Origin of the sequence: Cryobacterium sp. MP_M3 (genome assembly GCF_015752155.1) — a bacterium.
Taxonomy (GTDB): Bacteria; Actinomycetota; Actinomycetes; order Actinomycetales; family Microbacteriaceae; genus Cryobacterium.
Genome location: NZ_JADOVI010000020.1, coordinates 1 through 41590, shown reverse-complemented (window position 1 = coordinate 41590; position 41590 = coordinate 1). Strand labels below are relative to the sequence as shown.

Here is a 41590-nt window from a genome sequence, read left to right as displayed (position 1 = left end):
AACCAAGCAGGGCCGAACCAAGCAGGGCCGAACCAAGCAGGGCCGAACCAAGCAGGGCCGAACCAAGCAGGGCCGAACCAAGCAGGGCCGAACCAGGCCGGGCCGAACCGATGGAGACAACGCTGTGAGCCGAATCCTGATCGCCGAAGACGAACTGCGCATCGCGTCCTTCGTGGAGAAGGGGCTGGCCGCGGCCGGCTTCACCACCGTGACGGTGGGAAAAGGCACCGACGCCCTCGAGTTTGCGCTGACCGGCGGTTTCGACCTGCTCGTGCTCGATATCGGGCTGCCGGGCCTCGACGGCCACGAGGTGCTCCGCCGGTTGCGGGAACAGAAGTCGGTGCTGCCCGTGATCGTGCTCACGGCCAGGGACTCGGCCGAGGACACCCTGGCGAGCCTGCAGGGCGGGGCGAATGACTACATGGCGAAACCGTTCCGGTTCGACGAGCTGCTCGCGCGCATCCGGCTTCGCATGACGGATGCCGCGCCCGCGACGCAGCCCGACCTCGCGGTCGAGGGCCTTCGGCTCGATCTGCGCACGCGGCGGGCGCAGGTCGGGGACCGCCAGGTCGATCTCTCGGCCCGGGAGTTCGCGCTGGCCGAGGAGTTCCTGCGCAACCCCGACCAGGTGCTGAGCCGGGAGCAGCTCCTCAGCCGGGTCTGGGGTTACGATTTCGACCCCGGCTCGAACATCGTCGACGTCTACGTCGGGTACCTGCGGGCGAAGTTCGGCGCGGAGCGGATCGAAACGGTCAGAGGAATGGGCTACCGGCTGCGCTGAGCCGGTAGCCCATTCCCTGGTGCGGAGGAGTTGCGGCTAGTCGTCGCTGCCGTGACCTGAGGAGCCGTGGTCGTCGTTGCCCGAGTCCGTGCTGCCGGACTTGTCTCTGCCGTGCCCCGAGTCGCCGTGGTCGTCGTTCACGTCGTGGGTCGCCGGAACGGCCGGGGTGGCCGGGGTCGCCGCGTGGTCGTCGCCGTCCTCGTGGTGGGCCGGGGTTGCCGGGACGGCCGGGGTGGCGGCGTGTTCGGCGCTCTCGTGCTCGGCGTCTTCGCCGGCTTCGTGCGTGGCCGCGTCATCGTCGCTGACGTGGACCTCGGGAGTGGCGGTGCTGTCGTCGCTCGGGGCATCGGTGCCGTTGTCGTCAGCGACATCGTGGGTGGCCGGATCGTCGACCGAGTTGTCGTCTACCGTCACGCTCGACATGGGCGTCGTGGCGGGGTCGACGCCGTGACCGGGGTCGGCCTGGGCGGCGACGATGCCGATCGACATCAGGCCGGCGAGACCGAGGGAGGCAAGGACGATGGAGCGCTTTTTCGTCATCTTCAACATGAACGGGCCTTTCGTTGGCGCCGGGTGAGCCGGCGGCTGGAAGCTGGAGGAATCTTGATACGTCCTCACTCTCAGGTGCCGGGATAAGGCGTAAACGAGAGATCGGTGAGAGGTCTCTTAGGTTTGCGAGGACGTCAGCCCTTGCCGCCGGACGTGCCGCTCCCGGAGCTGCCATTGCCGGAGCTGCCACTGCCGGAGCTGCCACTGCCGGAACTGCCGCTGGAACCGCTCTTGCCGTCGCTGCCGCTCGTGCCGCCCTCGTGACCCGCGTCGTCCTTCGAGGCGTCGCTGCCGCCGTGGTCGTCGACAACGACCGGTGCCGGCGCCGGAATGAGCTCGGGCTCCGGTTCTGCCCCGGGCGAGGATGAGCCTGAGCCGGACGACGAACCCGATCCGGACGAGGAACCCGGGTCTTCGCCCGGCGTGCCCGGCAGCTCGGCCGGACCGGACGTCCCTGCGGGCGCCGGTGCGCCCACTGGTGCGCCGGCGGCCGGCCCCGTGCGGAGCTCCACGGTCACCGCCGGCACCTCGAGGACCCGGCCGGGCTGGTCCGCGAGGGCGAGGGCGCTCACCATCGAGGCCGCGGCAGCCGCCGCGACCAGGATTCCCAGCCCGCCGCCGACGAAGAACAGCGCGCGGCGGCGGAGGCGCCGGGCGGGACGGATGCCGGGTGTCGGTGTGTTCTCGCTCATTGTGTCCTCCACGGGTCGGCACGCACCTCGGCAGGCCGGGGTCAGTGGCTGAGCGCAAGTCTGGGCTGATCCTATGAGAAGCCGGCAAGGCACGCATGAGAAAGTTCTTATCCGGCGCCGCTCTGGGACCGGCGGGGAATGCGGCCTGGCCCGGCCGGCCCAGGCATTGCCTTCCACTGAGTGAAAACACCTGCCACCGAAGGCCGGTCGACGCCGCATGATGAGGCCATCACCTGTCATCGTCGCTAGGAGAAACCCGTGTCGCCAGAAAACACCCGTGTCGCCATTATCGGTGCCGGCCCCGCAGGGCTTCTCCTCAGCTGGGCGCTGCGCGATGCCGGAATCGACTCGATCGTGGTCGAGAACCGCTCGCAGGAGTACGTGCTGGCCCGCATCCGTGCCGGTGTGCTGGAGCAGAGCGCGGTGGAGACCCTCACCCGGCTCGGCCTCGGCGATCGCCTCGCCGCCGAGGGGCTCGAGCACGACGGCATTTACCTGCAATTCGCGGGAGAGCGCCACAACATCGACTTCAACAAGCTGATCGGCCGCACCGTCACGGTCTACGGACAGCAGGAGGTCGTCAAAGACCTGATCAAGGCTCACACCGACGCCGGCTCGACGATCTACTACGAGGCGGCGGATGTCTCGGTGCACGACGTGGAGTCGACCTCGCCCCGGGTGACCTTCCGCCACGACGGCGAGACCCACGAGGTCACGGCCGACTTCATCGTCGGCGCCGACGGCTTCCATGGCGTCTGCCGCGCCTCCATCCCCCCGAAAGCGCTCACCCTGTACGACCGCAGCTACCCGTTCGCCTGGCTGGGCATCCTCGCCGACGTGCCGCCCTCGACCGACGAACTGATCTACGCGCTGCACGAGGACGGTTTCGCCATGCACTCCATGCGCTCACCCCAGGTCTCCCGGCTCTACCTGCAGGTCGACACGGCGGACTCGATCGACCAGTGGCCGGACGAGCGCATCTGGGAGGCGCTGCAGACCCGGCTCGGCGTTCCCGGCTGGACCCTGCACGAGGGTGCCGTCACCGACAAGTCGATCACCCCGATGCGCAGCTTCGTCGCGTCCCGGCTCTCCTACGGCACCATGTTCCTGGCCGGGGACGCCGGCCACATCGTGCCGCCCACCGGCGCTAAGGGACTGAACTCGGCCATCGCCGACGTCGTGTTGCTCGGCGCCGCCCTGGTCAGCCACTACGCCGGCAACGACGCACCGCTGGCCGGCTACGGGGAGGCGGCCCTCCGCCGCCAGTGGAAGGTGCAACAGTTCTCGCAGTCGATGACCGAGATGCTGCACCGCAACCCGGGTGACCTGCAGTCGGACGCGTTCGACTACCGCAGCCAGCTCGGTCGCCTCGACTACCTCACCGGGTCGCAGCTCGCCCAGCGCGAACTCGCCGAGCAGTACACCGGTCTGCCGTTCTAACCGCCCGCCCAGCCGACTCCCGAGAGGATTCACCGTCATGACAGATGAGACAGCGCCGGCCCCGGCCGTGCACCCCCTGGCCGGCCAGGCGCCGACGCAGGCCTCCCAGGCCGAGATCTCCGACGAGATCCGGGCGATCGAGGCGGAGGCGCGCGCCCGGGTGGCAGACGGCGGCAAGCCGGAACTCCACCCGCGCCGCAACTACCCGCCCTACCGCAGTTCCATCCTGCGCCATCCCACCCACGCCCTCGTGCGGGTCGACCCGGAGGAGGTCGAACGCGTCTCGCCGGCCTTCGGGCACACCGACGTCAACCCGCTCGAGAGCGACCTCACCATCCAGCACAACGCGGAACCGCTCGGCGAACGGATCACCGTCTCCGGCCGCGTGCTCGACGGTGAGGGCCGCCCGGTGCGCCACCAGCTGGTCGAGATCTGGCAGGCCAATGCCGGCGGGCGCTATGTGCACAAGCGCGACCAGCACCCGGCCCCGCTCGACCCGAACTTCACCGGCGTCGGCCGAGTGATCACGGGGGACAACGGCGAATACTCGTTCACGACGATCAAGCCCGGCCCCTACCCGTGGCGCAACCACCTGAACGCCTGGCGGCCGGCGCACGTCCACTTCTCCCTCTTCGGTACCGCGTTCACGCAGCGGCTGGTCACCCAGATGTACTTCCCGGGCGACCCGCTCTTCGCGCTCGACCCGATCTACCAGTCGATCACCGACCCGGCCGCCCGCGCGCGCCTGGTCGGCAGCTACGAGCACGAGCTGAGCGTGCCGGAATGGTCGCTCGGCTACCGCTGGGATATCGTTTTGACCGGCCCCAAGTCCACCTGGATGGAGAGCGAAGAAGCCCATGACTGATACGTCCACTGAGCAGCCGGCACCGGAATACGTCCAGACGCCGGCCCAGACGGTCGGGCCGTTCTACGGCTTCGCGCTGCCCTACGAGCGGGGCCCCGAACTCGTGCCCGGCCACCACCCGCACGCGATCCGGCTGCACGGCACCGTGACGGACGGCGCCGGCGAGCCGGTCCCCGACGCGATCCTCGAGATCTGGCAGGCCGACGAGAACGGTGTGCTCAGCCGCGAGCAGGGTGCGCTCGACCGCGACGGCTTCACCTTCACCGGATTCGGCCGGGCGGCCGTCAACCTCGCCGGGCATTACACCTTCACCACGGTGAAACCGGGCCCGGTCGGTGACGCCGCCCCGTACATCGTCGTGACGGTGTTCGCTCGCGGACTGATCCACCACCTCTTCACCCGGGCCTACTTCCCGGAGGATGCCGCGGCGCACGCCGGCGACACCGTGCTCGGCGCCGTGCCGGCCGAGCGCAGGCACACCCTGGTCGCCGTCGCCGACGGCACGCCGGGCGGCGCCGCCTCCTACCGGTTCGACGTGCACCTGCAGGGCGACGCGGAGACCGTCTTCCTGGACTTCGATGCCTGATCCGTCCGGGACGGACCGGTTCTTCGATGTGGGACTGCTGGACCCGCTCGGCCAGGGCAGCCGCGCGGCCGAGCTGACCGGCGATTCCGCCTGGCTGCAGGCGATGGTCGACACCGAACTCGCGCTCACCCGGGCACTGGTGGACGCCGGGCTGGCCCCCGGGTGGATGGGCGCCGTCTGCGACGACCTCGCCGACGCCGGCCGGCTCGACCTCGCCGCGATCGCCGCCGAGGGACAGGGCGGCGGCAACCCCGTCATCCCGCTCGTGAAGCACCTCGCCGCCGCCGCCGAGTCCCTGCGGACCGGCGCCTCCGACCACCTCCACGTCGGTGCGACCAGCCAGGACATCCTCGACACCGCCGCGATGCTCGTCGCCCACCGGGTGACCGGAGAGATCAGCGCCCGGCTCGGCGAGTACGCGGCCACCCTCGCCGCACTGGCCGACACCCACCGCGGCACGGCCATGGCCGGCCGCACCCTCGGCCAGCACGCCTCGCCGACCAGCTTCGGCTTCGTCGTCGCCGGCTGGCTCGACATGGCTCTGACCGCGATCGAAACCATCGACAGGCTGCGTGACCGGCTGCCCGTGCAGCTCGGCGGCGCCGTCGGCAACCTCGCCGTGCTGCACCAGATCGCGGCCCTCCGCGGCGCCGGGGACCCGGCGCACACCGTGGACCTGGTCCTGCAGCGTTTCGCGGCGGGGCTCGGCCTGTCGGCGCCGTCCATCGCCTGGCACACCAACCGGCTCCCGATCGTCGACCTCGCCGCCGGGCTCGCCGCCGCGACCGGGACCGTGGGCGCCTTCGCCCTCGACGTGACCGTGCTCGCCCGCACCGAGATCGCCGAGGTCGGCGAGCGCCTCGGCCAGGGCCAGGGCGGATCCTCCGCCATGCCGCACAAGCGCAACCCGGTCACCGCCGTATTGATCACTGCCGCCGCCCGGCAGACCCCCGGCCTCGTCGCGACGCTGTTCGGCAGCCTGCTCGCCGAGGACCAGCGCCCCAGCGGCGCCTGGCACGCCGAATGGCCGGCGCTGCGCGGGCTCGAACGGCTCACCGTCGCCGCGGTGGCCGGCGGCGCCGCACTCGCGGGCCGCCTCGACGTCGACCCCGAACGGATGCTCGCCAACCTCGAGATCACCGACGGGCTCGTCTGCAGCGAACGGGTCACCACGCTCCTGGCCGAGGCGCTCGGCAAGACGGCGGCCTTCGCCCTCGTGCAGCGGGCCTCGGCGGAGACCTTCCGCACGAACCGTCCGCTGCGGGTGGTGCTGTCCGGCCTGCTCTCCGCCGACGGCCATGACGAACAACTCCGGGCGGGAGTCTGGGCGGCCTTCGACCTCGACCCGGCCCAGGGTGGCCCCGGCATCGACCGGGTGCTGGACCGATTCCGGGGCGCCACCCACGACCCGAATCCCGACGCGTTCCCCTCCACCGAAGCAGTGAGGACCTCCGCACCATGACCCAGCCCAGCATCCGTTGCACACTCGAACCGGTCAGCGGCGCCCCCGGTGCCGCCCTGGTCGTGCTCGGCCCGTCGCTGGGCACCACGACCGCCCTCTGGGACGAGGTGGCCGCGCGGCTCGCCGAGGGCTTCCGGGTGCTCCGCTTCGACCTGCCCGGCCATGGCTTCAGCCCCGCTGCCCGCGACCCGTTCAGCATCGCCGAACTGGCGGATGCCGTGGTCGCCCTGGTCGACTCGGTCGGCGGGGGAGCATTCCACTACGCCGGCGTCTCCCTCGGCGGCACGATCGGGCTCGAACTCGCGCTCCGCCACCCCGACCGGCTGCTCAGCCTCGCCGTGATCTGCTCCGGCGCCCGGATCGGAACCCCGGACGGCTGGCGGGAACGCGCCGCGCAGATCCGCGCGAGCGGCACCCCCTCCGTCATCGCGGGCAGCGCCGACCGCTGGTTCGCCCCCGGCTTCCTCGACCGCGACCCCGCCGCCGGCTCCGCGGCCCTCGAGAGGCTGCTCGACGTCGACGACGAGTCGTACGCGCTCGCCTGCGAAGCGCTCGCCGGGTTCGACCTCACCGACCGGGTGGCCGGCATCCGGGTGCCCACCCTGTGCGTGGCCGGCGAACTCGACCAGGTCACCCCGCTCGCACTGCTCGCCGACCTGGGCGCGCGCATCCCCGGCGCCCGCCTCGCCACGGTCGACGGCGCCGCGCACCTTCCCTCGCTCGAGCGGCCGGTCGAGGTGGCAGCCCTCCTCGCGGCGCACCTCGCCGATCGCGAACCGGCCGAGGCTCCCGCCCGCACCACCGCCGACGTCTACCGGGCCGGGATGACCGTGCGCAAGGCGGTGCTGGGCGAGGCTTACGTCGACGCCGCGACGGCGAAGATCACCCCCGAAACCGCCGACTTCCAGGACTTCATCACCCGTTACGCCTGGGGCGAGGTCTGGACCAGGCCGGGGCTCGACCGGCGCACCCGCAGCTTCCTCACCATCGCCTGCCTGGTCACCGGCGGCCACGAGCAGGAACTCGCCCTGCACGTGCGAGCCGCCCTGACCAACGGGCTCAGCCGGGCCGAGATCGGCGAGGCCATCCTGCACACGGCGATCTACGCCGGGGTGCCGGCCGCGAACTCCGCGCTGGCCGTGGCCAGGGAGGTCTTCGAGGTGCTGGACGCCGAGGCGGATGCCGCCCCGGGTGCAGCCACGGATGCCGCCTCCCAGGTACCGACCGACCGACCCTGAACGACCGAACCGACAGTCGAAGGACGATTCCATGGACAAGAGCTTTTCCTCCGCCGCGGCCGCCGTCGCGGACATCCCCGACGGGGCGTCGCTCGCCGTCGGCGGTTTCGGGCTGGTCGGCGTGCCGATCGTGCTGATCCGGGCGCTCCTCGCGCAGGGCACCGCCGACCTGCGGGTCGTGTCGAACAACTGCGGCGTCGACGGCTGGGGTCTCGGCGAGTTGCTGCGGGAGGGACGGATCAGCCGGGTGATCGCCTCCTACATCGGCGAGAACAAGGACTTCGCCCGCCGCTACCTCGGCGGTGAGCTGGAGGTCGAACTGACCCCGCAGGGCACCCTGGCCGAGCGTCTCCGGGCCGGCGGCAGCGGCATCCCGGCCTTCTTCACCGCCAGCGGCGTCGGCACCATGGTCGCCGAGGGCGGGCTGCCCTGGCGCTACGGACCCGACGGCGAGGTGACCGTGAAGTCCCCGCCCAAGGAGACCCGGGTCTTCTCCTCGCTCGGCGGTCCGAAGGAATATGTGCTTGAGGAGGCCATCGTCACCGACTATGCGCTCGTGCGCGCCGCCCGCGGCGACCGGCACGGCAATCTCGTCTTCGAGAAGTCGGCCCGCAACTTCAACCCGGTCGCCGGGATGGCCGGCCGGATCACCATCGCCGAGGTCGATGAACTGGTCGAACCGGGGGAGCTGGACCCCGACGCGATCCACCTCGCCGGCATCTACGTCGACCGCATCGTCGAGCTGAGCCCGGCCGAGGCCAGGGACCTGCCGATCGAGAAGACGACCACCCGGCCGCGGCCGGCCGCCGCGGCATCCGCTGCCGTGGCGCCCGCCGGCACCGACGGAAAGGACAGTTGAGATGCCGTTGACCCGGAACGAGATGGCCGCCCGCGCCGCGCAGGAGCTCGCCCCCGACAGCTATGTGAACCTCGGGATCGGGCTGCCGACGCTGATCCCCAACTTCCTGCCCGACGGGGTGCACGTCATCCTGCACTCCGAGAACGGGGTGCTCGGCGTCGGCCCGTACCCGTGGGAGGGCGAGGAGGACCCCAAGCTGATCAACGCGGGCAAGGAGACCATCACGGTCAATCCCGGCGCAAGCTACTTCGACTCCGCGCAGAGCTTCGGCATGATCCGCGGCGGTCTGATCGACGTGGCCGTGCTCGGCGCGATGCAGGTCTCCGCGGCCGGCGACATCGCCAACTGGGCCGTACCGGGCAAGATGATCAAGGGGATGGGCGGCGCGATGGACCTCGTGCACGGCGCCGACACCGTGATCGTGGTGATGGAGCACACCGCGAAGAACGGCGACTTCAAGATCGTCACCGAGTGCACCCTGCCGCTGACCGGGAGGAAGGTCGTCACCCGCATCATCACCGACCTCGCCGTGATCGACGTGACCCCGGAGGGGCTCGTGCTGCGCGAAATCGCCCCCGGCCTCACCGTCGCCGACGTGCAGGCCGCCACCGAGGTGCCGCTCCTCGTGCCGGCCGAACCGGCGACCATCCGCACGATCCTCTCCGAAGGGGCAGCCTCATGAGGGACGTCGTGATCTGCGAACCGCTGCGCACGCCGATCGGCCGGTTCGGCGGGGTGTTCGCGGCCGTCGCCCCGGCCGACCTCGCCGCGACCGTCATCGCGGCGCTGCTCGCCCGCACCGGCATCGACGGTTCAGTCGTCGACGACGTCATCCTCGGCCAGGGCTACCCGACCGCCGAGGCCGCCTCGGTCGCGCGGGTCGCCGCCCTCAACGCCGGACTGCCCGTCACCGTCGGCGGGGTGCAGGTCGACCGCCGCTGCGGCTCCGGCCTGCAGGCCGTCCTCGACGCGGCCATGCAGGTGCAGACCGGGATCAGCGACCTCGTCATCGCCGGCGGCGTCGAATCGATGAGCCAGGCCCCGTTCTACACCGTCGACTCCCGCTTCGGCGTCGGCGGCGGCCCGGGGATCCTGCTGCGCGACGCGCTCAGCCGCGGCCGAGAGACGGCAGGCGGCCGCAACTTCCCGGTGCCCGGCGGCATGATCGAGACCGCCGAGAACCTGCGCCGCGAGTACTCGATCGGGCGCACCGAACAGGACGAGCTCGCCCTCAGATCGCAGCAGCGGGCATCCGCCGCCGTGGCCGACGGCCGGTTCGCCGACGAGATCGTGCCGGTCACGGTGCCCGGCCGCAAGGGCCCGACCGTCGTCTCCGCCGACGAGACGCCCCGCGCCGACGCCAGCCTCGCCGCCCTCGCCGCACTGCGCCCGATCCTGCTTCCGACAGATGCCGGCGCCACCGTGACCGCGGGCAATGCCAGCGGCCAGAACGACGCGGCTGCCGCCTGCATCGTGACCACCCCCGAGCGGGCGGCCGAGCTCGGCCTCGTTCCGCTCGTGCGCCTGGTGACCTGGGCCAGGGCCGGCGTCGAACCGTCCCGGATGGGCATCGGCCCCGTGCCGGCGACCCGCAAGGCGCTCCAGCGAGCCGGCCTGACCCTCGCCGAGATGGACCTGATCGAACTCAACGAGGCCTTCGCCGCGCAGGTGCTCGCGGTCAGCCGGGAATGGGCGTTCACCGACGCCGACTGGGACCGCACCAACGTGAACGGCTCGGGCATCTCGCTCGGCCACCCCGTCGGCGCGACCGGTGCCCGCATCCTGGCCACCGCCGCCCGGCACCTGCACCGCACCGGCGGGCGCTACCTCCTCGAAACCATGTGCATCGGCGGCGGCCAGGGCCTCGCCGCGATCTTCGAACGCGTGTAGCGGAGGCGCAGGCGGAGCAGGCGGGCGGGCTACCGGACGCGGGCGGCCGGCAGGACGGCCCCGCCCCGCAGCGAGGCGGCGTGGGCGCGCACCAGGACGTTCACCGAGCGCACCGCGATGCTGCCGATCAGCACCGTGACGACGACAAGGACGAGGTAGCCCCAGGCCTGCCGTGCAGGGGCATCCGCGAGGTCCAGCCAGTGCAGGGCATACGTTCCGCTGGACGCGGCCGTGAACGTGAACGCCCAGAAGCCCAGTGTGAACGAGAGCCGCCAGTAGGTGACGATCATGGCCAATTGCACGGCGATGAGCAGCACGAAGGTGCCCAGGAGCAGGTGCTGCGCGGTGTCGAGCCGGCCGCCGTTGGCCGCGAACCAGGCGTTGCCGGCCACGGCGGGCGGGGCGGAGAAGATCGCGAACGTCGGGAGGAGCACGGTGGGCAGCGGCGGGCGGAACGCCATCCGGGCCAGGATGACCGGGCCGAGAAGGAGCCAGAACAGCAGGCCCACGCCGATGCCGGCGACGGCGGCCACCGGCCAGCCCAGGCTGCCGGCCGACTGGCCCGCAATCAGGAAGGCGGCGACGGTGGGCAGGAGATAGCCCGAGTGAACCGCGTCGACATCGCGGGCGCCCGCGGTCAGCCCGGCCACGAATCGCGCGCCGAGGACGAGCACCAGGCCGATGCAGGCGACGACGAGCAGCCGTCCGGCGAGCGGAAAGGAGGCGGCGAAATGGGTGCCGATGAGCATCCCCGTCGTCGGTGCCAGCGAGGCGAACGGGCCCTGCACCGGGTCGTCGAGGTCGCGGAGTACCCGGCCGCCGTGGTTGCGGCTGCGCACGAGGTAGTTGCCGATGGCCGCGATCCAGACGACGGCCGCAAGGAGCCAGAGGGCATCCCCGATGCAGGCGGGGGTGCCCAGGGTGGCGCCGGCCATCGTCCAGGTGCCGGCGAGGCCGGAGAGGCCGAACGGGATGCCCAGGCTGGTCAGGGGAGCGCGGCCGGTGGTGGTCACCCGTCGGAACGACCAGGATCGTGCGGTCACAGCTGCGGCTCCTCGACTTGTCCGGCCGCGCATCCGACTGGTTCGCGGCCACTGACGATGCTACGGGAACGCCGGCCGTCCCGGCCGCGGCAGGCGGCCGTCAAGCGCCCGGCCGGGCGTACTCTGGTCCTGTGGATTCAGGACAATCGATCGAACCGGCCCCCGCGGCAGTGCGGATCAACGAGGTCACGGGTGAGCCGCTCGACCTCCCGGCGCACGTGGCCGCCGTGTCGACCGGCTCGTGCGGAGCCGTGGTCACCTTCATCGGCCAGGTGCGCGACCATGACCCCGACGCCGCCGGCCAGGTCACCGGGCTCGACTACAGCGCGCATCCGGATGCCGGGCGCATCCTGGCCGGGATCGCCGACCGGTTCCGCGCCGAATTCCCCCACGTCAACCTCGCGGTCAGCCACCGGATCGGCCACCTCGACGTCGGCGACCTCGCCCTGGTCGCCGCCGCCGCGAGCGCCCACCGCGGCGTGGCATTCGAGGCCTGCGAACGCCTGGTCGAAGCCGTCAAGGCCGAGGTTCCGATCTGGAAGAAGCAATACGAGGTCGACGGTTCGCACGCCTGGGTCGGGCTGGCCTGAGCGGGCCGGCGGCGCATCCAGTTATTAAAAGTACGTGTATCCTCTAAAATAGAGTCGTGGCAATGCCACGCCGACAAGGAGGACCATCATGACCGCCGAGCCCATCACCCTGAGCGACCTGCGCCCCGGACACCCGGAAGCCGCCGCTACGCCGGGGCACAACTGCCAGTGCGGCCACGATGACGCCGAGACGATCGTGCTCGACGGCCGCACGATTCCGCACGCGGTACGCCACGCGGCCATCTTCGGTGCGCTCGAGGCGATCCAGCTCGGTTTCGCGCTCGACCTGATTGCCCCGCACGACCCGCTGCCGCTGATCGCTCAGTTGGAGAAGGCCCGTCCGGGCGCTTTCGCGGTGTCCTATGTCGAACGCGGGCCTGAGGCCTGGCAGGTGCGTTTCACCCGCGTCGCCTAGCCACCCGCCTTCTCTCAACCGGACACCACAGTGACACGCTCCACCCTCGCACCGACGGATGCCGCACGCCCCGCACGCCGGGCAGGCGCGGCCGCCCCGCGGCGCACCGCCGGCCGGCTGGCCCTGCTGCTCGCCGGCGGGATCGCCCTGCTGGCCGGGCTCGACGGCGCCCTGCTGCTGCTCGGGCTGCCCGCGCCGATCATGAGCGCGCGCCTGGCCGATGTGCACGGCCCGCTGGTGGTCTTCGGCTTTGTCGGAACGGTCGTGGTGCTCGAGCGGGCCGTCGCCGTGCGGAAGAAATGGGCCTTCCTGGCCCCGGCCCTGCTCGGCGCGGGAGGGCTGGCCCTGCTCTCGCCGCTGCCGCTTCCGGTCGGCCAGCTCTGCTTCGTCGCCGGCTCGGTCGCGCTGCTGCCGATCTACCGGGTGATCTGGCGCCGGGCGCCCTCCACCTCCACCGCGGTGCAGTCCCTCGGAGCGATGCTCGGCCTGATGGCCGCCGTGCTCTGGTCGGCCGGGGTTCCCGTTCCGCACCTGGTCCCGGCGATGACGCTCTACCTCGTGCTCACCATCGCGGGGGAGCGACTCGAACTGGCCCGGATCTCACCCTCGGTCGATGAACGCGCAGAGACCTGGCTGCTGGGGGTGTCCCTCGCGCTGGTAGCCGGCGCCGTGGTCGCGCTGTTCTGGCCGCCGATCGGTTACCCGCTGCTCGGGACCGGATCGCTGGGTCTCGTCGCCTGGCTGCTCCGGCACGACGTGGCGACCCGGCTCATCCGTTCGCGCGGCCTGCCCCGGTACATGGCCGCCTGTCTGCTGGCCGGCTATGGCTGGCTGGTCGTCGCCGGCGGCTGCTGGCTCATTCTCGGCCCGAGCTTCTCGGGGCCGGCCTACGACGCCGTGCTGCACGCGGTGTTCCTCGGTTTCGTGATGTCGATGATCATGGCGCACGCCCCGACGATCCTGCCCGCGGTGCTGCGCCGGCCGCTGCCCTATCGCGCGGTGATGTACGCCCCGGCGGCGCTGCTGCACGCATCACTCCTGGCCCGCATCATCGGCGATGCCCGCGGCGTGCCCGGGCTGGTGGAGTGGGGCGGCGTGTTCAACATCGTGGCCGTGCTCTCCTTCGTGCTCGTCGCCGTGGTGTCGGTGCTGCGGGGAGCCTCCCGATGAGCCGCAGGCTCTGGCACATCCTCACCGGCGCCCTCGTCCCGGCCTGGCTCTTCCTCACCCTTGTCGCCGTGCTCATCCACCGATTCCTCCCCGTGGCTCCCTGGCTGATGGTGCACCTGCTGCTGCTCGGTGCCGTCAGCAGCGCCATCCTGATCTGGAGCCAGCACTTCGCCGACACCCTGCTCCGGCGCCAGGCCATCGGCGGGCGCACCTCACTCGGCGCCCGGCTCGCGGCGCACACCATCGGGGCGATCCTCGTGATCACCGGCATCGTCGGCGGATGGTGGCCGGTGGTGCTGGCCGGCGGCATCCTGGTCGGCGGCAACGCACTCGCCCACGCGGCGATCCTGCTGGCCCAGTCGCGGGGGGCGCTGCCGGCCCGCTTCGCGCCGCTCGTGCGCTACTACATGGCCGCCGGCGTCGCGCTGGCGCTCGGGGTGACGGCGGGCGTGCTGATGGCGCGCACCGACGAGGGCGAACCATTCGAGCGGCTCTTCATCGCGCACATCGGCCTCAACCTGCTCGGCTGGGTCGGGCTGACCGTGGTCGGCACGGTCGCCCTGCTCTGGCCGACCGTGCTGCACGCGCGGGTGCAGAGCACCCGGGCCGCGGCTCGCGGAACCCTGACCGTGTTCATCGCCGGGCTCATCCTGCTCGGGGCCGGCTGCCTGGCCGACCTGCGCCTGGTCACCGCGCTCGGCGTCGCCGTCTACCTGGTCGGCCTCGGGCTGGTCCTGGTCGAGGTCGTGCGCCTCGGACGCGCCTCCCCGGCGGTGACCTTCGCCGGCTGGAGCCTCGGCGCGGCCCTGGCCTGGTTCGTCCTCTGTGTGCTCGGCTTCGGGCTGCTCGTCGCCCTCGCCTCCAGCTGGGTCGGCGCGGCGGACCGGCTCGAGCAGCTCGTGCCCGTCTTCGCGGTCGGCTTGGCCGCCCAGATCCTGCTCGGCGCTTTGAGCTACCTGCTGCCCGTCGTGCTCGGCGGCGGCCCCCGGGTGGCGAAGGCCACCGCGCGCGAGCTCGATCGCGGCGGGCTGTTCCGGGTGATCGTGACGAACCTGGGTCTGGTCCTCTATCTGCTCCCGGTCACCAGCCCGGTCAAGGTCGCTCTCTCCCTCCTCGTCGTCGGTACCCTCGCCTCCTTCCTCGTTCACATGACCCGTGCCATGAAGGTGAACCGGCGGCTGCGGGCGGATGCCGTCCCGCCGGTCCCCGGCAGGCCTGGCCCGGCCGAGACCACACCACCCCCGCGACGCACCGGGGCCGTCCTCGCAGCGACCGCCGCACTGCTCCTCTCCGTCACCGGCGGGGTGGCCCTCGACCCCGCGGCCGTCGGCCTCGCCGGCGCCGCGGCATCCGTGCCGTCGACCGGGCACACGACCACCGTCAATGTGGTGATGAAGAACACCCGGTTCACCCCGGACACCGTCAGGGTGCCCGTCGGCGACACCCTCGTGCTCCGCCTGAGCAACGCCGACCACATGGTGCACAACCTCGTCCTCGAGAACGGTGTCGTTTCGGGCTCGGTCGCCCCCGGGACCGCCACGACGATCGATGTCGGCGTCGTCGGCGCCGACATCGACGGGTGGTGTTCGATCGCCGGGCACAAGCTCCTCGGCATGGTGCTGGACGTCGTGGCGGTCGGCGCCCCCGCACCGCGCACCGCGGACGGGGCGGCGAAGGGACAGGGGGCGATGGATCATTCCTCGCCGGGCGCACCGTCGGCGGCCGAGGACCTCGACCTGATGAAGGCGCCTGCTGCCTCGTTCGCCGCCCGGGACGCAACCCTGCAGCCGGCGCCCGCCGGCACGGTGCACACCCTCACCATGACGGTGAAGAACGTGGAGACCGAGGTGTCACCCGGGGTACGCCAGACCCTGTGGACCTACAACGGCACGGCACCAGGGCCCACCCTGCACGGCCGGGTCGGCGACGTGTTCGACATCACCTTCGTCAACGACGGCACGATGGACCACTCGATCGACTTCCACGCCGGTGCGCTCGCCGCCGACAAACCGATGCGCAGCATCCGGCCGGGGGAGAGCCTGTCCTACCGTTTCACCGCCACCCGCTCGGGCATCTGGCTCTACCACTGCTCGACCATGCCCATGTCCGTGCACATCGCCAATGGGATGTTCGGCGCGGTGATCATCGACCCGCCCGGCCTCGCCGCGGTCGACAAGGAATACGTGCTGGTGCAGTCGGAGCTCTACCTCGGCGCGCAGGGCGGGGAGGCCGACTCCGACCGGGTGGTGACCCAGAAACCCGACCTCGTGGTTTTCAACGGCTACGCCAACCAGTACACGTCCCGGCCGCTCACGGCCAGGGCCGGCGAGAAAGTGCGCGTCTGGGTGCTCGACGCCGGTCCCAATGTCGGCAGCTCGTTCCACGTCGTCGGCGGACAGTTCGACACCGTCTTCGCCGAGGGGGACTATCTCCTCCGCGACGGCGGCAGCACCGGCACGGGCGGCTCCCAGGTGCTCGACCTCGGCGTCGCGCAGGGCGGATTCGTCGAGCTCAGCTTCCCCGAGGCCGGGCACTACCCCTTCGTCAGCCACATCATGTCCGACGCCGAGAAGGGCGCTCGCGGTGTCTTCACCGTGCTGCCGTGATCTTGCCCGAAATTCGCTGGGAAAACCTCGGTTGCGGCGTGTCGCACCGGTTCCTGAAATAATCGCGCCGGGGGAACGATCGATCGATTCCCCTGCGGAATGTCCCTCTCGCCTGCATCTTTCGGTGCGGAACGGGCGACGCGAGCGGCTCTCAATCGCATTTAAGATGAGGATCATAATTTCTAAATTGTGGTAGCTTTCAACCACCCCGCGTGACCCATCCGGGGGAGGAAACCCGGCCACGCCGATTCGGCAGCCACGGTGACCTTGAACCACGCAACATGGAAAGGGGCCCACCGTGGTCCGATTGAAATCCAGTGCACAGAACCTGCGTTCGGAGTTGATGGTTTCCAAGGGGTGGTTGCAGGGCGTCGCCCTGGTGATGATCTTCGGTTTCGCCGTGATGGGGTTCCTGGCGGCGATGACCTATACCGATTCGATGCCCCAGCCGAAGCAGGTCGTCGACGAGCAGGGCGCGGTCCTCTTCAGCGGCGCCGAGATCACTGCCGGCCAGCAGACGTTCGTGGCACGCGGCCTCCAGGAATACGGCTCCATCGTCGGGCACGGCGGCTATCTCGGGCCCGACTACACCGCCGACTACCTGCGACGCTCCGCAACCTTCGTGCTGGACGCCCTCACCGAATCCGGCATCCAGGACCCGCACGGAGCGCTCGTCGAGATGATGCGCACAAACCGCTACGACCCTGCGACGGGAAACCTGGTCTTCACCGACCTGCAGGTCAAGGCGTTCGACTCCGTGCAGCAGCACTACGCGGACTTCTTCGGCACCCCGACCACGAAGAACGGCCTGCTGCCGAGCGTGATCACCGACCCCGCGGACATCCACAACCTGACCGCGTTCATCGCGTGGACCTCCTGGGGTGCCTCCGCTGACCGGCCGGGGCACGACTACTCCTACACCAACAACTGGCCCGCCGAGCCCCTCGTCGACAACGGCCCGACGGCCGACATCATCGTCTGGAGCGGGCTGTCCCTGATCTCCCTGATGGTCGCCCTCGGCGCGCTCTTCGCCCTCTATGGGCGCTGGAGCAAGAGAATGGGCTGGCAGCACGGCGAGGAAACCCCGCCGCTCTCATTCCGCCAGCCCGGGACGGTCAAGGTGACGCCGGCCCAGTCTGCGACCGCCTGGTTCTTCCTCGTGGTCGCGCTGATGTTCCTCGCGCAGGCGTTCCTCGGCGCCGCCGTCGAGCACTACCGGGTCGACCTGGAAGGCTTCTTCGGGCTGGACCTGGCCCAGCTGCTGCCGATCAACCTCGCCCGCACCTGGCACGTCCAGCTCTCGCTGCTCTGGACCGCCGCCTCCTTCCTCGCCGCCGGCATCTTCCTGGCCCCGTACATCTCGGGCCACGAACCGAAGCGGCAGCACTGGCTCGCCTATGCGCTGCTCGGCGCCCTGGCTCTCGTCGTGGCCGGGTCACTGACCGGTGAGGCCCTGAGCATCTTCGGATTCCAGGCCGGCAAGGACTCGCCGTTCTGGGGCATGCAGTGGGAGTACATCGACCTGCCGAAGTTCTGGCAGGGTCTGCTCACCGTGGGACTCTTCCTCTGGATCGCGATCATCTACCGGGGCATCCGCGCCCGACTGAAGAGCGAACACCGCTTCAACCTGCCGTGGCTGTTCTTCTACTCCGGTCTCGCCATCCCGGCGTTCTACGCCGTCGGCATGCTCGCCGGCACCGAGGTCACCTTGAGCGTCGCCGAGTTCTGGCGCTTCTGGGTCGTGCACCTCTGGGTGGAGGACTTCCTCGAACTGTTCACCACCGTGATGGTGGCCTACATCTTCGTCATGCTCGGTGTGGTGCACCGCAAGATCGCGATGCAGATCATCCTGCTCGACGTGATCTTGTATTCGGCCGGTGGAATCCTCGGCACCATGCACCACCTGTACTTCTCGGGCACGCCGGTCGAGCACATGGCGCTCGGCGCGTTCTTCTCCGCGCTGGAGGTCATCCCGCTGACCTTCCTGACCGTGGAGGCCTGGAGCTTCCTCCAGCTGGGGGCGCGGCAGCAGTCGCGCAGCTCTGCTCCGTTCCCGCACCGGTGGTCGGTCATGTTCCTGGTGGCCGTCGGCTTCTGGAACTTCCTCGGCGCCGGCGTGTTCGGCTTCCTGATCAACCTGCCGATCGTTTCCTACTACGAGATCGGCACGGCGCTCACGGCCAACCACGCCCACGCCTCCATGATGGGCGTCTACGGGATGATGGGGGTCGGCCTGTCGCTGTTCGCCCTGCGCTATCTGATTCCCGCCGACCGGTGGCCGGACAGGCTGGCGAAGATCTCGTTCTGGTCGCTCAACATTGGGCTGGCCTGGATGACCTTCGCGACCCTCCTGCCGCTCGGCGTGCTGCAACTGTGGCACTCCGTCAGCGACGGCTATTTCGAGGCCCGCAGCATGAACTTCATCACCGGGCCCGGCAACACCGTACTCGAGTGGCTGCGGATGCCCGGAGACCTGGTCTTCATCTTCGGCGGCGTGGTCCCGTTCGTCTGGATCGCGTGGCTCGGTGTGCGCTACCGGATCAAGGGAACGACCCAGGACGTGCCCATGGAGGCACTGTTCGTCGAGGCGCAGCCGGTACCGGCATTCGGCGCCGAGGACCCGGCACCGGATGCCGGCTACGGGACGGGCTACCGGCCGCGCGCCGCAGACGAGGGTGACGGGACCGGCAGGATCGGGGGCGCATGATGCGACCGATCGATCCTGAGGTCTGGTTCGCGCTGGCCTATGGCGGCTTTCTGCTGCTCGTCGCGCACGTGCTGGACGTCCTCGCCCGGCGCACGGCGACCAGCACGAGCAACGCGCGCTCCGGCGGGTTCAGCTACCACGAAGACCACGACGCCTGGACGTGTTCGGAGGACCAGTGGCTGTGGCCGATCTCTTTCGACCCCGACAACCGGGTGACCCGCTACCGCGCGTCGCCCACGGTCTGCAACCCGTGCCCGGTGAAGCACAACTGCACCACGGGCCACTCCGGCCGGGAGGTCGTGCGCAACATCGACTCCTGGCCCAGTTCGGAAGCGGAGCGTTTCCACCGCGGCATCGCCTGCGCCGTGGTGGTGCTCGGGTTCGTGTGGCCACTGGCCGTCATGCTCCAGGGGCGAAGCCTCCTGGAACTCGCGGTGCTCGGATCGGCATCGGCGGCAATCGCAGCGGGAAGCTGGCCGCTCTGGTCCCACCTGCGCCGCGCCCCGGCAAGATTCCCCGACCATCTCAAGTCCGAGGGCCTCGACGAGAGCGTCGCGGCCCGGGCGGTCACGGCGGCGGCCGAACTCGCCCGGCAGGGCGGCTACGGCAGCATCCGGAAGACCGGACCCCGGCCAGTGCGGATCGAACCCTATGCGAGCTCCCGGCCGGCGCCGGAAGTCGATTCCGACCCAGGCACGACGAAAGGAAACACCGTGCGCGCCTCATTCTCGGCCCGATGGGCCGAACTCGAGAAGGAAGCAGACCCGGGCGGCACGTCACCCGGCGACGGCTGGACCAGACGGGTCAACCCATGACGGCCTGGCTGATCGGGCTCGTCATCCTCGTGGTGCTCGTGGCCGTCTGGCTGCTCGCATCCTTCAAGATCCTGCAGGAGTACGAACGCGGCGTCACCTTCCGTTTCGGTCGTCTTCGGCCGGTGCTGGAACCCGGTGTGCAGATGATCTTCCCCGGCATCGACAAGATGGTGCGGGTCGACCTCCGGATCGTCACGCTGACGATCCCGCCGCAGGACGTCATCACCAAGGACAACGTGCCGGCAAGGGTCAACGCGGTGGTGCTCTTCCAGGTCACCGATCCGGTCCGGTCGGTGATGACGGTCGAGAACCATGCCGTCGCCACCTCGCAGATGTCGCAGACCACTCTGCGCTCCGTGGTAGGCCGCGCCGACCTGGACACGCTCCTGGCGCACCGGGCCGACCTGAACGAGGACCTCGCCCGCAGCATCAACGCCCAGACCGAACCCTGGGGGGTGCAGGTCAAGGTCGTCGAGATCAAGGACGTCGAGATCCCCCAGGCCATGCAGCGGGCCATGGCGCGGGAGGCCGAGGCCGAACGCGAGCGCCGAGCCAAGATCATCAACGCTCACGGGGAGCTGCAGGCATCGGAGGAACTCGGCCAGGCGGCGGAGATCCTCAGCCGCAACCCGGCCTCGCTCCAGCTCCGCTACCTGCAGACCCTGCTCGAACTCGGTGCCGACCACAACTCGACCGTGGTCTTCCCGTTGCCGATGGACATCATCGGCCCGTTCCTGAACAAGGTCCCGCAGTGGCTCGACCAGAACGCCACCAACCAGAAAGCGGATGTGAAGACCCATGACTGACACCTCGGCACGGAACGTCCCGCGCAGGGAGACCGCGGCCGCTGCGCCTGCAGACCGCTCCCGCTGCATCCGCTGGATGCTCATCGGCGCCTTCGTGGGCATCTTCGGCCCCATCGCCGGCTTCCTGGGCGGCACCATCGTCGACGCCGACCAACTCATCGGCGGCCTCGAACCGTTGTTCGTCTGGCTCTTCCTCGGAATGATGGTCGGGGGAGTGGGCGTCTGCATCGGCATCATCGGCGCCCTGCGCTGGGTGAAGGGCAACCACCACCTGGAGTGATCTGCCGCGTCAGTGAGCGTCCACGACGTCCACCAGGATGCGTGAACGACGAAGCGCCCGGCCGGGTACCCGGCCGGGCGCTTCGTCGTGTGGCCGATGTCGTGTCGTCAGGCCGACGGTCCGGCTCAGGCAGCCGGGGCGGCCAGGGCTGGGGTGCGCCCCGTGGCGGGCTGATAGCCGCAGCTGGGGTCCTCGGCGAGGGGGTCCCCGGTGACCGCATAGGCGTGCGACCGGGAGCCGCCGCACACGGTGCGGAATTCGCAGTGACCGCACCGGCCGCCGAATAGATCGGGAGTGCGCAGCTCCTGGAGTAGCTGCGCCTCCCGATAGATCTCCGGGAAGGGCCGCTCGTGCACGGAGCCGACGGAGACGGGCAGGAACCCGCTCGGATAGACGAGCCCGACATGGTCGACGAAGGCGAACCCACGACCGGAGTTGACGTCGATCGGGGGCCGGGGCATCCGTCGCCGGGGCTCATCGCCGGTGAGCAGACGCGCCGTGGCCTCCCGCAGGGCGGCGCGCAGCGGACCGACCGGGAACGCCGAGTCGAGGTCGACCACGCCGGCACGCTGCAGGGCGATGCGCCGGTAGTGCGGCGCCTCAGTCGTCTTGATCGCGACCAGGTCGGAGACGTCGTGCAGCCAATGCAGCACTTCCTCCTCCTCGTCCGCGGTCAGGGCGTTCAGGAGTTTGCCGCGGCCCGTGGGCACGAGGAAGAAAACGCTCCAGAGGGTGGTGCCCAGCTCGAGCACAGTCTTCAGGATGCCCGGCAACTCATGCACGGTGTCGCGGGTCACGGTCGTGTTGATCTGCAGTCGGTAGCCCACGTCCCGCACCATCCTGGCCGCGACCATGGTGTCGTCGAAGACTCCGTTGACGCCCCGGAACGCATCGTGGGTGGCGGCGGATGCGCCGTCGAGCGAGAGCGAGACCGCCTTGGCACCGGCGTCGTGGAGTTCGACCAGCACCTCCCGGGTGAGGCGCGGAGTGACCGAGGGGGAGAGGGCCATGCTCAGGCCGAGGGACGCGCCGTGGGCGACCAGCTCGGGCAGGTCGGGCCGTTCGAATGGGTCGCCGCCGGTCAGCACGACCAGCGGCCGCGGAGTGCCGAACGAGGCCAGGTCGTCGAGCAGTCTGCAGCCCTGCTCGGTGCTCAATTCGAACGGGTTCCGGCTGCGGATGGCGTCGGCCCGGCAGTGCGTGCAGACGAGCTGGCAGGCGCGGGTGACCTCCCAGATGACGATGAAGGGGCGTTCGCCGGCGTCGTGGTGCATGAGCCGGATCGGGCGTTTTGCTGGTGACACGGTCACGGATGTCCTCTGCTCTGGGCCGGCCGGAAGAGGTCGGCGTTGGTGTGCGGAGGAGAAATGGGTGGTGTCTGGCGCGTCGGGGTCTCCTGACAGGTCGGCGCCAGGGGCGGAATCCCGCCCTCATTTGTTTTTACCATACTTATAGGGAAAACTAATTCCATGCCGACAGAAGCGATCGATCCGCGCACCCACGCCGTGCTGTCCGGGATCAGCCGGGTGGCCGTCCTCGAGGTCGTGCGGGCCGGTACCGAGCCGCTGGACGCTACGGCCATCGCCGGTCAGGTGGGGCTGCACCCCAACACGGTGCGATCCCACCTCGACCGGCTGGTGGCGGTCGGGCTCGTGCAGGAGGCCGCCGAGGCGCGCGTGAGACCCGGACGGCCCCGGCTGCTCTACAGCGCGACGGCGCCGGTAGACGATGCCCCCGAGGACTCTTACCGTCTGTTGGCCGGCATCCTCGCGGGTGGCCTGGCGGGGAGCGCTCCGTCGGGGGTCGAAGCCGCGGTGGCCGCGGGGCGTCGCTGGGGTAGCAGGCTTGCCCCGGCGGCACCGTTGCCCCTCGATGCGGGCGCGTCGACCCGGCGCATCGTCGAGATTCTCGGCGAGGTCGGCTTCTCGCCGAAGGTCGGTGAGCAGCGACCGGCGCCGGAGGCCGACGTCAACGCAGGTTCGCACGTCGTGATCGAACTCCACCGCTGCCCGTTCCTCGATGTGGCCAGGGACCACCCCGACATCGTGTGTTCGGTGCACCGCGGTCTCATGGAGGGAGCCCTCGAACGCCTGCACGCGCCCGGCGTCGGCGTGATCCTGGAACCGTTCGCGCGGCCCGGCGTGTGCCTCGCCCACCTCACCACCCCGGCGGCGAAGTCGTGACCGCGGCCCGGCGCACGGTCCCGCTGCGCAGCACCTGCTCGCAGCCGCATCCGTGCCCCTCCGCCATGCGGCTCGCCATCCTGGGCCAGATCCCGATCTTCCAGGACCTGTCGGCCGCCGAGCTGGCCGTCCTGGCCGAGCGGATGCTGTCCCTCTCCTGGGCTCCCGGCGACGCGCTGTTCACCGCGGGCGAACCGTCCACTCATGTGTTCGTGCTCGCGGCCGGCCAGGCGAAGGCGTTCCGTTCGACCTTGGCCGGGCAGGCCACGAGCCTCGACTTCCTCGGGCCGGGCGACGTGCTCGGCGGACTGACCGCGCTGGATGCCGGCCACTATGCCGAGACGGCAGTGGCGCTGGTCACCACCTGTGCGCTGCGCCTCGAAGTCCGCGCTTTCCGGGAGCTGCTGCTCGCGCACCCGCCGGTGGCCCTGCGCGTGCTCGATGACGTGACCGACCGGCTTCACCGGGCCAGGTCGATGGAGGCCGAGCAGGCCTCGGTCACGGTCATCACCCGGGTGGCGAGCACCCTGCTGCGCCTCGCCGACAAATTCGGCGTGCCGGGCGAGCCGGCCGGAACAACCCTGATCCAGCTGCCCCTGACCAGGGCCGACCTGGCCGCCATGACCGGCACGAGCGCCGAGTCGGTGTCCCGGTCCATGAGCGGACTACGCCGTGACGGGCTGATCGATTCGGGTCGCCGCTGGACCGCCGTGCTCGACCGGCCCGGCCTGGTTGCGGCAAAGTGACCGCCGTCATGGTCGTCGTCGACCCGCGTTCGTAGCGTTGTGGTCATGACAACAACCAGCCCCCTCACCTCCGCCTCCACCCACACGATCCTGCGCGCCAAAGGTTTCTCCTGCCCGTCCTGCGTCGCCAAGATCGAGAAGCAGATCGGCCGCCTCGCCGGGGTCACCGGCGTCACCGTCTTCTTCTCCTCCGCCCGGATCGAGATCGACCACGATCCGGCCGTCGTGAGCACGGATGCCCTGCTCGCCGCCGTCTCGAAGGCCGGCTACACCGCGCATCTGGCCGCGTTCTGATCGCCGACCGGGGAATGACATGCCCATCGTGAACACTCTGCGCCGCCTTGCCCGAGGGCGCTGGGCGGTGCCGATCGTCTCAGGCGCGCTCATCGGGGCGGCCTGGCTGCTCGGCTCCCTTCCGGTGCCTTCGCTCCTCGCCGACACGGCGATGACCGCGGCGTCCGTCGCCGCCGGCTTCCCGATCGTCCGAGCCGCCGGACGTGCGCTGCTCGCCCGGGTGATCGGAATCGATCTGCTCGTCACGGTGGCCGCTGTCGGCGCGATCGTGCTCGGCGAATACTGGGAGGCCGCCGCCGTGACCTTCCTCTTCTCGATCGGGCATGCCCTGGAAACGGCCACCCTCACTCGCACCCGCTCCGCCCTGACCGCCCTCGTGGCGCTGGCCCCTGACGTCGCCCTCGTCTCCCGGAACGGCGCGCAGCTCGAGGTCCCCGCCTCGACAGTCCTGGCAGGGGAGATCGTCCTGGTCAAGAACGGGGCGCGGGTTCCCGTCGACGGCACCGTGCAGCAGGGTGCCGGCACCCTCGACGAGGCCTCGATCACGGGCGAGTCGATCCCGGTCGAGAAGACGGCCGGCGACCGTGTCTTCGCCGGCACGACCTCGACCGGCGGATTCCTGCACGTGCTGGCGACCGAGGTCGGCGCGGAAACCACCCTGGCCCGGATCGTGCACCGGGTCGAAGAAGCGCAGGACGCGACCGCCCCGACGCAGGTCTTCATGGACCGGTTCTCGGCCTGGTACACCCCCGGCATCCTGGCGTCGGCCGTCGTGGTCTGGCTGCTGACCGGGGACGTTCTCCTGGCGCTCACCCTGCTCGTGATCGGCTGCCCGGGGGCACTGGTCATCTCGATCCCCGTCGCTGTCGTCGCCGGAATCGGCCGCGCGGCCCAATCCGGGATCCTGATCAAGGGCGGAGAGTTCCTCGAGACCGCCGCGAAGGTCACCGTCGTCGCGGTCGACAAGACCGGTACCCTCACCAGGGGCCGCCCCCGACTGACGGACGTCGTGGTGCTGGATCCGTCCCTGACCCGTGCACAGCTGCTCGGTTGGGCCGCGCGGGCCGAGGCCGGCTCCGAACATCCGCTGGCCGGCGCCATCATGCTCGCCGCGGCGCAGGAGGGCGTGGCGGGAGCTCCGGCGGCGCCGCTGCCGGAGGCGATCACCTCGGTGCCTGGGCAGGGCATCACCGCCACGGTTGCCGGCCGCACCGTGCTGATCGGCAACCCGGCCCTGCTCCGCGCCCAGTCGATCGGCGGGGCGGATGCGGCGACGGAGGTCGCCGCCGACCTCGCCGCCCGCGGGCGCACACCCCTGATCGTCGTGCTCGACCGCGTCGTCGCCGGAGTGCTTGCCGTGGCCGACGAGGTGCGTCCCGACGCCGCGGGCCTGGTGACGGCGCTGCGCGCGGCCGGGGTTCCCCGGGTCCTCATGCTCACCGGCGACGGTCCGCTCGTGGCTCAGGCCGTCGGCGCATCGGTCGGGATCGACCTGATCAGGTCGTCACTGTTGCCCGAAGACAAGGTCGACATCGTCAGGGCGCTCCGTCGATCCGGCCACGTCGTGGCCATGGTCGGCGACGGCGTCAATGACGCCCCGGCGCTGGCCGTCGCCGACGTCGGCATCGCCATGGGCGCGGCCGGATCGTTCGTTGCGATCGAGACCGCCGACATCGCCCTGATGGGTGACAACCTTGCCAGCCTCCCGGAGGCGATCGCACTGGCAAGGCGCACGGTGCGCACCATGCACCAGAACGTGGCTATCGCCCTGGTCGCCGTGGCACTGCTGCTGGCCGGGGTGCTGTTCGGCGGCGTGACCATGGCCGTGGGCATGCTCGTGCACGAGGCATCCGTGCTGATCGTCATCGTGAACGCGATGCGGCTGCTGCGCCCGGTGATGGCGGTCGCCGCGCCTGAGTCCGCCCCGACAGGTAGCGGTTCACCATCGGAAAAGGAGATGATTGCCCCATGACGTCGACTCACCCCGCGTCGAGCTACCGCACGCTCGCCTCGTTCAGCAGGATCCAACTGCTGTTCTTCCTGCAGCAGCGCGGAACCATGACGGTCGGTGACCTGGCCGAGGCCAGCGGGCTGCACCACAACACAACCCGGGAGCACCTGCACCGTTTGATCGGCGACGGTTTCGTCACCTGCACCCCCGAGAGCAAGGACTGCAAGGGGCGTCCCAGGATGCTCTACAGCGTCTCAGCCGGCCGGGCCGCCGGCGACGACCCCGTGCGGGCGCAGAAGGCCGAAGCCGCCGAACTCCGCGGCGACCAGGTACGCCGGATGCTGCGGGTCGAGGCCATCATCCACTCGCCCCTGCAACGGCAGCTGGACGCCCTCGACGACCACCTCGACGGATCCGGCTTCGACGCGCAGCTCGATGTCGACGGTGAGCACGTACACCTGCACGAATGCCCGTACATCGACATGGTCAGGCTGCATCCCGAGGTCTGCCGGGTGCATTTCGGACTGTTGAAGGGACTGCTCGAGGTGACCCGGGGTCCGCTGAGCGCGGATGCCCTGCATCCCCTCGTCGCGCCGAACACCTGCACCCTCGACCTGCACCGGTCCGAAGAGGAGCCGGTCGACGATTCCGACCCGGATCTGGCAATCATTTATCACGGTGTTTCCGGCTTGTAGACCTTTTTCGGGCCAGTGAGAGTGGACCGCGAGGGTGGTTGTCGGCCGTGGCGACCCCGGGCAGTGCAAGGGGTACGCAGTGAAATCGCTCAAGGATTCCGCTTTCTCGAAGCCGGCCAGGCCGACCAAACCGGGCATCGACGGCCCGATCGACGACACGATCCTGAAGCTCGGGCGCTTCCTCCGCCGCGGCGAGACCTCGCCCGACCTGCGCTCCGTCTTCCTCGAGGGCGGCCGCGACGCCGACTCGTTCTACCGTGACCGCTGGACCCACGACAAGGAGGTGCGGTCCACCCACGGTGTGAATTGCACCGGCTCCTGCTCCTGGAAGGTCTACGTCAAGGACGGCATCATCACCTGGGAGACGCAGCAGACGGACTACCCCTCCGTCGGCCCCGACTCACCCGAATATGAGCCCCGCGGTTGTCCCCGCGGCGCCGCGTTCAGCTGGTACACCTACTCGCCCACCCGGGTGAAGTACCCGTACGTGCGTGGGGTGCTGCTCGACCTCTACCGCGCCGCCAAGGCGAAGACCGGCGACCCCGTGCTGGCCTGGGCCGAGGTCACCGGCGACCCGGAGAGCGCCCGCGCCTACAAGAGCGCCCGCGGCAAGGGCGGCCTGGTCCGCGCCAGCTGGGACGAGGCGGCCGAGATCGTCGCCGCCGCCCACGTGCACACCATCAAGAAGTACGGCCCCGACCGCATCGCCGGCTTCTCGCCCATTCCCGCCATGTCGATCGTGTCACAGGGGGTGGGCAACCGATTCATCTCCATGCTCGGCGGCACCATGCTCTCGTTCTACGACTGGTACGCCGACCTGCCGGTCGCCTCCCCGCAGGTCTTCGGCGACCAGACCGACGTGCCGGAATCCGCCGACTGGTGGAACTCGTCCTACCTGATCATGTGGGGCTCCAACGTGCCGGTCACCCGCACCCCCGACGCGCACTTCATGGTCGAGGCGCGCTACCGGGGCCAGAAGGTCATCACGGTCTCACCCGACTACGCGGACAACTCCAAGTTCGCCGACGAGTGGCTGGCCGTGCACCCCGGAACCGATGGTGCACTCGCGCTGGCGATGGGTCACGTCGTACTCACCGAGTTCCTGGTCGACCGCCGCACCCCCCGCTTCGTCGACTACATGAAGCGCTACAGCGACTCCGCGTATCTGATCAGCCTGACCAAGCGCGGCGACGCGTACGTCCCCGGCAAGTTCGTGACCGCGGATGCCCTTCCCGGCCTGGCCGCCAACGTCTCCAGTGCCGCGTTCAAGCCCGTGCTTCTCGACCAGGACGGCCAGGTCGTCGTGCCCAACGGCTCGATCGGTCACCGGTTCTCCGAGGCCGACGTCGGCAAATGGAACCTCGATCTCGAGGGGGTCGACCCCCTCCTGTCGATCGCGGATGCCCCCGACTACGACCAGGCATCCGTCGCCATCGACATGCCCCGGTTCGATGTCGCGCCGGAGACCGACGAGATCGGCGAGCAGCACGCCGGCGGGGCCGGCATCATCCGTCGCGGCGTGCCCGTGCGCCTCGTCGCCGGCCAACTGGTCACCACCGTCTTCGACCTGCTGCTCGCGCAGTACGGCGTCGGGCGTCCCGGCCTGCCGGGCCAGTGGCCGACCGGCTACGACGACGCGTCCTCGCCGGGCACCCCGGCCTGGCAGGAAGCCATCACCTCCGTGCCGATGCAGGCCGCCGAACGGATCGGCCGGGAGTTCGCCCAGAACGCCGAGGATTCCGGCGGCCGGTCGATGATCCTGATGGGCGCCGGCACCAACCACTGGTTCCACTCCGACACCATCTACCGTGCTTTCCTCGCCCTCACCACCATGACCGGGTGCCAGGGCGTCAACGGCGGCGGCTGGGCCCACTACGTCGGCCAGGAAAAGGTGCGCCCGCTCACCGGCTACGGACAGTACGCCTTCGGGCTCGACTGGGTGCGCCCGCCCCGCCAGATGATCGGCACCGGCTTCTTCTACCTCGCCACCGACCAGTGGCGCTACGACGGACTCTCCGCCGACACCCTGTCCAGCCCCCTCGGAGTCGGTTCATTCAAGAACCGCACCACGGCGGACTGCCTGGTCGAATCGACCAAGCGCGGCTGGATGCCCGGCTACCCCACCTTCAATCGCAACTCGCTCGACCTCGTCGACGACGCGGTCGCCGCGGGCGTCGACCCTGCCCAGTACGTCGTCGAGTCCCTCGGCGACGGCACCCTCGAATACGCCGTGGAGGACCCGGACGCCCCCGAGAACTTCCCTCGGGTGCTGGTGGTCTGGCGGGCCAACGTGATCGGTTCCTCCGGCAAGGGCAACGAATACTTCCTCAAGCACCTGCTCGGCACCGATAGCGCCGTGCGCGCACCGGAATCCCCGCCCGAGAAGCGGCCGAAGACCATGAAATGGCACGAGACCGCCCCGGAAGGCAAGCTCGACCTGATGGTCACCAGCGACTTCCGAATGACCTCGACCACCATTTTCAGCGACGTGGTGCTGCCGCCGGCCACCTGGTACGAGAAGAACGACCTCTCGACCACGGACATGCATCCGTTCATCCACTCGTTCAACCCGGCGATCACCCCGCCGTGGCAGTCCAAGACCGACTTCGACATCTTCCACATCCTGGCCGAGAAGATCTCCGAGCTGTCGGTCGAGCACCTCGGCGTGCGGAAGGACCTCGTCGCCGTTCCGCTGCTGCACGACACCCCGGACGCGATGAGCGCCCCGCACGGCATCGTCGAATACGACCAGGTCCTGGTGCCCGGCGTCACCATGCCCAAGCTCGTCGTCGTCGAACGCGACTACCCGGCGTTCGCGGCCAGGCTCGGCGCCCTGGGCCCGCTCACCGAGAAGCTCGGCATGGTCACCAAGGGCGTCAAATTCAATCCCGACGTCGAGGTCGCCTATCTCGGCAAGAAGAACGGGCTCGTGGAGAGCGGCCCCGCCGCTGGCCGGCCACAACTGAAGACCGCCATCCAGGCCTGCGAGATGGTGCTCGCCCTCTCCGGCACGACCAACGGTCGCCTCGGAACCCAGGGCTTCCGGCAGATGGAGGAACGCACCGGGATGAAGCTGGCGCACCTGGCCAGCGACAACGAGGGCCGCCGGTTCTCCTACCCCGACGTGCAGGGTGCCCCGGTCCCGGTGCTCACCTCGCCGGAGTGGTCGGGCAGCGAGCACGGTGGCCGACGTTACAGCGCGTTCACGATCAACGTGGAGCATCTCAAGCCGTGGCACACCCTCACCGGGCGGCAACACTTCTACCTCGACCACGACTGGATGATCGAGCTGGGGGAGACCCTGCCGATCTACCGGCCGCCGCTGGACATGCACCGCCTGTTCGACGATTCGATCGTCGGCTCGACCGCGGCGACGGGGGCGACCGGATCGAAGGGCCGCGCCGAGGTCGCCGTGCGCTACCTCACCCCGCACTCGAAGTGGTCGATCCACTCCGAGTACCAGGACAACCTGATGATGCTCTCGCTCTCCCGCGGCGGCCCCACCATCTGGATGTCCCCGCTCGACGCCGACAAGATCGGCGTGCGCGACAACGAGTGGATCGAGTCCTACAACCGCAACGGTGTCGTCGTCGCCCGGGCCATCGTCTCGCACCGGATGCCGGAGGGCACCGTGTACATGTATCACGCGAAGGATCGCACGATCAACGTGCCCATCGCGGAGACCAGCGGCATGCGCGGCGGCACGAACAACTCGCTCACCCGCATCCTGCTCAAGCCCAGCCACCTGATCGGCGGCTACGCCCAGCTGTCCTTCGCCTTCAACTACCTCGGCCCGACCGGGAATCAACGCGACGAGGTCACCGTGATCCGTCGACGCAGCCAGGAGGTTGAGTACTAAATGCGCGTAATGGCTCAAATGTCGATGATCATGAATCTCGACAAGTGCATCGGCTGCCACACCTGTTCGGTGACCTGCAAGCAGGTCTGGACCAACCGCACCGGCGTGGAATACGTCTGGTTCAACAACGTGGAGACCAAACCGGGCGTCGGCTACCCTCGCCGCTACGAAGACCAGGAGAAGTGGAAGGGTGGCTGGATCCGCAACAAGCGCGGCCGGCTGAAACTGCGCTCCGGCGGCCGGCTCAAGCGGCTGGCCACCATCTTCAACAACCCGGACCTGCCCGTGATCGACGACTACTACGAGCCGTGGACCTACGACTACGACATGCTCACCAAGGCTCCGCTGAGCACCCAGAGCCCGGTGGCCCGGCCCAAGTCCCTGCTCACCGGCAAGAACATGGACATCAAGTGGTCCGGCAACTGGGACGACAACCTGGGTGGCTCGCAGGAGACCGCGGCCGACGACCCCATCCTCGCCACCATGAGCGAGCACGTGAAGATGGAGTTCGAGAACACCTTCATGTTCTACCTGCCGCGAATCTGCGAGCACTGCCTCAACCCCGCCTGCGTCGCGGCCTGCCCGTCCGGCGCCATGTACAAGCGCGAGGAGGACGGCATCGTGCTCGTCGACGAGGACGGCTGCCGTGGCTGGCGCATGTGCGTCTCGGCCTGCCCGTACAAGAAGGTCTACTTCAACCACAAGACCGGCAAGGCCGAGAAGTGCACGCTCTGCTACCCGTTGATCGAGCAGGGCAAACCCACCATCTGCTCCGAGACCTGCGTCGGCCGGCTGCGCTACCTCGGCCTCATGCTCTACGACGCCGACGCGGTCCTCGCGGCGGCCAGCATCGAGAACGACCAGGATCTGCTGGAGGCTCAGCGCGGAGTGTTCCTCGATCCGTTCGACCCGGAGGTCATCGCCGCGGCGAAGGCCGAGGGGATGGAGGACGACTGGATCCTCGCGGCCCAGAACAGCCCGATCTACAAGCTCATCTCCGAGTACAAGGTGGCCCTTCCGCTGCATCCGGAATACCGCACCATGCCCATGGTCTGGTACATCCCGCCGCTGTCCCCGGTGGTCGACGTGATCTCGACCACGAACAACGACGGGGAGGATGCGCGCACCCTCTTCGCCGCCATCGACAAGCTCCGGATTCCGGTCGAGTACCTGGCCGGCTTGTTCTCCGCCGGCGACGTCGTGCCCGTCGAGTCCTCGCTGCGCAAGCTCGCCGCGATGCGCTCGTACATGCGCGACATCAACCTCGGCCGTGACCGCGACGAGTCGATCCCGGAGGCGGTCGGCATGACCGGCACCGAGATCGAGGCGATGTACCGTCTGCTGGCCATCGCCAAGTATGAGGACCGTTACGTCATCCCCAAGGCGCACGTCGAAACGGCGCGGGAACTGGAAGAACTCGCCTGCTCGCTCGACACCGACGGCGGCCCCGGCATGGGCGGTCCCACCGCCGCCACGGCGGCTGGACCGTACGGGAAGACCCCCGGCATGCCCCTGAACGGGACCGTGGACAACTACAACGAGATGGTGGGAAAGGGCGGCGAACGCACGAAGCCGACCACGCCCGGCCGGGTCAACCTGCTCAACTGGACAGGGGGAGGCGTGCCCGACGGCATGTTCCCGCCCAAGGCTTCCGGGAGCCCCGCATGAGACTCCCGAAACTCCCCAGGCGCACGGTGGCGGCGATCCCGCTGTCCGCCGAAGACGGCCGGATGGCGCACATGGCGGCATCCATTCTGCTCGACTACCCCACGCAGGAGCGCAGGGCGCGTTTCGCTGCCGTCGCCGCATCGGTGGCTCTGCTGCCCGGCCCGCTCCGGCAGGCCTTCGAGGCGTTCCTCACCGCGGCGGATGCGATGACCCAGCAGGAGCTGGAGATCCACTTCACCGCCACCTTCGACCTCAAGCGCAAGTGCTGCCCGTACCTCAGTTATTACGCCGCCGGAGACACCCGGCGACGGGGCATGGCGCTGGTGCGTTTCGTCGAGGCCTACCGCGCTGCCGGCTGGGAGGTCGCGGCGGACGAGCTGCCCGACTACCTGCCGATGGTGCTCGAGTTCTCCGCGCTCAGCGACTCGCCGATCGCGCAGGAACTGCTCGCCGCGCACCGGGACGGCATCGAGGTGCTCCGCTGTGCCCTCGAGGCCGTGCCGAGCCTGTACGCGCACGTCGTGGAGGCGGTGTCCCTGTCACTCCCGGCGATCGACGAGGAGACCCGCCAGCGCTATCTCAACCTCGTCAACGAGGGGCCGCCGACCGAGACGGTCGGCATGACGTTCCTCGGCAATCTCAAACCGTTCTCGCCATCCGGCGTCGCCAGTGAGGAACTCAGGGTATGAATCCGATCGACTTCCTGCTCTGGGTGGCGTTCCCGTATGCGGCCATGGCGGTCTTCGTCGTCGGCCACATCCTCCGGTACCGGCACGACCAGTTCGGCTGGACCTCGCGGTCGAGCCAGACCTATGAGAACCGGTTGCTCCGCTGGGGGTCGCCGATGTTCCACTACGGCATCCTGATGGTGCTCGGCGGGCACGTCGTCGGCCTGCTCGTGCCGAAGGAATGGCTAGAGTTCGTCGGCGTCACCGAACACATTTACCACATCGGCGCCACCTGGCTCGGCAGTGTGGCGGCGGTGCTGACCCTGGCCGGTCTGGGCATCCTGATCTACCGTCGCCGGCTGAACTCCCGGGTGCTGCTGGCCACCACGGTGATGGACAAGATCATGTACCTGCTGCTCGGGGCCGCGCTGCTGTTCGGCACGACCGCGACCGTGCTCTTCCAGGTGCTGGGCGCCGGCTACGACTACCGCGGCACGATCTCGCCGTGGGTGCGCGGGCTGCTCTCCGCACAGCCGGATCCCTCGTTGATGAGCGACGTGCCATTCTTCTTCCAATTGCATGTGCTGAGCGCGACCCTGCTGTTCATGCTCTGGCCGTTCACCCGGCTGGTGCACGTGTTCTCCGCTCCGCTGGCGTACTTCGTGCGGCCTTACATCGTCTACCGCTCCCGGGATCAGCACCGCGGATCGGGCTCCCGCAAACCGCGTCGCGGCTGGGAGAAGAGCGAGCTGCCGGGCACCGGGCGGGAGCACGAGGGCACCCGCCGGTAACTGGCCGTTCACGGTTAGCACAGGCTGCCCTTTGTGGACCTCGGGGGCGAGGCTGCCTAGCATGAGTTTCGTGGGCGGCGCCGGACGGTGTCGGCACGGAAACTCCCGAGGAGACTCATGTTCGACACATTTTTCGGCCTGCCGATGCATCCGCTGATCGTGCACGCGACCGAGGTCATCGTGCCCACCGCCGCTGTCGTGATCGTCCTCACCGCGCTGTGGCCGCGATTCCGCCGGTGGGCCCGGTTCCTGCCGCTCGGCCTGGCGCTGGCGGCCGTCGTGCTCGTTCCGCTGTCCACCGAGTCGGGGGAGAGCCTCGAGGAGCGGGTCGCGGAGTCGAAGCTGGTGGAGACCCACGCCGATCTCGCCGAGGGTCTGCTGCCCTGGGTGATCGGGCTCGTCGTCGTCGCCGCCGTGCTGCTCTGGTGGAACTACCAGGAACGCAAGGCAAGCAAGGCAAGCACGGCAAGCACGGACAGCCGGTCGCCCCGCTGGATCGCCGTCGCCCTGATCGCGGCCGCGCTGCTCGCTTCCACGGGAACCACGATCCAGGCCATCCGGATCGGCCACAGCGGCGCCGCCGCCGTCTGGTCGGACAGCGTCGGCACCGGTTCGGGCAACAAGGGCTGACCCCGCCTTTCCGGCCCACGCCACTTCTCGGGGGCCGCGAGGCGTTGTTGGCGGGGGTGGTATGTCAGCCGGGGAAGGGCGCTCCCGGGCGGGCGTAGTAGTACCAGGCGAGGCCGGTGCAGAAGACGCAGAACACGGCGCAGCCGATGAAGAACGCGGTCGGGCTGATGGCCGTGAGCGAGATCCCCACGATGAACGGCCCGAAGGCGGCGATCGCGGAGGTCCAGGCGATGGCGCCGCCGGCCTGGCGTTTCGGGAAGATCATCGGCATCTGCTTGAAGGTGCCGGCGTTGGCCATCCCGGAGAAGAAGAAGATCACGATCATCCCGGTCAGGAAGCCCCAGAACTCCTCCACCCGGGTGGGGTTGAGGAAGAACGCGGTGAAGACCGTGCCGACCACCATTCCGGCTCCGCCGATGAAGGTGAAGATCGCGCCGCCCCACCGGTCGCAGCCCGGGCCGCTCGCCGCGCGGACGAGCGCGCCGACGACCGGGCCGATGAAGGCGAAGGCCAGCGGGTTCGGGGCGTCCGGGAAGTCGCCGTAGACGTTGAGGATGATCAGCCCCATCTGGGCGGCGAGCCCGCTGAACGCGCCGAAGCTCATCAGGTAGATGGCGGTCATGATCCAGGTGTGCTTGATCCGGAAGATGTCCATCTGTTCGCGGAAGTTCGCCTTCACCGGCACCCGGCGCAGGTAGACGATCGCCAGGGCGGTGCCGAGCAGCGCCCAGGGGATCAGCACGAGGCCGCCGTTGTGCAGCCAGACCAGCTGGCCGTTGCCGCTGCTCTGCGGGGTGAGCGCGGCGGTGCCGAGCAGCCCGAAACCGACCACCCAGGGGAGCAGCAGCTGGATCAGGCCGATGCCGAAGTTGCCGAGGCCGGCCTGCAGGCCGAGGGCCGTGCCGGCCAGCCGCTTCGGGAAGAAGTAACTCGTCGAGGCCATGAACCCCGAGAACGCGCCGCCGCCGATGCCGGCCGCGAAGGCGAGGGCGAGCAGCACCCAGTACGGCGTTGACGTGTCCCTGGCAGCCAGGGTCCAGCCGAGCATGGGGAGCACCAACAACGCCGATGACATGGCCACCAGCGCGCGGGTGCCCATGATCGGCGGGAGGAACATGAAGACCAGGCGGAGCAGGCCGCCGGCCAGGCCGGGCAGGGCGACGAGCCAGTACAGCTGGCCGGGGGCCAGCGAATAGCCGATGTCGTTGAGGCGAGGAGCGATCGCACTGACCAGGTACCAGGCAGCGAAACTCAGCGTCAGGACGTAGGTCGTGATCCAGAGGGTGCGCCAGGCGAGCCGGGAATCCCAGGTTTCTTCGTGCTCCGGATCCCAGTTGGACAGGTCCGGGTTGAGCTTCGAGGCGACGAGTGCGGAAGAGGCGGCTGACATATGCTTCCTTGGCCTGGGTGTGCGGTCGGGCGCCGACGGCCCGCGTACCTACCACCCTGACGGTGCGCGCGCGTCGCGACAACGTGGGAACACCGTGAAAAATCGGCACTTTGCGCTCGGCCGACTTGCGTCCGTCGCCGGAGTGTCAGCCGCCGGCGAAGGGCGGGAGCACGTCGATGGTGTCGGTCGGTGCGAGGGTGACCGCGTCATCCGTTGCCCGGGTCCCGTTCACGAGGAGCGAGCAGAGCCCGAGGATGCGGGTGAACTCGGCACCGAACCGCGTGCCGAGCAGGCTGCGCAGCTCGCCGATGGTGCCGGCGTCGATCGCGGCGCCGTCGCTGGCAGCGGCCTCGGCGGCGCCGGCGAAGAACCGCACGGTGGCCATCAGCGACCGTCCTGGGGGTGGTCGTCGGCCCAGGTCAGGGCCAGCCCGGTCGCCAGGGCGGCGGCGCGTTCGATGTCCACGGCCGTGCCGCCGTTCCGCGCGGCGGCGAGCCCGACCAGGAAGGTGCTCAGCGGCGCCGCCGGCCTGGCCACACCGTGGGCCACATCGCGGGCCACGTCGAGCAGCAGGCCGACGGGGATGTCGGCCGGGTCGAGGTCGAGGGCGGCGGCGAGGGCGGCCAGCCAGTCGTCGAGGGCTTCCGGCGGAAGGGGTGCCTGCGTGCTCATGGGATGAAACTCCTCGGTGGGTTGCTCCGCGACGGGTTCAGGAGCGCGGTGCTCTCCCGAACATCCTGCCACGTGTCCACGTCGCGCCCCGCCTGGCCGGGGTCACGGATGCCGCGCAGCGAGAAGCCGGAGAGCAGCTGCCGCATGCTCGCGCCCCGCGCTTCGCTCCCGAGCCGCCGCATGCTGTCCCGGAGTGCCTCACCGCGGTAGATCCCGGCGAGCCACTGTTCCCGGCCGTCGGCGTCGACGAGGTGGAACCCGTCGGGGTGCGCCGCCCCGGACGCCGGATCGGTGACCGCCGCGACCAGCAATCGTGCGGCATCCGCCGCCCAGGGCAGGTCGCAGGCCAGCACGAGTAGCCAGGCGCTGCCGGCCGAGTGCGGATCGGGTTCGGCCCGTTCGAGCGCGGCCAGCCCGGCGACGATGCCGGCGACCGGCCCGCCGAAGGGAGGGTCCTCCAGCGCCCAGATCAGTGGCGCCGGCTGCGGGCCCGCCGCGTCGCGGGCGGCATCCGGCCCGACGACGACGACGCGGCGGGCGAGCCCGCGGGCGTCCAGAACCCGGGCCAGCAGGGTGCGGCCGGCGACCTCGACGGCGGGCTTGAACGCGCCGCCCAGCCGGCTGCCGCGGCCGCCGGCGAGCACGATCAGGTCGACGGCCGGCGCGGCGTTCTCGGGCTGCGAAGCGGGGCTCGGCACGGTCAGCCGTCGCTGCGGTGCCAGTCGCCCGACTTGCCGCCGGTCTTGGTGATCAGGCGCACGTTCTCGATCAGCACCGACTTGTCCAGGCCCTTGACCATGTCGACGACGGCCAGTGCCGCGATGGAGACCGCGGTCAGCGCCTCCATCTCCACGCCGGTACGGTCGGCGGTGCGCACGGTGGCGGTCACCCGCACACCTTCGTCCTCGATCACGAGGTCGACGGCGGCACCGTGCACGCCGATGACGTGGGCGAGGGGGAGCAGGTCGGCGCACTTCTTGGCACCCTGGATGCCGGCGATCCGGGCGACCGCGAGCACGTCACCCTTCGGGGTGCTGCCGTCGCGGAGCGCGGCCACCACCTTCGGGCCGCAGCGCACGAACCCGGCCGCGGTGGCGCTGCGCACGGTGGGCTGCTTGTCGGTGACGTCCACCATCCGGGCCTGGCCGGCCGAATCGAGGTGGGTGAAGGGCTGCGGGGTCACGGGAGTTGTGGGCACAGCAACAGCATGACAGTCAGGAGGTCACCCTCGTCAATCCGGGTCACATCCTCCGGAACGAGGGCGAGCCCGGTGGCCTGGCCGAGACCGGCCACGAGGTGGGAACCGGAGCCACCGGCCGCCGCGGGGCGAACCCGGGAGTCCGCGCCCGTGCGCTCGATGGTCACCGGCATGTACTGCGCGCGCCCCAGGGGCGAGTTCCAGCCCGTGGCGGCGGAGGCGGTGATCGTGGGCCGGTGCAGTTCGGTGTGGCCGGCCAGCCGGCGCAGGGCCGGCCGCACGAACACCTCGAACGACACGTAGGCGCTCACCGGGTTGCCGGGAAGTGCGAAGATGACCGGTCCGGGGGCTCCGTCGTCACCGGCCGGCCAGCGGCCGAATCCCTGCGGCTTGCCCGGCTGCATCCTGACCGGGCCGAACGTCATGGTGGGCAGCGGCGCGAGCACGGCCTTGACCACGTCGTAGGCTCCCACACTCACCCCGCCGGAGAGCACGATGGCGTCGACGGTGTCGGCGAGGGTGGCCAGCAGGTCACGGAGCGTGTTCTCGTCGTCGGGCACCGCCCCGATCCGGATCGGCACGGCACCGGCCTCGGCCACGGCGGCGGCGAGGAGGTAGGAGTTCGAGTCGGGGATCTGGCCGCGCCGGGGCACATCACCCGGGGTGACCAGCTCGCTGCCGGTCGAGATCACGGCGACCCGCGGGGCCGGGTGCGCGAGCATCGAGGATCGCCCGGCGCTGGCGGCGGCGGCGATCCGGGTCGGCCAGAGCACCGAACCGGCGGTGAGCACGGTATCGCCGGCCTGGGCGTCCTCACCAGTGCGACGGATGTGCGCGGCCGGCTCGGGCGCGCGCAGCACGGTGGCGAAGTAGAGGCCGCCCCGGTCGGTGTCCTCGATCGGCACCACGGCGTCCGCGCCGTCGGGCAGCGGCGCGCCGGTCATGATCCGGGCGGCCTGGCCCGGGTCCAGGGCCGGGTTCTCGCTCGTGCCGGCGGCGAGGTCGGCGATCACCTGCAGGGTGACCGGGTTGTCTTCGGAGGCGTCCAGCAGGTCGTCGCGGCGCACGGCGTACCCGTCCATGGCCGAGTTGTCGAACGGGGGTGTTGCGGTCGCGCTCCGGACGTCCTCGGCCAGCACCAGGCCGTGCGCCGTGTCGAGCGAGGTCAGTTCCGGTGCCAGCGGGGTGGCCACCGCGAGCACGGCGGCCAGGTGTTCGGCCACGGTCTCGGCGTCGGCCGGGGCGGCGCAGGCATCCGCCGCGTGGCGGTCATCGTGTCCGTGCGCTTTTCCGTGGCCGAGCTTCCGTTCGTGGCTGTGCGCTGTCCCCTTGTCGGGCACCGTCAGCTCCCGGCCGGGCGGGCGTCGGCCGCGGCCCACTTGCTGCCCTCGCCGGGCGCGTCGCCGGCGGCCACCGCGGCGTCCCAGGCGACGATCCCGCCCGAGAGCAGGGACAGCCCGGTGAATCCGGCCCGGTGCAGGGCGGTCGCCGCGGTCTGCGCACGCGAGCCCTGATGGCAGTGCAGCACGAGCGGCACGTCCGCCGGCAGGGTCGCGCGGCCTTCCTCGGTGAGGAGACGGCCCAGGGGCAGCAGCACGGCGCCGGGCACCGCGCTCTCGGCATGCTCGTCGGGTTCCCGCACGTCGACGACGAGGAACGGGTCGCCCCCCGCGTCCCGCCCGGCCAGGCGGGCCGCGAGCTCGGTCGCGGTGAGCAACGGCCAGTCCGGGACCGCCTCCGGGGTGGCCGGGGCCGGCCGGGGGTCGGCGGCGGCGATGCCGGTGCCGACCAGCGGGACCTCACTGAAACGGCCCGACAGGGCGTCGATCACGAGAATGCGCCCGATCAGCGGGGTGCCGATCCCGGCGATGAGTTTGATCGCTTCGGTGGCCATCAGCGAGCCGACCTGCCCGCAGAGGGCGCCGAGCACACCGGCCTCGGCGCAGTTGGGCACCTCGCCGTCGGCGGGCGGTAGAGGGAACAGGTCGCGCAGGTGCACCCCGACCAGGCCGCTGCCCTTCGGGGGTGTGGCCCAGAACACCGACAACTGGGCGTCGAAGCGCAGCACGGATGCCCAGACCAGCGGCAGTCCGAGCGCGGCGCAGACGTCGTTGACCAGGAACCGGGTCGGGAAGTTGTCGGTGCCGTCGATGACCACGTCGTAGCCGCCGATGATCGCCTCCGCGTTGTCGGCGGTGAGCCGTTCGGCGTGCTGCACCACGGTCGCCTCCGGCGCGATCGCCGCGATCGACTCCGCCGCGCTGACCACCTTCGGCCGGCCGATGTCTTGAGTCCCGTGCACGATCTGCCGCTGCAGGTTGCTGGGCTCCACGTCGTCGCTGTCGACGATGCCGATGGTGCCGACCCCGGCGGCCGCCAGGTAGACCAGGGCGGGGGAGCCGAGACCCCCGGCGCCGAGCACGAGCACCCGGGCGTTGGCGAGGCGGCGCTGGCCGAGCTCGTTCAACTGGGGGAGACGGCGTTGGCGGGCGGTGCGAGCGGACTCGGCGGCGCTGAGCTGCGCGACGGGCTCGACGAGAGGGGAAAGGGCCATGCCCCAACGCTAGGCGCAGATGCGGGGGATGAGATCCGGATTCGAGAATCACCTTGAATTCTCAGGGTCTTTGTAGTCGAGTGGTAGAGCACCAACTAGAGAATCCATGCAGTCTCGCGCGGCCGTTGCGGTCGCGTTTCGAGGTAATCCGACAAGGAACTAGGAAGGCACTTTCATGACGGGGAACAGAGCAGTTGCCTACAAGAGCCCGGGTCACGTCGAGGTCATCGACATCGACTACCCGAGCTTCGAACTGAAGGACGGGCCGGGCGTGAACCCGGCGAACGTCGGCAGGAAGGTGCCGCACGGCGTCATCCTCCGCACGGTCACCACCAACATCTGCGGCTCGGACCAGCACATGGTGCGCGGCCGCACGACCGCACCGATGGACCTCGTCCTCGGGCACGAGATCACCGGTGAGGTGGTCGAGGCCGGGCCCGACGTCGAGTTCATCAAGGTCGGGGACATCGTCTCGGTGCCGTTCAACATCTCCTGCGGGCGGTGTCGGAACTGCAAGGAGCGCAAGACCGGGATCTGCCTCAACGTCAACCCTGACCGCCCCGGCAGCGCCTACGGCTACGTCGACATGGGCGGCTGGGTCGGCGGGCAGGCCGAGTACGTGCTTGTGCCGTACGCGGACTGGAACCTGCTGAAGTTCCCCGACCGCGACCAGGCGCTGGAGAAGATCATGGACCTGACCATGCTCTCTGACATCTTCCCCACCGGCTACCACGGAGCGGTGAGTGCGGGCGTCGGGACGGGGGCGACGGTCTATGTGGCCGGGGCAGGCCCGGTCGGCCTCGCCGCCGCGGCATCCGCCCACCTGCTGGGTGCCGCCGTCGTCATCGTCGGCGACCTCAATGAGGAGCGGCTGGCTCAGGCCCGCAGCTTCGGCTGCGAGACGATCGACCTCCGCAAGGGTGAGCCGCAGGACCAGATCGAGCAGATCCTCGGGGTTCCCGAGGTCGACGCCGGCGTGGACGCGGTCGGCTTCGAGGCGCGCGGCCACGGCCAGAGCGCGGGCGAGGAACGGCCGGCGACGGTGCTGAACTCGCTGATGACGGTCACGGCAGCCGGCGGCGCCATGGGCATCCCCGGGCTGTACGTCACCGGTGACCCGGGCGGGGTCGACGACGCGGCGAAGATCGGTGCCCTGTCGCTGCGGCTGGGACTCGGCTGGGCCAAGTCGCTGTCGTTCACCACGGGGCAGTGCCCGGTGATGAAGTACAACCGGCAGCTGATGATGGCGATCCTGCACGACAAGGTGCAGATCGCGAAGGCGGTCAACGCCCAGGCGATCACCCTCGAGGATGCCCCGCGCGGGTACGCCGAGTTCGACGCCGGCGCGGCCACGAAGTATGTCCTCAACCCGAACGGCTACGTGAAGTAAGCGGCGCCGTCCACCGGTGGTGGGGGGGGGGGGGGGCCCCCCCCCCCCCCCCCCCCCCCCCCCCCCCCCCCCCCCCCCCCCCCCCCCCCAAAACACACCCCCCCCCC

At 70.1% G+C, this 41590-nt stretch carries 39 protein-coding genes; 28 read left to right on the top strand and 11 right to left on the bottom strand.

Annotated elements, in window-relative coordinates:
* The first annotated feature begins 124 nt into the window (after positions 1-124).
* Positions 125-781, top strand: coding sequence for a response regulator transcription factor (locus IWX89_RS16745; protein ID WP_196904667.1), 657 nt, complete (start codon positions 125-127; stop codon positions 779-781).
* Between the two features lie 36 nt (positions 782-817).
* Here IWX89_RS16745 and IWX89_RS16740 read toward each other — a convergent pair whose 3' ends face one another.
* Together IWX89_RS16740 and IWX89_RS16735 are read right to left on the bottom strand one after the other, a co-directional pair.
* The gene (locus IWX89_RS16740) at positions 818-1330 is read right to left on the bottom strand and encodes a hypothetical protein (protein ID WP_196904666.1); all 513 of its coding nucleotides are present in this window, start codon (positions 1328-1330) and stop codon (positions 818-820) included.
* 134 nt (positions 1331-1464) lie between these two features.
* Complete coding sequence (locus IWX89_RS16735) at positions 1465-2022, bottom strand: hypothetical protein (protein WP_196904665.1); 558 nt, start codon at positions 2020-2022, stop codon at positions 1465-1467.
* Positions 2023-2280: 258 nt separating this feature from the next.
* Here IWX89_RS16735 and IWX89_RS16730 point away from each other — a divergent pair, with 258 nt between their 5' ends.
* From IWX89_RS16730 to IWX89_RS16695, 8 genes are read left to right on the top strand one after another with little or no spacing between them, the layout of a single operon-like run.
* Complete coding sequence (locus IWX89_RS16730) at positions 2281-3462, top strand: 4-hydroxybenzoate 3-monooxygenase (RefSeq protein ID WP_196904664.1); 1182 nt, start codon at positions 2281-2283, stop codon at positions 3460-3462.
* Positions 3463-3499: 37 nt separating this feature from the next.
* Complete coding sequence (gene pcaH, locus IWX89_RS16725) at positions 3500-4327, top strand: protocatechuate 3,4-dioxygenase subunit beta (protein WP_196904663.1); 828 nt, start codon at positions 3500-3502, stop codon at positions 4325-4327.
* Entirely contained in the window at positions 4320-4913 is a 594-nt protein-coding gene (gene pcaG / locus IWX89_RS16720; protein WP_196904662.1) for a protocatechuate 3,4-dioxygenase subunit alpha, read from the top strand. The genes pcaH and pcaG overlap by 8 nt, the downstream gene beginning before the upstream one ends.
* Positions 4906-6375 (top strand): lyase family protein, encoded by a 1470-nt coding sequence (locus IWX89_RS16715; protein WP_196904661.1) that lies wholly within the window; start codon positions 4906-4908, stop codon positions 6373-6375. The genes pcaG and IWX89_RS16715 overlap by 8 nt, the downstream gene beginning before the upstream one ends.
* Positions 6372-7613 carry a 4-carboxymuconolactone decarboxylase gene (pcaC, locus tag IWX89_RS16710; protein ID WP_196904660.1) on the top strand — a complete coding sequence of 414 codons (1242 nt, stop codon included), beginning with the start codon at positions 6372-6374 and terminating at the stop codon, positions 7611-7613. Before IWX89_RS16715 ends, pcaC begins: the two co-directional genes overlap by 4 nt.
* 31 nt (positions 7614-7644) lie before the next feature.
* Entirely contained in the window at positions 7645-8472 is an 828-nt protein-coding gene (locus IWX89_RS16705) for a CoA transferase subunit A (protein WP_196904659.1), read from the top strand.
* A 1-nt stretch (position 8473) separates the two neighbouring features.
* Complete coding sequence (locus IWX89_RS16700; protein WP_196904658.1) at positions 8474-9154, top strand: CoA transferase subunit B; 681 nt, start codon at positions 8474-8476, stop codon at positions 9152-9154.
* Entirely contained in the window at positions 9151-10362 is a 1212-nt protein-coding gene (locus tag IWX89_RS16695) for an acetyl-CoA C-acetyltransferase (RefSeq protein ID WP_196904657.1), read from the top strand. The genes IWX89_RS16700 and IWX89_RS16695 overlap by 4 nt, the downstream gene beginning before the upstream one ends.
* Positions 10363-10391: 29 nt before the next feature.
* On the opposite strand, the gene IWX89_RS16690 is transcribed toward IWX89_RS16695, so the two are convergent.
* Positions 10392-11405 (bottom strand): hypothetical protein, encoded by a 1014-nt coding sequence (locus IWX89_RS16690; RefSeq protein WP_196904656.1) that lies wholly within the window; start codon positions 11403-11405, stop codon positions 10392-10394.
* Positions 11406-11536: 131 nt separating this feature from the next.
* Between IWX89_RS16690 and IWX89_RS16685 the strand changes: the two genes are divergently transcribed.
* The 8 genes from IWX89_RS16685 (at position 11537) to IWX89_RS16650 (ending at position 20794) form a co-directional block, all read left to right on the top strand.
* Positions 11537-11995: a molybdenum cofactor biosynthesis protein MoaE gene (locus IWX89_RS16685; RefSeq protein ID WP_307836608.1), complete on the top strand. Its 459-nt coding sequence runs from the start codon at positions 11537-11539 to the stop codon at positions 11993-11995.
* 88 nt (positions 11996-12083) lie between these two features.
* Positions 12084-12410, top strand: coding sequence for a DUF2249 domain-containing protein (locus tag IWX89_RS16680; protein ID WP_196904655.1), 327 nt, complete (start codon positions 12084-12086; stop codon positions 12408-12410).
* A gap of 30 nt (positions 12411-12440) precedes the next feature.
* Positions 12441-13580 (top strand): hypothetical protein, encoded by a 1140-nt coding sequence (locus tag IWX89_RS16675; RefSeq protein WP_307836607.1) that lies wholly within the window; start codon positions 12441-12443, stop codon positions 13578-13580.
* A complete protein-coding gene (locus tag IWX89_RS16670; protein WP_196904654.1) occupies positions 13577-16186 on the top strand; it encodes a multicopper oxidase domain-containing protein in 2610 nt (869 codons plus the stop codon). Before IWX89_RS16675 ends, IWX89_RS16670 begins: the two co-directional genes overlap by 4 nt.
* A 298-nt stretch (positions 16187-16484) precedes the next feature.
* Positions 16485-18893, top strand: a complete 2409-nt coding sequence (locus tag IWX89_RS16665; RefSeq protein ID WP_307836606.1) for a cbb3-type cytochrome c oxidase subunit I — start codon at positions 16485-16487, stop codon at positions 18891-18893.
* A complete protein-coding gene (locus tag IWX89_RS16660; RefSeq protein WP_196904653.1) occupies positions 18890-19708 on the top strand; it encodes a hypothetical protein in 819 nt (272 codons plus the stop codon). Before IWX89_RS16665 ends, IWX89_RS16660 begins: the two co-directional genes overlap by 4 nt.
* A complete protein-coding gene (locus tag IWX89_RS16655; RefSeq protein ID WP_196904652.1) occupies positions 19705-20514 on the top strand; it encodes a slipin family protein in 810 nt (269 codons plus the stop codon). Before IWX89_RS16660 ends, IWX89_RS16655 begins: the two co-directional genes overlap by 4 nt.
* Entirely contained in the window at positions 20507-20794 is a 288-nt protein-coding gene (locus IWX89_RS16650; RefSeq protein WP_196904651.1) for a hypothetical protein, read from the top strand. Before IWX89_RS16655 ends, IWX89_RS16650 begins: the two co-directional genes overlap by 8 nt.
* 125 nt (positions 20795-20919) lie before the next feature.
* Here the strand turns inward: IWX89_RS16650 and IWX89_RS16645 are convergent, their stop codons facing one another.
* Complete coding sequence (locus tag IWX89_RS16645) at positions 20920-22098, bottom strand: TIGR04053 family radical SAM/SPASM domain-containing protein (protein WP_307836605.1); 1179 nt, start codon at positions 22096-22098, stop codon at positions 20920-20922.
* Between the two features lie 165 nt (positions 22099-22263).
* Here IWX89_RS16645 and IWX89_RS16640 point away from each other — a divergent pair, with 165 nt between their 5' ends.
* The 10 genes from IWX89_RS16640 to IWX89_RS16595 all read left to right on the top strand — a co-directional run bounded on the left by IWX89_RS16640 (position 22264) and on the right by IWX89_RS16595 (position 34279).
* Positions 22264-22977: a metalloregulator ArsR/SmtB family transcription factor gene (locus IWX89_RS16640; protein WP_196904650.1), complete on the top strand. Its 714-nt coding sequence runs from the start codon at positions 22264-22266 to the stop codon at positions 22975-22977.
* The gene (locus tag IWX89_RS16635; RefSeq protein WP_307836604.1) at positions 22974-23723 is read left to right on the top strand and encodes a Crp/Fnr family transcriptional regulator; all 750 of its coding nucleotides are present in this window, start codon (positions 22974-22976) and stop codon (positions 23721-23723) included. Before IWX89_RS16640 ends, IWX89_RS16635 begins: the two co-directional genes overlap by 4 nt.
* Positions 23724-23768: 45 nt before the next feature.
* The gene (locus tag IWX89_RS16630) at positions 23769-24017 is read left to right on the top strand and encodes a heavy-metal-associated domain-containing protein (RefSeq protein ID WP_196904649.1); all 249 of its coding nucleotides are present in this window, start codon (positions 23769-23771) and stop codon (positions 24015-24017) included.
* Positions 24018-24045: 28 nt separating this feature from the next.
* The gene (locus IWX89_RS16625; RefSeq protein ID WP_196904671.1) at positions 24046-25989 is read left to right on the top strand and encodes a cation-translocating P-type ATPase; all 1944 of its coding nucleotides are present in this window, start codon (positions 24046-24048) and stop codon (positions 25987-25989) included.
* Entirely contained in the window at positions 25986-26663 is a 678-nt protein-coding gene (locus tag IWX89_RS16620) for a metalloregulator ArsR/SmtB family transcription factor (RefSeq protein ID WP_196904648.1), read from the top strand. Before IWX89_RS16625 ends, IWX89_RS16620 begins: the two co-directional genes overlap by 4 nt.
* Positions 26664-26742: 79 nt before the next feature.
* Positions 26743-30522: a nitrate reductase subunit alpha gene (locus IWX89_RS16615; RefSeq protein ID WP_374220535.1), complete on the top strand. Its 3780-nt coding sequence runs from the start codon at positions 26743-26745 to the stop codon at positions 30520-30522.
* The gene (narH, locus tag IWX89_RS16610; protein ID WP_196904647.1) at positions 30523-32190 is read left to right on the top strand and encodes a nitrate reductase subunit beta; all 1668 of its coding nucleotides are present in this window, start codon (positions 30523-30525) and stop codon (positions 32188-32190) included.
* Positions 32187-32879: a nitrate reductase molybdenum cofactor assembly chaperone gene (narJ, locus tag IWX89_RS16605; RefSeq protein WP_196904646.1), complete on the top strand. Its 693-nt coding sequence runs from the start codon at positions 32187-32189 to the stop codon at positions 32877-32879. Before narH ends, narJ begins: the two co-directional genes overlap by 4 nt.
* A complete protein-coding gene (narI, locus tag IWX89_RS16600; protein ID WP_196904645.1) occupies positions 32876-33649 on the top strand; it encodes a respiratory nitrate reductase subunit gamma in 774 nt (257 codons plus the stop codon). Before narJ ends, narI begins: the two co-directional genes overlap by 4 nt.
* Positions 33650-33766: 117 nt before the next feature.
* Positions 33767-34279 (top strand): DUF2231 domain-containing protein, encoded by a 513-nt coding sequence (locus IWX89_RS16595; protein ID WP_196904644.1) that lies wholly within the window; start codon positions 33767-33769, stop codon positions 34277-34279.
* A gap of 64 nt (positions 34280-34343) precedes the next feature.
* Here the strand turns inward: IWX89_RS16595 and IWX89_RS16590 are convergent, their stop codons facing one another.
* The 7 genes from IWX89_RS16590 to IWX89_RS16560 all read right to left on the bottom strand — a co-directional run bounded on the left by IWX89_RS16590 (position 34344) and on the right by IWX89_RS16560 (position 40093).
* The gene (locus IWX89_RS16590) at positions 34344-35669 is read right to left on the bottom strand and encodes an MFS transporter (protein ID WP_196904643.1); all 1326 of its coding nucleotides are present in this window, start codon (positions 35667-35669) and stop codon (positions 34344-34346) included.
* A gap of 145 nt (positions 35670-35814) precedes the next feature.
* Positions 35815-36054 carry a MoaD/ThiS family protein gene (locus tag IWX89_RS16585; RefSeq protein WP_196904642.1) on the bottom strand — a complete coding sequence of 80 codons (240 nt, stop codon included), beginning with the start codon at positions 36052-36054 and terminating at the stop codon, positions 35815-35817.
* Positions 36054-36341 carry a DUF6457 domain-containing protein gene (locus IWX89_RS16580; RefSeq protein ID WP_196904641.1) on the bottom strand — a complete coding sequence of 96 codons (288 nt, stop codon included), beginning with the start codon at positions 36339-36341 and terminating at the stop codon, positions 36054-36056. The genes IWX89_RS16585 and IWX89_RS16580 overlap by 1 nt, the downstream gene beginning before the upstream one ends.
* Entirely contained in the window at positions 36338-37039 is a 702-nt protein-coding gene (locus IWX89_RS16575) for a molybdenum cofactor guanylyltransferase (protein ID WP_196904640.1), read from the bottom strand. Before IWX89_RS16575 ends, IWX89_RS16580 begins: the two co-directional genes overlap by 4 nt.
* Before the next feature lie 2 nt (positions 37040-37041).
* The gene (gene moaC / locus IWX89_RS16570; RefSeq protein ID WP_307836603.1) at positions 37042-37539 is read right to left on the bottom strand and encodes a cyclic pyranopterin monophosphate synthase MoaC; all 498 of its coding nucleotides are present in this window, start codon (positions 37537-37539) and stop codon (positions 37042-37044) included.
* Positions 37521-38879, bottom strand: coding sequence for a gephyrin-like molybdotransferase Glp (gene glp / locus IWX89_RS16565; protein WP_307836602.1), 1359 nt, complete (start codon positions 38877-38879; stop codon positions 37521-37523). The genes moaC and glp overlap by 19 nt, the downstream gene beginning before the upstream one ends.
* Before the next feature lie 2 nt (positions 38880-38881).
* Positions 38882-40093, bottom strand: coding sequence for a ThiF family adenylyltransferase (locus tag IWX89_RS16560; protein WP_196904639.1), 1212 nt, complete (start codon positions 40091-40093; stop codon positions 38882-38884).
* A 175-nt stretch (positions 40094-40268) separates the two neighbouring features.
* Here IWX89_RS16560 and fdhA point away from each other — a divergent pair, with 175 nt between their 5' ends.
* Positions 40269-41483 carry a formaldehyde dehydrogenase, glutathione-independent gene (gene fdhA / locus IWX89_RS16555; protein WP_196904638.1) on the top strand — a complete coding sequence of 405 codons (1215 nt, stop codon included), beginning with the start codon at positions 40269-40271 and terminating at the stop codon, positions 41481-41483.
* The last annotated feature ends 107 nt before the right edge of the window (positions 41484-41590 follow it).

What these genes read in the sequence shown, in the direction of transcription:
- IWX89_RS16695 (WP_196904657.1), top strand. Translation starts at nt 9,151, where the DNA reads ATGAGGGACGTCGTGATCTGCGAACCGCTGCGCACGCCGATCGGCCGG.
- pcaG (WP_196904662.1), top strand. Translation starts at nt 4,320, where the DNA reads ATGACTGATACGTCCACTGAGCAGCCGGCACCGGAATACGTCCAGACG.
- narI (WP_196904645.1), top strand. Translation starts at nt 32,876, where the DNA reads ATGAATCCGATCGACTTCCTGCTCTGGGTGGCGTTCCCGTATGCGGCC.
- IWX89_RS16620 (WP_196904648.1), top strand. Translation starts at nt 25,986, where the DNA reads ATGACGTCGACTCACCCCGCGTCGAGCTACCGCACGCTCGCCTCGTTC.
- IWX89_RS16680 (WP_196904655.1), top strand. Translation starts at nt 12,084, where the DNA reads ATGACCGCCGAGCCCATCACCCTGAGCGACCTGCGCCCCGGACACCCG.
- IWX89_RS16590 (WP_196904643.1), bottom strand. Translation starts at nt 35,669, where the DNA reads ATGTCAGCCGCCTCTTCCGCACTCGTCGCCTCGAAGCTCAACCCGGAC.
- pcaC (WP_196904660.1), top strand. Translation starts at nt 6,372, where the DNA reads ATGACCCAGCCCAGCATCCGTTGCACACTCGAACCGGTCAGCGGCGCC.
- IWX89_RS16560 (WP_196904639.1), bottom strand. Translation starts at nt 40,093, where the DNA reads ATGGCCCTTTCCCCTCTCGTCGAGCCCGTCGCGCAGCTCAGCGCCGCC.
- IWX89_RS16630 (WP_196904649.1), top strand. Translation starts at nt 23,769, where the DNA reads ATGACAACAACCAGCCCCCTCACCTCCGCCTCCACCCACACGATCCTG.
- narH (WP_196904647.1), top strand. Translation starts at nt 30,523, where the DNA reads ATGCGCGTAATGGCTCAAATGTCGATGATCATGAATCTCGACAAGTGC.
- IWX89_RS16585 (WP_196904642.1), bottom strand. Translation starts at nt 36,054, where the DNA reads ATGGCCACCGTGCGGTTCTTCGCCGGCGCCGCCGAGGCCGCTGCCAGC.
- fdhA (WP_196904638.1), top strand. Translation starts at nt 40,269, where the DNA reads ATGACGGGGAACAGAGCAGTTGCCTACAAGAGCCCGGGTCACGTCGAG.
- IWX89_RS16740 (WP_196904666.1), bottom strand. Translation starts at nt 1,330, where the DNA reads ATGTTGAAGATGACGAAAAAGCGCTCCATCGTCCTTGCCTCCCTCGGT.
- IWX89_RS16660 (WP_196904653.1), top strand. Translation starts at nt 18,890, where the DNA reads ATGATGCGACCGATCGATCCTGAGGTCTGGTTCGCGCTGGCCTATGGC.
- pcaH (WP_196904663.1), top strand. Translation starts at nt 3,500, where the DNA reads ATGACAGATGAGACAGCGCCGGCCCCGGCCGTGCACCCCCTGGCCGGC.
- IWX89_RS16735 (WP_196904665.1), bottom strand. Translation starts at nt 2,022, where the DNA reads ATGAGCGAGAACACACCGACACCCGGCATCCGTCCCGCCCGGCGCCTC.
- IWX89_RS16580 (WP_196904641.1), bottom strand. Translation starts at nt 36,341, where the DNA reads ATGAGCACGCAGGCACCCCTTCCGCCGGAAGCCCTCGACGACTGGCTG.
- IWX89_RS16670 (WP_196904654.1), top strand. Translation starts at nt 13,577, where the DNA reads ATGAGCCGCAGGCTCTGGCACATCCTCACCGGCGCCCTCGTCCCGGCC.
- IWX89_RS16705 (WP_196904659.1), top strand. Translation starts at nt 7,645, where the DNA reads ATGGACAAGAGCTTTTCCTCCGCCGCGGCCGCCGTCGCGGACATCCCC.
- IWX89_RS16650 (WP_196904651.1), top strand. Translation starts at nt 20,507, where the DNA reads ATGACTGACACCTCGGCACGGAACGTCCCGCGCAGGGAGACCGCGGCC.
- IWX89_RS16640 (WP_196904650.1), top strand. Translation starts at nt 22,264, where the DNA reads ATGCCGACAGAAGCGATCGATCCGCGCACCCACGCCGTGCTGTCCGGG.
- IWX89_RS16700 (WP_196904658.1), top strand. Translation starts at nt 8,474, where the DNA reads ATGCCGTTGACCCGGAACGAGATGGCCGCCCGCGCCGCGCAGGAGCTC.
- IWX89_RS16595 (WP_196904644.1), top strand. Translation starts at nt 33,767, where the DNA reads ATGTTCGACACATTTTTCGGCCTGCCGATGCATCCGCTGATCGTGCAC.
- narJ (WP_196904646.1), top strand. Translation starts at nt 32,187, where the DNA reads ATGAGACTCCCGAAACTCCCCAGGCGCACGGTGGCGGCGATCCCGCTG.
- IWX89_RS16655 (WP_196904652.1), top strand. Translation starts at nt 19,705, where the DNA reads ATGACGGCCTGGCTGATCGGGCTCGTCATCCTCGTGGTGCTCGTGGCC.
- IWX89_RS16715 (WP_196904661.1), top strand. Translation starts at nt 4,906, where the DNA reads ATGCCTGATCCGTCCGGGACGGACCGGTTCTTCGATGTGGGACTGCTG.